The organism is Alteromonas sp. AWJ4_197 (assembly GCF_056160285.1).
In genome coordinates, this window is record NZ_JBSWWW010000001.1 from 1 (window position 1) to 57,177 (window position 57,177).

A 57,177-nucleotide genomic window follows, 5' to 3' on the forward strand; every position below is an offset into this window, starting at 1 on the left:
AGTTCTATACCCGAAGACGTGCTCAAGGACCGCATTGGTTCGCTGGAGCAATCCAGAGAACTGCTGATAGATGCAATAGACTTCGCTATCACTGGAATATAACTTTCCAATAACGGGCGCAGACATGTGGGGCATAATGGCGCAGCCGCCCCGCGTGTTTGCGTCCCAGCGAACGAAGTGAGTGAGTTGATTGGGTTGTTAGGTACGTTTATAAACATCGGAGCGATGCCCGACTTTTATCACCTGTACTACAAGCTCGTTTTCTCGGATTTCATAAATTATTCTATAAAGACCTTGCCGGATACGATACAAGTCGAGTCCACTAAGTTTAATTGCTCCATCCCTTCGCGGGTTTTCAGCTAATAAGTCAATTTTGGCGAGGATCTTTTTAACGTCCGACTTGGGAATTGCCCTAAAATCTTTTGCTACTGACTTCTTGAAAGTGACGCTATATTTTTCCATCAGCTTCCAAAGTGTTTAGCAAGTCCTCATAGGAGATTTCGGGCTCTTTGGCCCTTTGTCTTACCGCAGCTAAATCTTCTTGATCTTCTTTCATAAGGAGTCTTACTGCTTCATCAATCAGTTCTGATATTGAGGTATCTGATGATGCTGCCCGCAGTTTCAAAGCATTATGAATTGCTGGTTCGAAGTAGACAGTTGATCGTTTTGATAAAGTACTCATGAATAAGCCTCCATTTAAGTAACGTTAAAACATTATAGCGTTAAAATGTCAGTTGGGCTAATTTTTGCTCAAGAGGACCTAACACCCAAATAAGGGGCGCAAACATGGCGGCTATAATCGGAACGAAGTGACACAGCCGCCATGTTTGTGTCCCAGCGAGCGGAGCGAGTGACTTAATTTGTTTGTTATATTTATACCACCCAAACCACAATAAAACCTAGAGCAAGCAAATCGGCAAATGAGTAGAAAGGCATTCTGTACTTCACATAATTCCTAGCGTCAGGCGGGGGCGTCAACCAAGTTAAGAATTTTGACGGTACAGAAATCCTCTTATTTTTTGTTTTCCCATCCACGCTTACTAGATGGTACTTCCAGTGCTGAAAAACAGCACGATAACCATCAAAATCACTAATTAACTCATTTTTGTTCAGTTCTATCGCTGCCGTCGAATTGGGAATTTTTCTTGTAACCCTAACCAAGACTTGTCCGTCGGCTAAGTCTTTAAAAGACGTTTCAGTTGGATTTGTTCTTTCTTGAATTACTTTGAAAACGCTTCTGGTTGCTGATGCCGGAATTAAAAAAGTAAACGCCACGGTAACTTCTTTATCTTGTTTCCAGAACAATATTAAATCCTTTTAGGTTGAGAGAAATATAACGCCCAACTTAGGGGCAATAACACGTAGGCTAAAATACGGAGCGAAGCGACTGAGCCTACGTGTTATTGTCCCAGTGAGCGCTAGCGAACGACTACAGTTGTTTGTTAGCTATACTTGCCTGATTCAAACCCTGAATTTGACCAAACTAAGCCAAGTTCTGGACTTTCCAGTGAAAACTCAGAAAATACGCAACTATAAGACTGAGCAACGTCGCACATAAAAGATATCCAGTTTATGAAGTCTTCTTCGCTCAATTCATTACCATATGGTCGAGTTGTGCCAGTTAAAAATTGATACCCTTTTTCGTCAACTTCACTGAGTTCGATTTCATAGTTTTCGCTGAGTTGTTTAGCTAGTTCATTTAATTTCGACGGGACGTCACAAAAATGAGAAAAATCCATCGCGAAAACTGTTTCCTCATTTGCTCCAGAGCCTAAAACAGCATTCCATAATTGAGTTGCTTCATCTATTTTTCTGTTTTTGATCCGGGAGTAATATTCTTCCCAGGTTTTTTGCGGATCGCTCATGGAACTCCTTGTATAGCTAACGCCCTGCTTAGGGGCGGAAATACATGGGCTAAAATTAGGAGCGAAGCGACGCAGCCCATGTGTTTGCGTCCCAGCGAGCCTGCGAGCGACTACAGCAGATTGTTAGGTGAACACTCATTTACGACCGCCAAGCCCAAATCTATGTTAGCAACAATATACCCATATTCTTTTTTGGACAAATTGCCGGTTCTGTATTGAGCTTTGGCTGATTCGTGATCCCATGCCTCTCCGCATTTTGCCTCTGGTATTTTGAGGTCTAGGGTAAGTAGATATTGTTGATCTGAATCGATTGTATGACCTTTTTGGGTAGAGCTTTTTGCGCAAAGGCTTAATGCGTACTCGACTGCAAATTTGTCTACGCTGGGTAATCCAACAAATTCTACATCACAGGCTAACACTCTCTTGCCTGAAGTTTCGGTGTAATACAGTTTCCCAGTTGTGCATGCCGACGATAAAAAGAGCGCTACAAAAATTATTAAAAACCTATGAATCAAAAGATTTCCCTGTTCACCTAACACCCACATAAGGGGCAGTAACACGTGGGCTAAAATCCGAGCGAAGCGACAGAGCCCACGTGTTACTGTCCCAGCGAGCCTGCGAGCGACTTAATTTGTTTGTTAGGCATTGAAGCGTTCATGTTAATAGATATTTTTTAGTACGAATATTACAAATACAATTAAACCGCTAATAAATGCAACGGCAGAAATAATGATGCTAGGGACAACGATATATTCTAAATATGGAACCGTAAACTCGCCCTTTCCGTATACAGTATCCCCAAATGCAAGCATAACTATCAAAGATGCAAGAGTAGAAATAAGAAACATAATTAATGTTACCGCAATGAGAACTGACCATTCGGGAGTTTTAAATAGATCTTTTAAAACAGTAACCAAAAGCAGTATTGAACCAGTGCTTAAGGTCGTTAAATGTTTAAACGTATCGAAGAGGATTTTATATCCCTCAACTTTATGATCAGGTAAGGCTACTTCACTCATTAATTTACTCTCAACTTAATAGATGCCTAACACCTAAATAAGGGGCACAAACATAGCGGCTAAAATCGGAGCGAAGCGACACAGCCGCCATGTTTGTGTCCCAGCGAGCCCGCGAGCGACTTAATTTTTTTGTTATGCTTCAACTGCTTATTTACCAACCTTCTTTCTAATTATCTCTTGTATATCAAGTATCTTTTCAGAACTTACTGCAACACCGATATTGTTAGGTATTTGAGTAAGAGGGATCGGGATGTTTGATGAAGGGGCTGTGACAAGTTGTATTTCACCCTTTGCTGTATGCATTGCACCGGCATAATGAACACCAAGAAGTTTTACTCTACTCTTACCCATATAAACATTACCTAACTTATCCATGTAACTTCCAATATTTAGTATTAGGACTGGCGATCCGCTAGACCCAGGAAAACTAGCAATGTCCGTTAAAAATTCACTCTTACCGTTCCATTTCACACCCGCATGAGTAGCCGTAATACCTTTCCGTATTACTGGCAGATTGTTTACTGAATCCCAAATTCCGTTAGGGTAGCCGACCATCACAATTTCCTCCATAGAGGAAAATTCGAGACGCTCATCTTCTAATGGAATTATTTCAGGGGAAATTGGTGCGTAGAATAATTTTTCACCAACTGATTCAGCTTCTCGAATAAGGGGGGCAATAGGAAATGCAGCAAGATCGACATCTGGCTCTGGATGCATCACACACAACTTTTCAAAATTTTGAATTTCAAAGCGCCTGTGTTTTGCTAGTTTTAAATGATTGCTTTTTTCAGCTAGGGAAACATGGATTCTTCCGATTTGAGCGTCTTTAACAACATGTTTGTTGGTAATGATAACTGGTACCGCCCAATCGGTCTCCTGTAAAAAATGCATGTAGAATCCAGTTCCAGTTGAAATACCGCCACTGGATAACACCGTTTCAATACGAACAGTACTGTTAACTACCTTTTCCATTAAGCCACTATTCAAAATATCCTCCTTGATGCATAACACCCACATAAGGGGCAGTAACGCGAGGGCTAAAATCCGAGCGAAGCGACAGAGCCCACGTGTTACTGTCCCAGGGAGCTTGCGACCGACTTAATGTGATTGTTATGCGTATCAGTCATCCAAATACTTGGTTGCTTGCTTCGTTGCAATTTTTTTAGCTACATCAATCACTACAGAAAGACCTTCTTTTTGAAACTGGGTCTTAATTTCGCTTAAGACTGTTGGCTTGTTCAAAGCTGCTGCGAAGTCATACCCCTCAGAAGTTATTCTCCAAGGTGTATCTGCCGCGAATTCATAAATATCCTTTCCTTCACGATACTCTAAATCAATTCCCAAGCTTCCATGAGAAAATGCACCAGTGATTAACCTTTTCTCTTGCATGATAATCATGTGGTGAGCCAATTTTTGCGAGTCTTGTTCATAGAGTTCAACAAAGTCGTTAATGTCGACGGTAGATTTTTCAGACTCTACAAATTTAGCTAAAATTTCACTTATTAATTCGTAATCCAACTTCATTATTTACTCGACACTAAAAATACGCATAACGCTAAGCTTTGGGGCGCTAGCACGTGGGCTAAAATCCGAGCGAAGCGAGCCAGCCCACGTGTTAGCGTCCCAGCGACCGGAGGGAGTGCCAACAGCGTTTTGTTAGGCGTACAAAGATAAGTACGCAGCTTTGCTGCCACCACTAGCCGATACGACCACTTATTTAAATTATTGAATTTAAGATAAAACAACCTTGTGCGAAATGCCAGATGTTAACGACATTGCTGGATAAAAGAGCTAGTTTAGACAACTTGTAGCGTTGAATGTTGGCGTTGCGATGTTGATGAAAAGCACGTTGCTAAAGTCATTTGAACAACTGACAAAGCTAATCGCAAAGACAACCTAGCGAAACAACCTTGGTGCTGAAATGTCACGGTTGAACCTACTTTTTAATGCTGTAAGTAAATGACGCCTAACACCCGCATAAAGGGCGATAACACGTGGGCTAAATTAGGAACGAAGTGACGCAGCCCACGTGTTAGCGTCCCAGCGAGCCTGCGAGCGATTTAATGCGTTTGTTATACGCGTTTTTCAACTTTCCAAGGTGGATTTAAACGGTTCTCACCTGCCCAGTAAAGTTTAATTTTATTACCAGACGGATCTTTAAGTATGGCTTCTTTCCAAAGATATCTTTGTTCTGTTGGTAGTTGTTCGAATTGAAAACCTTTCCGAGCTAAATCAGCACACAGTTCATCAAGTTTTTCATGTTCGAAATAGATTACAGAACTGTTTTCGAATTCACCCGTTTCAAGAGATAAGGAGAAAGTTGAGCTTCCTTTTGGGCAAGAAAATCTAGAGTAATGAGGCGTATCGACAATTTGAGTGAAACCAAGCTTTAGATAAAAATTAACGGCATCATCCATGTCTTTAACTGGCAAAGTAATCTGGTTTAGTTCCATTAAAACTCCTAGCGTATAACACCCACATAAGGGGCAGTAATACGTGGGCTAAAATCCGAGCGAAGCGACAGAGCCCACGTGTTACTGTCCCAGCGAGCCTGCGAGCGACTTAATGTGATTGTTATGAGATTACTTTGCCATATAAAACAGCATTGTAGAATGCCTGATGTTTATACACCGCTTTCTCAAGGTTGCCTTCTTTCTTAAAACCACATTTTAGAAGTACGGATTCTGATGCGGCGTTCCCTTGAAAAACTGTAGCTTGAACACGCGCAAAATCATTGAGTTTAATTTGAGCTAGAAGAGTACTTAGTGCTTCCGTTGCGATGCCCTTGCCCCAGTGTTCGCGAGCGAGCCAATAGCCAAGTTCGCCAGTAAAAGCATACTCATTTTGACCCGGCTCAATACCGATACAACCGACAAAATTACCGTCTACTTCTATTGCTCGGATGATTCCATTTTTGCAACCAACGCTAAGCCACCAATCAGCATCACTGGCAGCATACGGGGAAGGAATACGAGAAGACAGAAATCTTGTGACTTCTGGATCATTCAATGTTGCGATGATTATCGGCTTGTCGGTAATTTCAAAGTTTCGAAGAGTGAGCATGTCCCTGTCTCATAACACCCACATAAGGGGCAGTAATACGTGGGCTAAAATCCGAGCGAAGCGACAGAGCCCACGTGTTACTGTCCCAGGGAGCTTGCGACCGACTTAATGTGTTTGTTATAAGCCACCAAAATTACCACTTAGCCATCCTTGATACTCATAACCCTTTGAACGATAAAAGGCTAACTCTACGTTTTTGAAAGAATCAAAGTATGCAGCGACAAATGGGACAAAGAATATGGCCGCAAAGTATTGCTTTACCTCACCTTCAGGTATGTATCCTACCTCATGGATGAGCCAATGGTTAATATTGAAGAACCTGAAGAATGTGACGGCAAGTAACCCAAATATTAAAGAGCCAAACAGTTTTGCCCAAGTTAAGCGGGCAAACTGCCAAAGAATTCTTGAGACATTTGACAGGAATAACACGTAAAAGTAAAAAATTACAACAAACAAAACAGCTTCGATATTTAAGTCCTTAGGGATTAAAAAATATGCGAATGCTGGAGCCATAAAACCTAACATCTTACGCTTATAAGTTTCTACGAAGAATGAACCTTCGTTTATTACATCATCAGGAAGTGAAGTTACTGTTTTCATAGTGGCTTATAACACCCGCATAACGGGCAAAAATACGTAGGCTACAATACCAAGCGAAGCGCAGGGAGCCTACGTGTTTTTGTCCCTAGCGAGCGAAGCGAGTGTTAATGCGTTTGTTATGCGCTTGGTAGCGCGGGCACCGAAGCCGGAAACTCAAAGATAAACTTTAAAAGCATTTCAGAAAATGTAACTAATTCAGTTGCATCATCTCTATTCATTAGACTTATTTCATGAGTTGCTTCATTTCCCTTTTTACGGATGTGGTCAACCCAGCCTCTACCATTTGGTGGGACAAAGCCATTTTCAGCTAAGAAATCAACATACTCAATAAATCTTAGGTTCTCCTTAGCTCCTTGAGAAACTGCGATATTCATAAGTAATTTTCGGCTTATTAAAACAGATGCAGTATATGCTGATATAGAAATACAGTTTCGCGCTTCTTGATAGAGTGCATTTACATCTTCCGGAACACTATCAACATTGTTTCCAGGCGAAATGTCTGGCAATTTTTTTAAGCCATGGAAAAATGTCGGTTTACTGCAATGTGGGCAAATTCTAATTCTAGCGTCCAATCCATCTATACGGTTGTTATTAAAAAAGCCTATTTCTGACGCTACCCTGTTATTGCAAAAGCCGCATTCGAATGAAAGTGACTCAATCTTCGTAGTATTATTCCAGCCGTTTGACATTATCTATCCTTTTCCATGTAGCGCATAACACCCCGCTTAGGGGCGCAAACACGTGGGCTAAAATCAGAGCGAAGCGACACAGCCCACGTGTTTGTGTCCCAGCGAGCTTGCGAGCGACTACAGCGGATTGTTAGTTCCAATGCTAGATACTTCCGCTTGTGTGATCGCGAAATTTTGAAGCCGGTCCAAGCTAACCTTTGATGTTGTAACTGCTGCAATAAAACATGCCGGTGCAAGAATTAATGTTAACGGATGAAACCCAAAAAGATAAATTGCTGCACAATGTAGGACTACCGCAAGAATGCCAGCAAAGATACGAGGTTTAACATTAAATGGGCGCCCTACGAAACGCGCAAATAAACCTATAACCATTGATGGTATAAAGAGGAAAATGGCGAGAACACCACCTAACGTTGTGAAAAAAGCATATATAGCGAACGCCGGAATGCATCCAGCTAATGCGCCCAGTATTGTGAGAGTAACGCTCTCATTTTTAACTAATTCAGCGTACGCTTTTTCTGACTCTTCTTGAGAAAACATAAATTTCCCTCCTTGGAACTAACTACTAAATAGACACCAACACGGTGTGATCAACCACCCCACATTGGTGTAATTGTCTGTTTTCATTTCTCCAGAATATCTTAGAAGCCCCACCTTTAAAAGGTTGTGCGCTTTTGGTGCATTTTCGCGGGAGCAAAATGCACCGTTTGTGAAGTGAGATGTGAAATGGTGTAAAACCATCCCTCCAGCCAGTTTTCATGACTCTCACATATTCTTAAGCTGTTTTTATTTTGATAAGCATTATGAAATCAAAGTTTCTACGGGAAGTGTATGAATTTATGTTGTCGAGAGGCTACGCCAAAAGAACCATAGAAACGTATTTAACGTGGGTTACTGACTTTATCCGGTACCACAACTACGCCCGGCCTCAGGAGATGGACGCTCAGCATGTTGAGAGTTATCTGACTTATTTAGCTATTCAAAAGCAGTGTGCGAAAAGCACTCAGGCAATCGCCCTGAACGCGCTGCTCTTTCTTTATAACAAATATCTTGATTTGCCGTTGCCGGAAGACATGAGCTTTTTGAACAGTAAACGGGAGCGTAAGCTACCCGTGGTACTGACGCAATCCGAAATCCAGGCCTTACTCGGGCGTGTAAGTGCACAACACTATCTTGCAGTTGCTCTGCTTTATGGTAGCGGTCTGCGACTTATGGAATGCGTTAGGTTACGCACTGGCGATATCGACTTTGATTATAAATGTTTGAGGGTATGGTTCGGTAAAGGAGGAAAACATCGCATCGTCACGCTCTCAGAATCTCTCATTCCGTTACTGACGTCACAAATCGGGCAAGTCGACCAGTTATTGTCCCGGGATTTGACTGTACCGGAATTTTCCGGAGCCTGGATCCCGCAGGGTCTCCGTAAAAAATATCATTCGAGAAATAAAACGCTGGAGTGGCAGTATTTATTCCCTTCCAGGCGTCTTTCAGTTGACCCCGAAACTAAACTGTTACGACGTCACCATATTGATGAAAAGCAGTTGCAGCGCAATGTAAAACGGGCAAGTCACGAGGCGGGCATAAAGAAACACGTTACGCCGCACACATTAAGGCATTCATTTGCCACGCACCTGTTAGCGGCCGGGGCTGATATCAGAACTGTCCAGCATCAACTGGGGCATTCCGATGTGCGAACAACACAAATCTATACGCATGTGCTGCAACAAGGAGGAAATGGCGTGATCAGTCCTCTGTCACGCCTTACTTTATAGAATGAAGTGAGCACTTCCGGCAGTGCAAAACCTGCCGTCCGGTCAGGAGATGATGATGCGCTTGTAGGCCAGCAGGGAGCCGTCGTCATTTTGTTCGAGGTTGAACACATACTCGTTGTAATCACTGCCGAATACTGTGTCGTTGGTCAGGTATGTGTCTGGCGCACCGTGATCAATATAATCAGAATGGCTGGTACAGATATCTGTGCAGAAATCATCATCAAAGCCAAACTGGGAAATCAGCTCGTCGTTGTTATTATTCTTCACTCTGAAGTGAATGTGAATGGCACGGCTGGCATACCAGCCCGGGAAGCAGGTCTTAAAGTTCACACGGCCACTGCTGTCTGTTACTGCAATGCCCCGGAACCAGCGCGATTGCAGCGCTTCACTGTCGTTCCCTGTACAAAAAGAAGAATTGAACCCGTTGGTGTCACTGCTTCCTGTCGTATCGCCGGAATAAATGCCTTCCACATCGCAGTGCCACACTTCTATTTCATAGCCTGACAGCGGATTACATTGTTCGTCTATGAGTTGCAGGCATAACTGCATGGGCAAACCGGTTTGACCTTCTGAGATATCATCAAGATAGTCAGAGTCGAAATAGCATGGACCTTCCGTTTGTTGTCCGGTCAGTTCAACAGAGCAGGTACTGCTGTTTTCAAAAATGCTGTCAGCGGGGAAATCCGCTGTCATTGAATCTGTACCGCCACTCAACCAGCTGCCGTTATCAGCCACAGGCGTTGTCGTCGTGCCTGTGCCGCTGCTGCCGGAAGAAGAACCGGTTGATGTACTGCCTGTTGACGTACTGGTTGAAGTCGAGCTGCTACCGCCGCTGCCACCGCAACCGGTGAGCATGATCACCGGTGTCGCTACTGCCAGTGAAGCCAGAGATTTAAGGGTTTTGCGTCGTCCGTCAAAGAGGATTGGTTTGGTCATGTTTTTGCCTGCCTGAATAAAATGCATGAAATATAATATGCACCTTCGACGTCAATGGCCCGTAAACGTCACAAGCTTTACTTATTATTTACATAACAAAACGATTCTGCTTCATAGCCGGATAAACCAGTTCTTCCGGTACATACACCATACCGGCAAAAACATCACACAGAGAAAGCTTACTGCAAACAGCAAAGAAGCATTAAAAGGTGAAAAGTAAGGCAGGAATACAGACTGGTAAAGCGCAGCTTTCAGGGAGCCGGAGCCCGCCGGAATCATGAAAAGCAGCCGCGCAGCAATACCGGATAACATGAAAAATACAATACTGTTTGCACCTGCGATAATAAAGGGCTGCGCCCAGCGTTGATAACCGCGCAAGTCTGTAATCCAGTGCAACAACGCTAAACACCCCATTGCGCAGCCTGCCGTTAATGCCGTAAAGCCCGGTGACCAGAGCGCTTTATTCACCGGCACCCACAGCGCCATGACGCCCCCGGCCAGAATGAGAATGATGCCGGCACCGGCCATTTTAAGTGCAGGCATTTCCGCTTCCCGTTGTAAGAACAGGCCACACATTACGCCGCAGAGACAGGTGGATATTGCAGGCATGGTGCTTAGCAAACCTTCCGGATCGAAGGGAAATGGTATTGCCGTTGAATAGTAAACATGATGCTTTCCCAACACGCCGGCATCTATCCATGCTGCGAGACTGTTGCCGTATGCCCATTGCCCCTGATATACGTTGCCGGCTGTATCTGCATAGGGAATAAACGTCATCGCCGCCCAGTACGCCGCCACCAGCAACACCGCGGCAAACAGCAGTCCGCTAATTCGCAAGCACATCGCCAGTATTGCAGTAAAAAAGTAAACCAGTGCCAGCCGTTGCAGAACCCCCATCACCCGGATATTTTCCAGCCGGTCCCGGACCCAGTCGAAATCCGGATTGTAAGGGTTGTAGTAAAACAGCGCGAGGAACAAGCCACATAAGAACAGCAATACACTGCGTTTCAGTATTCTTGCCAGCATTACTCCGGCTGAACCGCCTTGCTGACGATAAGAAGAAAAAGGGATTGCCACGCCCATGACGAAAATAAAGAAAGGAAACACCAGATCTGTCGGTGTCAGTCCATGCCATTGTGCATGCAATAAAGGCCAGTAAACGGTTTGCCAGCTTCCGGGATTATTCACCAGAACCATTAACACAATGGTAAGCCCCCGCAGTACGTCCAGGGAAATCAATCTCTTCATTGGCTATTCTTTAAGTTCGACATTAAATGATACACACCCGCCATTGGAATATTTTATTATTTACTTAGGAAATAATTGTGATAATTTGGTTATTTCATGCAGCATTAACCGGTAATAACATGTCACTCTTATCCCGACACTTTCCCTTTCTGGTCGCTACCTGCGCGGTTGCCACACTGATTGGCTGCGCCGGCGGTTACACCAGTATGCCATCGAAAAATGCCGGTGAACGGGTGAAAGTGCTTGTTATGCACTTTACCGCGATAGATTACCAGAAAAGTGTGCATGCTCTGGTGGATGAAGGCGGGCTAAGTTCGCATTACCTGGTCACCGATCCGTCTGACCCCACGTTTCCGGGTGATGATGCATCTGTGCTGCAGCTTGTGCCTGAATCGAAACGCGCCTGGCATGCCGGCAAAGGTGAGTGGCAAACGCGTAACCATTTGAATGATACATCCATCGGCATTGAGATTGTGAATGTACCTGAATGTCAGCGGGATAATGAGACAGCGGCCAGCCGGTCAGAACATGGCAGCAACCGTCTTTGTGTATTTCCTGATTATCACCCGGAACAAATTCAGGTGCTCATTGCGCTGGCAAAAGACATACTCGCCCGCAACCCTGACATTTCTCCCACCGCTGTTGTTGGCCATGCAGATATAGCATTTAACAGAAAAAATGACCCGGGCCCGCGTTTTCCATGGTATCAGCTGTATCTGGAAGGGATAGGCGCCTGGTATGACACCGGTACATTAACGACATACTGGCAACGCTTTAACCGCGCCCTGCCCTCTGCTTCTTTAACGCAGGCTGCGCTGCGCACTTACGGATACGGCGTGGTGGAAACCGGCACACTGGATGAGCAAACCATCAATGCGTTGTCGGCGTTCCAGATGCACTTTGTGCAGGATAGCGTAACCGGCGCGATTAACAGCCGCACAGCAGCCGCATTGTTCGCTTTGCTGGATAAGTATTTTCCGCAAAAGGTCAAGGCGCTGAATACCCGCTACGCCCGTGAAACGGCACTGAAAGCCGCACCTGCTGAAGAGAAGCGTCGTCAGTCAGGGCAAATTGATAGTGATTTCCCCCAACAAGAGCGTTCCAGCCGGGAAGAGGTAAACGACAAGATCGCGTTTAAAGCGTACAAAGGACGGGGCGAAATTTTACTGACGCCAGTCACAACCATCAACGCCACGGTGAAGGTAAATGGCGAAATCCTGAACATTGCCTCTCCCCTGGAGGCCGGTCATACCTACAGTTATTCTCTGAAAAAGCGTACACACAACGGTACAAACACCCTTGAGGTGCAAAGTGATTCAGAAAGTGACGCTTTGCACGTCACCATTCCCTGGCCTGCGTTGACTGATGAAACGCAAAAATGGCAACAAGCCTTCAGACCAGTCGATGCGTTAATTCAGCAGGACATTGAGGATGGCTTTCCCGGAGCCGTATTACTGGTTATCAAAGACGGCGCTGTGATTAAACGTACTGCCTATGGCAATGCTCTGCTTTACGATGAAACAGGCACCCGCCTCGCAAAGCCGGAGCCGGTGACACCGGACACGCTGTTTGATGTGGCCTCTAACACGAAAATGTTTGCTACTAACCTGGCACTGATGAAACTGGTGTCTGAGGGGAAATTGAGTATTGATGCGCCGGTGTATCAGTACCTGCCGGAGTACGCCGGCGGTGGCCGTGAAGCCCGTACTGTCAGAGACTTACTGAGTCATCAGTCCGGCTACGGGCCTGAGGTGCGTTTTTTTGCCCCCGGCGAGCGCTACGGTGAGTCTTTCCGCTCACGGGATAAATCACATACATCAACCTTATTAACCACTGCGGTACCTTTTCAGATAAGCAAAGGCGCGCAGGCTACGTACAGTGACACCAACTTTATGCTGCTGGGACTGCTGGTTGAGCGGATAACAGGCATGTCTCTCGACCGGTATTGTGAGCAGTTCATTTACGGCCCGCTTCAGCTTAATCATACGGTGTTTAATCCGCTGAAAAAAGGGTTTGCCCCCAGTCAGATTGCCGCTACAGAAATAAATGGCAATACACGCAGTCACAATATCGATTTCCCCGGCATCCGCACGTACACGCTGCGTGGAGAAGTGCATGACGAAAAGGCCTGGTACAGCATGGGCGGTGTATCAGGGCATGCAGGCCTATTCTCCACAGTGGATGATTTTGCCGTGCTGATGCAAACCTTATTGAATGGCGGTGGCTACGGACAGGTTGCACTGACCGACCAGGACACTATTTCACTGTTTACCGCTCCTTCACCGTTGAATCCCGGTTTCGGACTTGGCTGGCGCAGGGGCAGCAACGGCAGTAACCGCTGGCACTTCGGCCCTTATGCCAGTTCACAAGCTTTTGGTCATACCGGCTGGACCGGCACAGCCACGGTTATCGACCCGGCGCAGGATCTCGGTATTGTGCTGTTTACCAACGCCAGACATACACCGGTTGAGAAACAGAGTACCGGCAACCTGCAATTTGCCGGCAGTGAATTTGAAACCGCAAAATATGGCAGTGTGATAACCCGGGTTTACGAAGCAATACTCAATCACTGAGGTAAAAGTACTGGCAGAACCGGTCAGTTCTCAGTTAGGCTATCGCCACGCTTTTTTATAAAGCGTCACACTGCCCCGCGGAACACAGCGCACTGAATATCAGCGCCTGATTTGCGATCAATCATTAGAATAAAAGCAGGAACATTTTTCATGGATTGGGTTTCAATTATCCCGCCTCTCGTCGCCATTTTTGTGGTGTTCTGGAAAAAAGAAGTCATTATGGCCTTGTTACTGGCCGTTCTCTCATCAGAAGCGTTGATTTTATTGAGTGTGACCGGTGACGGCGTATTGCTGGCGCCGGTGAATGCTATCGAAAGAACCATCGACGTTGCCGTCAGTCCGGGCAATACCCGGATCCTTATCTTCTCTATTCTGGTGGGGGCGCTGTTAGCCTATATCCGCGACTCAGGCGGTGTCACGGCTACCGTAAATTGGCTTACGGGCAAAGGTATTGCCAGAAGTAAACGGCAGGTTGGCAGCCTGACGATGCTCACCGGTGTTGCTGTATTTATCGAGTCCAATTTAAGTGTACTCACCGCCGGCATATTCGCCCGGGGTTTATTTGATAAATTCAAAATGAGCCGGGCTCGCCTGGCCTACATCATCGACAGTACCAGCGCGCCGGTTTGTATTCTTATCTTACTGAACGGATGGGGCGCATTCGTCCTTGGCCTGCTGGATGGTTACGAGCTGGAGCAGTCTTCCGCCAGTATCTTGTGGGGCACAGTACCGCTGAATTTCTACGCCCTTATCACTCTGGCGATTGTGGTGTACACCATAGTGAAAGACAAAGTGCACGGTCCGATGGCAAAAGAAGATGCCGCCATGACTCACACCGGTACTGTCATTGAGTCAGAACCGGCAACCAAAGTACGCTTTATGGTGGTGCCGCTGGTGCTCATGGTTGTCAGTATGGTTGGCTTTATGTTGTGGACCGGTGATGGCGTGCTGGCTAACGGCAGTGGCAGCAAATCTGTGTTGTACGCCACTATTCTTGCTACCGTTGTCGCGTACTTCCTGTTAATTCTGCATAAGCGTTTTACCCACCACGAAGCCGTAGAAATTGGCTTTAAAGGGATGGGCGAACTGCTCCCGCTGGTGTCCATTGTATTACTTTCCATGACACTGGGTGCCAGCTTAAAAGTACTCGGCACCGGCGTTTTTGTTGCCGGATTTGTGGGTGAGTACCTGCCTCTGGTATTAATTGTTCCCATGCTGTTTCTGGCCGGCGCGGTCATGTCGTTTACCACCGGCACGAGTTGGGGCACGTTTGCGATTTTGATCCCCATCGGCGTTCCGTTGATCCAGTCATTAGGACTGCCACCCTCTCTGGTCATTGCCGCTATTCTGGGCGGCGGCGTATTTGGTGATCATTGCTCCCCTATTTCCGATACCTCAGCGGTATCGTCTATCGCGGCCGGGTGCGACCTGTTAACGCACATCCGTACCCAGCTTCCCTATGCACTTACCGCTGGCGGACTGACACTCGTTGCCTATGTCATCGCCAGCATCATTATGATTGGATAGCCATTATGCGAATACTTTTACTCTCGCTATTTTTGTTTGTGGCGGCAGGATGCTCCGGTGAAAAACCAACGGTATCTGCACCGGCCCCGGAAGTTGAAACCAGCCAGCAGGCGGTGTCTATGCCTGATACCTTTGCTGCCGATGCTGCCATGGCAGTATTAAACGAAGGCGGTAACGCGGTTGATGCGGCCATCACGGCGCAATTTGTGCTGGCAGTGACCTTCCCCGAAGCGGGTAACATCGGTGGCGGTGGTTTCATGACCATCTTTTTCGACGATGAAGCAGCCTTTATGGATTACCGTGAAATGGCTCCGGCGGCAGCCCACCGTGATATGTACCTCGATGAAAACGGTGACGTGAAAACCCTGGAATCGCTGTTTGGTGCAAAAGCCTCCGGTGTACCCGGTTCAGTTGCCGGCATGTGGGCAGCACATCAGCGCTACGGTAAATTACCCTGGAACCGTCTGGTGCAGCCTGCTGTAGACCTGGCAGAAAAAGGGTTTAATGTGCCGGCAAAACTGGCTGACCATATTACCCGCTACATGGCCAGACAGGAAAAAGAAGGGATCACCAGCAACTTTGGCGACTATTTCGGTGACGCCCGCACTGCAGATGTGCTGTTTAAACAACCTGAGTTAGCCGCAGCGCTGACACGCATTCGTGACGAAGGTGAAAAAGGCTTTTACGAGGGCGAGACCGCCCGCATTATTGCCGGTTTTATGGCCGAAAACGGTGGACTGGTCACAGAAGAGGATTTACAGGGTTACGAAGCCAAATGGCGGGCACCGATTGTTTATCCCTGGCAGGATTACAAACTTATCACTGCACCACCTCCCAGCTCTGGCGGTGTGGCTGTTGCCCAGTGGATCAGTATGCTCAATGAAGTACTGAAAAATCAGTCTCTGCCTGCACAAAACAGTAAAGAGTATATTCATCTGATGTCTGAAATCGGTAAACGTGTGTTTGCTGACCGCGCCGAATACATGGGCGACCCCGACTTTGTCGATGTGCCTGTAAAAGCGTTATTAGAACCGGCCTACATTACTGCCCGTGCCGGAGAAGTGGATCCTGAAGCCATTTCAGTGACAGAAGACGTGAAACCCGGCTTATATGAAAGTCCGGACACCACCCATTTCTCGGTTATGGACAAATGGGGCAATGCGGTAGCGAATACCACTACCATTAACCTGTCCTTTGGCAGTGGCGTGGTGGTAGAAGGTGCCGGCTTCCTGCTGAACGACGAAATGGACGATTTCAGTGCTAAGGCCGGCGTGCCTAATTTCTTTGGTGCCATCGGCGGTACCGCTAACGAAATCCAGCCGGGTAAGCGCATGCTGTCTTCCATGACACCCACCATTGTGCTGAAAGGCGATAAAGTAAAACTGGTCACCGGCTCACCGGGCGGTACCACGATTATTTCTTCAGTGGCACAGTCCATACTGAACGCGCTGTTTTTCGATATGACAGCAGATGAGTCAGCAAACAGCCCCCGCTTCCATCATCAGCTCTGGCCAAAGGACACCATTGCGTATCATGCAAGCATGCCGGCAGACGTTGTAAAGGCGCTTGAAGCAATGGGCTACACCATGAAGGAAAGTAACTTTGGCGATGTTCACCTGATCAAGCGTACTGAAACAGGCCTGGATGCAGCCTCTGAAGCCAGAGGACGCGGTAAGGCAATTGTTGAAGAAGTGGAATTGTAATCAGCTTACACGGGCTCAGCGGCCCGGTTAATGAAGCGCAGCACAACGCTGCGCTTTTTTATGCCTGTTACACAGCGAACAACTGAGAAAGCGATTTAAACGCCTTGAACTCCAGCGCATTGCCTGCAGGATCATGAAAAAACATGGTCGCTTGTTCGCCGGGTTCCCCTTTAAAGCGCACGTAAGGCTCTATAACAAACGACATATCTGCCGCTTTTAACCGTTCAGCCAGTTTGTGCCAGTCTGCCATATCCAGCACCACACCGAAATGCGGCACCGGAACAGCGTGACTGTCTACTTCATTGTGCTGTGGTGCAGAGGGCATGGCATCAACGCAATGAGTTACCAGTTGATGGCCATAGAAGTTCCAGTCAATCCAGCGGGTGTCACTGCGCCCGCGTTCGCAGCCCAGTAAGTCTCCGTAAAACGCAGCAGCAGCGGCTAAATCGTCAACGGGAATCGCAAGATGAAACGGTTGAGGCATGTGCTCTCCTTTATAATAATTTTTTCAACAGCCATAATTTTAATCGGGAATACGGGGCGTAACGTACCGCTACGTCAAACTTCGAGGCTCTTACCATCACTGATTTAAGATGACTGAACGTATCAAAGCCATATTGTCCGTGATAGCGCCCCATACCACTGCTACCGACCCCGCCAAAAGGCAAGTTTGCATTGGTCATAAACATCATCGTGTCGTTCACACACACGCTGCCTGCACTGGTTTGCGTAAGTACTTTGTCACGAAGGCCGTGATCTTCACTGAACAGATACAGCGCCAGAGGTTTTGCCCGCCCGCGGATAAAGCCAATGCTGTCTTCTATGTTCTCCAGTTCGATGACCGGCAACACCGGGCCGAAGATTTCTTCCTGCATCAGCGTGCTGTCTGCCGGAGGATTTAACACCACAGCCGGGGCCAGCTTGCGTTTCCCGTCGTCCCGTTCGCCACCAATACGGCATTGCAGATCCGCAATGAGCTGACACAGTCTTTCGTAATGACGGGTATTGACGATATGCCCGTAATCTTTGCTTTGCAAAGGTTCAGGCCCGTACTGCTTAGTGATTTCCCGTTCAAGGGCGGCTAGAAACGCCTCAGCAAACCCTTTTTCAATCAGGATATAGTCCGGGGCGATGCAGGTCTGGCCGCAGTTCATCCACTTACCCCACACTATCCGCCTGGCGGTGACGTCCAGTCTGCAACTGGCGTCAACAATACAGGGGCTCTTCCCGCCAAGCTCCAGGGTAACCGGCGTAAGGTGTTTCGCTGCTGCAGACATTACAATTTTGCCCACCGCTTCGCCACCGGTATAAAAGATGTGGTCGAAAGGCAGGGTTAATAAAGCCTGTGTCTCCTCTTTAGCCCCTTCAACAATCGCCACCGCGTCTTCTTCCAGATACTGAGGCAGCAAGCTGGCCATTAATGCTGATGATGCAGGGGCAAGTTCTGACGGTTTAATAATGGCACAATTACCCGCTGCCAGTGCCGCAATCAGCGGCGCTAAAAGCAATTGCACAGGATAATTCCACGCCCCGATGATCAGCACAACACCCAACGGCTCCGGTTGCAGATAACTGCGGGCCGGCTGGGCCGCCAGGGGCGTAGATACGTGACGTAAATCTGCCCAGCTGTCGATATGTTTGAGTGTGTGCTTGAGGTCAGAGAGTAAAAAGCCGGTTTCCGAAGTACGGGCTTCTGTTTCACATTTGCCTAAATCCTGATTCAGGGCGCGGTGAATGTCTTGCTCATGGGTAACGAGCATGGTCTTAAGGGCCAGCAACTGCTGTTTGCGCCAGCTGATATCACGGGTTTTATTGGTGAAAAAGGTGCTTCGCAGCGCAGCGAACGTTGCAGCGTAATTCCCCGCCTCCTTAGAGGGCGCATTACCGGTATCAGTTACAACTTGCATTGATTCACTCCCCTGTTCAGCATTCAGTGGTTTACTTTACCGACAAAAAAGCCTGCTCGGAAGCAGGCTTTTCAGGTATTTATCTTTTTGCTTACGCGTCGTAAGGATGACGTAACACGATAGTTTCGTTACGGTCAGGCCCCGTTGATACGATATCAACAGGCACGCCGGTAATGGCTTCAAGGCGTGCGATATAATTGCGCGCTTCCTGAGGTAACTTATCGAAATCAGTGACGCCGAAAGTTGTCTCTTTCCAGCCCGGCATTTCTTCGTAAACCGGAGTAACCAGGTCGTAGCCATCAGCAGCCATAGGCGGAACGTCTTTCACGTTACCGTCTGCGTCTTTATAACCTACACAGATTTGCAGAGTTTCCAGACCATCCAGTACGTCCAGCTTGGTTAAGCAGAAACCGGTGATTGAGTTAATTTGCACAGCGCGTTTCATCGCAACGGCATCGAACCAGCCGGTACGACGCTTACGGCCAGTGGTCGCACCGAACTCATGACCTTTTACGCCCAGATGCTCACCGACATCGCAAGCCAGTTCTGTAGGGAAAGGACCGGAACCAACACGGGTTGTGTACGCTTTAACAATACCTAATACATAATCCAGGTTCAGCGGGCCAAAACCGGCACCGGTAGCAACGCCGCCTACTGTGGTATTAGATGACGTAACGTAAGGGTATGTACCGTGGTCAATATCCAGCAGTGTACCTTGCGCACCTTCAAACATAATTGGCAAACCCGCTTTGTGGGCTTTGTCCAGTTCGTCGGTTACGTCAACAACCATGGCTTTCAGGATATCTGCCACAGCCAGCGCCTGCTTGAGGGTTTCATCGAAATCCACTGCCGGCTCTTTGTAGTATTGCGTCAACGTGAAATTATGTACGTCCAGTACTTCTTTCAGTTTTGCCGCGAAATCTTCAGGGTTGAACAGATCGCCAACGCGCAGACCACGACGTGACACTTTATCTTCGTAAGCCGGACCGATGCCACGACCGGTTGTACCGATTGCTTTGCTGCCACGGGCCTTTTCGCGGGCCACGTCCAGTGCAATGTGATAAGGCAGGATAAGCGGGCAGGCTTCACTAATTTTTAAACGTTCCCGCACAGGCACACCACGTTCTTCCAACATGGTGATTTCTTTCATCAGTGCTTCCGGGCTTAATACCACGCCGTTACCAATGATGCAGGTAACGTTGTCACGCAGAATACCGGACGGGATTAAGTGGAGGACGGTTTTCTCACCGTCGATTACCAGTGTGTGACCGGCATTGTGACCGCCCTGATAGCGAACCACGTATTTTGCGCGATCTGTTAACAGGTCTACGACCTTACCTTTACCCTCGTCACCCCATTGAGTGCCGAGTACCACAACGTTCTTTGCCATGAATCTAGTGTGTAAAAAAATTAGGCGGGGATTCTACCAAAGATTGCGACCTTTGATCATCTGTTTTATGCGCAAAAATAAGACAGACATGGTCTGAGCCATATTATTTTTTTATAAATTAACAATTGTTCAACGGGATAGATACACCAGGCTGACAACGCCAATCACCACCAGCACTCCTCCGACTTGTCTTAGACTATTGCTCGATTGCTGGCTCACAGAAAGCAGGTATAATCGCCAACGGTCAGGCATGATTAACGGTCCAAGCCCTTCAACAATGCAAACAATAGCCAGTGCCGGCCATAACCAGTCCATGCATTTCTCCTCATTAAGTTTGTTTTGGTTGCTGATGCACAACCCTGATGACGCCTGATCTTTTGACCGGAGACAACGTTAACACATTTGACCAGTTATATTTTGTCACAAAACCTCAAAATATCTGCTATATCAATACTGTAGTTATGCATTAAAGGATAACCAATGAGATTTCCTCTTCAGGGACACTATGCAATCGACGTTTCAGGTAACCTGCTTGAAGTGTTTGCAACGGGTGCCTGGAATAAAGCCACAGCAGAGGCCATGACAGAGGATATTCACCGGATGGCGCAAGGGTTTAACAATGAACCCTGGGGAGCCATAATGGACGGTCGCCGCTGGGTATTGTCTACACCTGAATGTCAGAATGTGCTGGCAAGGGGAATAAAGAAGAACATCACCATGGGTCTGACGCGATCTGCCTATGTGCTTGATGCGGGCATGGTGAAGCGGGCTCAAATTGAACGAACCCATCCACACCTGCGGGAAGACATTCGCGGAACAAATTACGAACGGGCTTACTTTTCCAGCTACTTCGAAGCGTTGTGCTGGCTTGCTGAAGGCGGTTTTACACCCTACCCGCAGCAACCCCCGCAGTCAGACAACGATTAATAGAGCAGGCTGTAAACCTTCCGGCGGTACTCAGATTTCAGGCTGTCACCATCCGGCAATGCATTAATCATATCCAGCATCAACTTTTTCGCTTCACCGAAATTCAAATCTGTCTTTAGCACATTCAATAACAATGCTAATGCTTCGGCAGATTTATGGGCCTGCTGTAACTGCACCGCTAATTCCACTTTCAATTGCAGATTGTCGGGTTCAGCTTCTACCTGTGCGGTTAACTGCTGAATTTCCGGAGACTCAGCGGCCTGTTCTGCCAGTTCAACTTTACCGGTCAGCGTTTGATAGCGACTATCCTGATCGACCAGAGTAATCGTTGCCAGCAGCGCCTTTGCAGCATCCACCGAACCGGTTTCCACCAGGCAATCGATGTACATATAACGGGCGTTAATATTCCCTTCGTTCATTTCAAAGGCTTGTTTGGCAAACGGGAATGCCGTTGCATAATCACCTTCGTAAATGGCTTCACCGGCTTTCGCCAGTAATTCATCTTCCGGGTTTGGCAGGTACTTACTCAGGAACTCGCGGATCTGGTCTTCGCCCTGAACGCCGGCAAAGCCGTCCACCGGCTGGCCGTCTTTCACTACCATGACCGTGGGGAGACTGCGAATACCGAACTGCGCCGCGACTTCCTGCTGCTGGTCACAATCGACGCGTGCAAGAATTAAATTATCACCGAATTCAGACGCGATCTTTGCCAGTATGGGAGAAACACTTTTCGACTCCTCGCTCCATTCTGCCCAAAAATCCACAAGTACCACTTTTTCCCGTGAATCCATCAGAATGACCTGCTGAAAATTCTCCGGAGTGATATCAACGGTATTGTTCGCAACTAAATTATCCATGCGTATTTGCCTGTTCTGAATATTTGCTCAATGATATGGGTGCGTTAGCTGCAAAAGCAAGACTGACAACCATACAGTTCAGCGTTACACTGACTGCCACGACTTTTAAGGAACGATTTATTCTTACTATGCTCCCCCAATTGAAAATTCTGATCATTGAAGACTCAGCAGAGCTGCTGGAGCAGCTTTCCACCAGCATCCGTTCCACCACCGAGCTGTTCGACAGGCCAGACATTGAGATCACGGTCGTTGAAGCCAGCTCTGTCGCCACAGCCCTGGACTCCGTTCACAACGACGGAGAAATTCAGGCCGTGGTATTCAGTTGGGATACCGAAGTCAGGCAGTTTGAAATCGGTGGCGAAGGCAAAGGGAAAGTAGACAACAATGCGGTGGTCATCAAGGCCATCAAAGCCATCCGCCCGGAATTACCGGTTTATGTGCTGGGTGATGCTATTAAGGGACTGGATATTGTTAACCAGGCCAGCGGCATGGAGTCGTTTTTCTACCGCAACGATATTATCTCCGATCCGGAATCGATCCTCGGCTACATCATTAACGACTTTGACGACCGCAATGAAACGCCATTCTGGACTGCCTACAAAGAGTATGTACTGGAAGCCAACGACTCCTGGCATACGCCGGGTCACAGTGGCGGTGCCAGCTTCCGTAACTCGCCTTATATCAGTGATTTTTACCGTTTCTTCGGCCGCAATGTGTTTGTCAGCGACCTGTCGGTAAGCGTTGACTCGCTGGGTTCTTTATCTGACGGTACCCATGCCATTGGCCGTGCCCAGTCTGCACTGGCAAATACCTTTGAAGTCCGCCAGTCGTATTTTGTGACTAACGGCTCATCGACGTCCAACAAAATTATTCTGCAAACCCTGCTGCGTGAAGGCGATAAAGTGATCGCCGACCGTAACTGCCACAAATCCGTGCACTACGGCATTGTGCAGGCACGCGCAATGCCGGTGTATCTGGACAGCGTTTTTAACCCTGATTACGGCATTTTCTCACCGCCGAAACTGTCACAACTGAAAGAAGTGATTGAAGCCAACCAGGATGCAAAACTCATTGTGCTGACGGGTTGTACCTACGACGGACTGCTGACCGACCTGAAACAGGTTGTGGACCTGGGCCACCAGTACGGTATCAAAGTATTCATCGACGAAGCCTGGTTTGCGTATTCCTTATTCCACCCGCATTTCAGACCCTATTCAGCCATTCACGCCGGTGCAGACTACGTGACGCACTCGGCGCATAAAGTGGTATCAGCATTCTCTCAGGCGTCGTTCATTCACGTGAATGACCCGGATTTCGATATCGACTTCTTCAAAGAGATTTACAGCATACATACCAGCACCTCACCCAAGTATCAGTTGATTGCATCGCTGGACGTGTGCCGTCAGCAACTGGAGATGGAAGGCTACAAAATACTGAATGAGTTGCTCAGCAACGTGGCGGAACTTAAGGAGCAGGTATCGCGCTTCAGCCGCATCCGTATTCTGGAATCAAAAGATTTTGCACAGGCCTTTGACCATTTTGAAGAAGACAATATGGGTCATGATCCCCTGAAAATTCTTATCGACGTTTCAGCCTTGTCTTATTCGAACCATGAAATTCACCGCTTCCTGATGGATGAAGTGGGTCTGGAAATCGAGAAGTTCACACACAGCACGATCCTGGTTCTGCTTACCCTTGGCGGCATGCGCTCGAAGATTGTGCGCCTGTACAATGCGCTGAAGAAACTGGATGAAGGCAGTGTCAGCCTGAACCGCAGTAAGAGCCGTGCGGTGATGCCGGCGAAGATCCCGCCGATTAATCTTGTGACCTTGCCTTCAACGGCGTTTTTCAGCAAACGTGAGTCGGTTCCCTGGCAGGAAAGTGCCGGTCGTATTGCAGCGGGACTGGTAACGCCCTATCCCCCGGGCATTCCTTTGATCGTGCCGGGACAATTAATCGAGCAGGAACATATTGATTATCTGCGTTCACTGGCCAATCAGAAGCTCACCATCCAGGGCTTATACGACGGTGAATTATACGTACAGGGCGAATAGCGCTGCAGACAAAAAAGCTCACCGTCCGGTGAGCTTTTCGCTTTATAGAGTAGAGCCGGCAACAGCAGTCAGCCAGTTTACCTTGGTGATACCTTTAGCAACTTGCCTTCCGGCGTGTCGGTCAGCAAATATAAATAGCCATCAGGCCCTTCAATCACATCACGGATACGTTCGTTTCTGTCACGGAGATATTCTGTCTGCTCGCCGGGTTTTCCCCCTTCCATGTCAATGTGGCGAAGGTGCGTAAACTTGAGTGACCCCACCAGCAAATCACCTTTCCACTCAGGGAATTTGTCACCGTTGTAGAACACCATGCCGGACGGTGCGATAGACGGATCCCAGTAAACAACGGGCTGCTCCAAGCCTTCCATTTCTGTTTTGTCAGAAATAATGTCACCACTGTAATCAATACCGTAAGTGATCAGCGGCCAGCCGTAGTTGTTACCTTTGCCGAGCAAATTCACTTCATCACCGCCTTTCGGACCGTGCTCCATTGCCCAGACCTCACCGGTTTGCGGATGAACTGTCAGGCCCTGCACATTACGGTGACCGTAACTGTACACCTGCGGCGCGTCACCTTTGATGAACGGATTATCTTCCGGTACAGAACCGTCAGGCCAGATCCGCACCACCGTACCCAGATGATTACCGGTGTTCTGCGCCTCTTTCATGTACTTGTAGCGATCGCCCAGAGTGACGAACAAATGCCCCTCATTATCAAACGCTACCCGGCAGCCGAAGTGAAAACCGTTATCCACCAGCGGTGAGGCTGAAAAGATGGTTTCGACATCAGTCAGGCTGTCTCCGGCGATTTTAGCTTTGCTGACACTGCTGCTACTGCCACCTTCACCCGGTTTGCTGTAACAAAAGTAAATGGTCTGGTTGTCTGCAAAGTCAGGATCGGCGGTGATACCCAGTAATCCGCCCTGATTCACAGCAGCCACTTCCGGTACATTCTTCAGCGGGGCACTCAGGCCGGCAGTCTTGTCAAAAATACGGATGTTCCCTGCCCGTTCGGTGATCACCATTTTACCGTCAGGCAAAAAAGCCATTCCCCAGGGGTGAGAGAGGCCGGTAGTCAGTTCTTCTACATTCAGTTCTGTCGCCTGAGCAGAAAAAGCTGTGCCCAGCACAGCGGCCAGGCACAGCGATTTAGTCCATGATGTCGTCATGTTATTTTTATACCTTATTGAGGCAGCATCGCCCGTAACATCCATGCGGTTTTCTCATGTACACGCATGCGGTCTGAAACGAGGGCAGCTGAAGATTCGTCATCGGCATCCTGTGCCAGCTTCAGCACACTGCGGGATGTTTTCACAACGGCCTCATGACCGTGTGTTAACAAGCGTACCATCTCAGACGCTTCCGGCACACCCTCAACTTCTTCAATAGAAGATAGCTCAACGAATGACTTATAGGTACCCGGCGCAGCAACACCCAACGTTCTGATGCGCTCGGCAATATCATCCACAGCAGTTGCCAACTCGGTGTAATGCTCCTCGAACATCAGATGCAGTTCGCGGAATTGTGGTCCGGTGACGTTCCAGTGGAAATTATGCGTTTGCAGGTACAATGTATAAGAGTCTGCCAGCAATCTTTTCAGCCCTTCGGCAATCTCGAAACGATCGTTTTCTGAAATACCAATATCAATCTTGCTCATCGTACACTCCTTAGTGGAATAAATTGTTTTTGAATCGTTATGATTCAATAATAGCAATCGATAAAAATAAATAAAATCTATTTTTTAGATTAGTAAGTTCAATTGTTTCTATGCGTTTTTCACGGTCAGTGATCATTACCATGATGATGGTGATGCATTGTTTCCGATGCATTGACGACCGGCACTGTCACCTTCTGTTCAGACCCGTCGCTAAAATATAAGGTCATGGGAAAAGCTGAACCGGCTTCCAGTCCTGAGACTAATCCGGTCAGCATAAAGTGCGTACCGCCGGATTGCATAGCCACAGACTCTCCGGGTGCGACGGTGACCCCGTCTTGCAACTGACGCATTTTCATCATCCCGTCCTGCATGACAGTTGAATGTATTTGCACCTGTGCGGCCAGATCTTCACTGACACTGGCGCGGACAAGGGTAACCGGCTGATCTGAGTGATTCGTGATTGTGGTGTAGACAGCGGCTGTTTCAGCCATCGGAAAGGTTGCTCTTGCCTGCGTGTTTGTCAGTTCAAACTGTGATGCCGCAGACGCTGCAGAAGTTAACAACAATGCCAGTAAACAGACTGACAGTCTGAAAAGCACAGACACGTTTTCGCTCCGGTGAAAGACGTTGGTTTAACACCATCTTAGGAGAGATAACCTGATTTAGGAAGTGTGCAGTTTGATTTACTGCAAGAAAACGAAGAATTTTCAGCGGATGCAGAGAGAATGGTGCCGACTGCCGGAATCGAACTGGCGACCTACTGATTACAAGTCAGTTGCTCTACCAACTGAGCTAAGTCGGCACACTCTCTAAAGCTTGCTGCGAACAGCGGATGCGTATTCTAGCGACAGAATTTTTTCTGTCAAGACTCTATCTGCTTAAGTTTACGCGCTTCTTTTCCCAGTTTAGGAAAATACTCTGACGGTACATACTGGCCAAGCTCTTCAAGCTTACTTCCCAGTTCAGCATAGGATGCTGCCGTCACGTTAATATGGCCCATTTTGCGCTTTTCACGGACGGTTTTACCGTACCAGTGCAAATGACAGCCGGCTATCTTCAACAGATCACGGGAAAAGCTGCTGCAACCAATAATGTTAACCATGGCGCTGGGGCCGCGGGCTTCTGTATCCCCTAACGGTAAACCGGTGACTGCGCGCAGATGATTTTCAAACTGACTGGTGTCGCTGCCGCTCATCGACCAGTGGCCGGAGTTATGTACCCGCGGCGCCAGCTCATTGACCAGCAATTCATCTTTGCACTGGAACATTTCCACCGCCAGCACGCCCACATAGTTCATGCCTTCAGCCAGCACGCGGAAAATTTCTTCAGCTTTTTTCTGCAACGCTTCAGAGACGAACGGAGCCGGTGCCACAGACACATGCAGCTGCCCCTGGTGGTGCAGGTTCTCAGCCAGCGGGTACACCTTGATGTCCCCGTCTTTATCCCGCACGCCAACCAGCGACAATTCGCGATCAAAGTTCACCATGGCTTCAACCACCAGTGGCACTTTTTTAAGATCAAGATTACTCAGCGCCTGTTTGATTTCGGGAAGTTGCTCTTCGCTCATTAAACGCCACTGGCCATAACCATCGTAACCGTCACGGCTGGCTTTGATGATCAGCTTATCGCCCAGTGCCGATACGCAATCTTCCAGCTCGTCGATATACGTGACTACCTGATGGGCTGCATTGGGTACATTGAGCGCATCAAGGAGACGCTTTTCTCTGACACGATCTGCACCGACCAGGATGGCATTCATGGACGGATAGAGTTTTTCTGTTTTGCTGGCCTGCTCAAGCAGCCTTTCCGGCACGTGCTCAAATTCAACTGTCAGGGCATCTGAAGACTCTATGGCCTGCGCCAGACTGATATCCAGCGGACGCTTGCTGACAGGGTGTACAACCGTGTCATTACTGACTTCAACAGCCTGCACTTCAATACCCAGCGGACAGCCCGCAAGATACATCATTTGCGCAAGTTGACCTGCGCCGTACACCAATACTCTCATTCATCAAGCTCCAGATTACCGTTGCTCAGTACTGTATCTGTTTGTGTTTTTCTGAATGCAATGACCGCGTCCCGTACCGCTTCGTCCTGCAACGCCACAACCTGAGCAGCAAGCAAACCGGCGTTAGCGGCACCGGCATCACCAATGGCCAGTGTGCCTACAGCAACACCTTTAGGCATTTGTACGATGGATAGCAAAGAATCAATACCGTTCAGCGCTTTTGATTTCACGGGGCAGCCAAAAACAGGCAGATGGGTATGGGCAGCAATCATGCCGGGCAAATGCGCGGCTCCGCCGGCGCCGGCAATAATACAGCTGAAACCTTCGTCATGTGCAGTTTCGGCAAATTCCACCAGCAGATTAGGTGTACGGTGGGCAGAGACCACCTTTGCTTCAAATTCCACTCCGAACGATTTAAGCATCTTCGCCGCGTTTTGCATTGTCGGCCAATCAGACGTAGACCCCATGACAATAGCAACTTTAGCCATCGTGTGACTCCCCATGGTTTGAGACGTTGGTAAGACCCGCTGTTTGATGTGAAATTAATCAGGCGGATCAGAAAGCACGCGATTTTAGCATAAAATCTGATAATACCCACATTACCTGCGATGATAAGACTGTAATAAATAGATCCTTCGTTATATTTTATTACTATCAATAGTGAATTATTTATATTTGCATGAACCAGGGAGTCTTTATGCAATCTTTGACATTTCGTCTTCTGGAGGTCTTCCAGAGCATTGTCGATCACGGTTCTATCACTGCGGCATCCTCGGCGCTTTCTCTTTCTCAGCCCACCGTATCGTTACAACTCAAAAAGTTGTCCGGCATTGTAGGCATGCCGTTATTCGAACAGACATACGGCCAGTTGAAAATGACGGAAGCCGGAGAAGCCGTTTATCAGTGTGCACAGGAAGTGCTGGGCTCTCAGTCCAGACTGGAAAGTCAGATCCATGCGTTGAAAGGGGTGGAAATCGGTACCCTGAAGCTGGCAGTCGTCACGACAGCTAAATATGTGGTTCCGCCCATTTTAAGCCCGTTCTGCCGGCAACATCCTAATATTGAAGTGCGTTTCACGGTGGGCAACCGCGCGGATATTATCGAGCGCATGCGCCACAACCGGGATGACGTGTACATTTTCAGTCAGCCGCCCCAGGACGACAATCTGATCTGTACGCCATTTTTACAAAACAAGCTGGTTGTTATCGCGCCGCCTGACTATGACGGCCCGGATAACTGTGATCTAAAAGACCTCATTAATCATAAATTCTTACTACGGGAATACGGCAGCGGTACGCGTCGCGCGATTCAGGATTACACTGACAACAAAGGGTTGGTGTTCCGGAATTCCATGATTATTGAAAGTAACGAAGCGATTCGTCTTGCGGTCACATCGGGGCTGGGTCTGGCGATTCTCTCCGAACACACTCTGGCGCACACGCCGCCGGACAGTGTGAGGGTCCTCAACATCAATGATTTCCCGCTAGTAAACCACTGGCAGGCTGTAACCGTAAAACACCGTCAGATAAGCCTGGCAGCTCAGGCATTTCAGAAGGCTTTATTAAACGTGGAGTAATCACATGGCAAAAACGGGCGTAGAGAATGTCCTTGAAGAAATCGTTTCTGACGTACAGTCATTCCTGAAAAGGGATGCGTCAGCAGGCATCATTCTGATGGGAGCCACCCTTCTCGCCCTGATCATTGCCAACACGCCGCTAAATGGCGTGTATAAAGATTTTCTTGATATGAAGGTGACGGTGGCCGCCGGCAGCTTCGAAATTGACAAAGCCCTGCTGCTGTGGATTAACGATGGTCTGATGGCAGTATTCTTTTTCCATGTCGGGCTGGAACTAAAGCGGGCTGTATGTGAAGGCGGCCTGTCTGATCCTAAAAATATTGTACTGCCGGCTGCCGGTGCTGTAGGCGGCATGATTATACCGGTTGCCATATACCTTGCGCTGACTTTTGGTGCTGAAAATGCCGTGGAAGGATGGGCCATTCCGGCCGCCACAGACATCGCCTTTGCACTGGGGATCATGGCACTGCTCGGCAGCAGAGTACCCGCCAGTTTAAAAATATTCCTGGTCACGCTGGCCATCATTGATGACATCGGCGCCATTGTCATCATCGCCCTTTTCTACACAGATAATATTTCTTTATCTGCATTAATTGTAGCGGCTGTATGTTTACCCGTACTCTTCTGGATGAACCGCCGCAACGTTACCGACATTCCCCCTTATGTATTAATCGGGCTGGTACTGTGGGCAGCCATGCTTAAATCCGGCGTACATGCCACTCTGGCGGGTGTTGTTCTGGCTGCATTTATTCCGATGCGCGATAAAAAGGATCCGGAATATTCACCGGTCATTCATCTGGAGCACAGCCTGAACAGCAGTGTCAGTTTTGTCATCCTGCCCCTTTTCGCCTTTGCGAACGCCGGTATTAATTTTGGCGAGATGGAAGCAGACGCACTGACTCATCCGGTAACCCTGGGGGTATTTTTTGGTCTGGTTATCGGTAAGCAGCTTGGCGTGTTCTTATTTTCATGGCTGTCGGTGAAAATGAAGTTTGCCAATCTGCCGGAAGATTTGTCATTCAGACATATATACGGCTGTGCCCTGTTGTGTGGTGTCGGCTTTACCATGAGTCTGTTTATCGGTTCGCTGGCATTCGGCGGCTCAGAAAAGGCCTTTGATGAACGTCTGGGCATACTGGCGGGTTCACTGGTATCCGGCCTGCTTGGCTACCTGGCATTACGGTTTATTGGTAACCCGAATCAGAAATCTGCCAGAGATGTTCAGCCGCCGGTTGAGCCGTAGTGCGTCTTCCAGGTTTGCGCCAGCATGCTGAGTAATTGCCGGCGCTTAACCGGCTTACTCAGATAAGCATTCATACCGGCAGCCAGACAAGCCTGTTGATCATCCACGAAGGCATTGGCTGTCAGTGCAATCACGGGAATGCCCGCTTTCTCTGACTCAAGCCCGCGGATAGCTCGGGTTGCTTCGAACCCGTCCATTTCCGGCATCTGGCAATCCATCAACACAATGTGAAACTGCATCTGACGCACCGCTGCCACGGCCTGTTTACCGTTGGCCACACGTACGCACCGGATCCCTTTGTTTTTCAGCATGTCCACTACGATGTGGGCGTTAATATCGTTATCTTCCACCACCAGCACTTTCAGATTATCCGGAATAAACGCATCCGGCTCACTCTCTGCCTCAGGCTCCGCTTCAGCGATGTCAAAGGGGAGCGTAACGGTAAAACTGGTGCCTTCACCGGGTTCTGAAGCCACCTCTATGGTTCCGTCCATCAGTTCAACCAGCTTTCTGGTGATGGGTAAGCCAAGACCCGTGCCACCATAAAGACGGGTAGTAGACGCATCTGCCTGGGCAAACTGCTCGAAGATATGTTCCAGTTTTTCAGGGGCGATGCCGGTGCCGGTATCCTTAACGGTGAGGGTCAGCAGCCCGTTTTCAAAGCCGGCCAGAACGGTGATCTCCCCTTCTGTAGTAAATTTCACCGCGTTGCTCAGCAGGTTATTAAGCACCTGACTCAGTTTCCCCATATCACCATATAACATTTCGGGAAGTGGCGTAAGGTAGGTCATTGACGAAGTCACACCATTATTAATGGCTGCATCCTGATGAAGATGAAATGAAGCTTCCAGCACTTTTTGCAATGAAAAATTCACCGACTCGGTTTGCATTTTGCCGGCCTCAATTTTCGACCAGTCGAGAATGCTGTCGAGGATCATCAACAAATTGGAGGCAGACTGGGCAACCATGCCAATGCGCCTTGCTGCGCCCCGCGGCAGGTCTTCTTCCAGCAGATTATCGCAGGAGCCGATAATACCGTTCATTGGTGTACGGATTTCATGTGACATGTTGGCAAGAAACTGAGATTTCGCCACATTCGCAGCTTCCGCCTGTTTCACAGCAGCTTCCAGATGCAGGGTCTTTTCCTCTACCCGGGAAGCCAGTGTCCGGTTCAGTTCTGCCAGTTCAAGGTTGAGTTTGCGCTGAGATTCCCGTGAGTGTTCTAAATCATCAAAGGCACCGAACAGCCGCCGCTGCATGGAATCAAACGCTGACTCCAGACTTCGCAATTCTGTTACCGGCAAACTATCAGAAGGGACGATTCCCCGGTCCCGGTTATTAGGATCAAAGGCTTCAAACTGGCCGATAAGTTTTTTAAGGGGGCGGTTAACAACAGAAGCCAGGGCGAAGCCGGCCAGTAAACCGGTCACAGCAAATACCGCCAGCAATTCAAGCACAGTAATCAGCGATGAGTTGGTGAGTTGCAAAAAGCGCTGCCAGCTGTAAAGAATACGTACGTGCCAGCCGCTGCCCTCAATCTGCACACTTCTCACAAACCACGTTGCGTTATTAACCTTAGTCAGTGCATCGCATCCGGTGCCGCAATTGCCCAGAGGCGAAGGCATTAACGGCTGGGCACTGAGCACATCTGAGCCATACACCAGCTTTCTTTCACTGTCTTCCACCAGCAACATAAAGCCGTTGATATTACTGCTCTCGAAACGATTGAAAGATGACAGTGATAGCGACCCTTCCAGAATGCCGGTGACTTCACCGTCTGCTCCGGTTACCGGTGCGGATATGGCGACAATAGGGTCCTGCCCGAACCCCCGTCCGCGAAACGCATCTGAAAGGTACGGTGTCCCGCTGGCGACGACCTGTGAAAAATACTTACGGCCGGACACGTCAAGCATGCCTGCATCATCAGCTTTCGCCAGCAGCGTTTCAGGCCATGCATGGGTAATTTCACCCTGCGCATTGGCCGTCAGAAAGGTAAGAAAAGCCGGACTGGATTCAGCCAGCCCGCTCAGTAAACGACCGGTTTGCACTGCGTCGGGTTGTGTAGCACCGGGCACGGCAGAGAGCGTACCGGCAGCAAAATTAATCGCCCGCTGATGGGTGTCGAGAAAATCTTTTACCTGCCCGGACAAAACATGAAGCCGCTGAGCCATATAAAGCTCTATCTGACTTTTCTGACGCTGCTGATATTGATGGATAAACGAATAGCTGACGCACAGCACCGCCAAAAAGAATAACGCGCTGAAGCAATAAGCCAGCAAATATTTAAAGTTAATGTCTTTTTTGAATGTGCCGGGATGCCAGGCCAGCCGGGTAAAAAGGTAAGCCAGGTGCGCTGATAGCACCGAAGATAACAGGCAAAACCAGGTCACTGAGACGGTGGTAAACGCCGCGGTATTAAAGCCGTTTTGCTCACTCCACTGCTGAAAAGCGAGGACAAGTACCGCCAGCGAACTGTAAACCCCGATGCCGGTTTTCAGTGGTTCGCAGGGCGATTGCCGCCTTTTGCAGAGCACTAAAATAAAAGGCAGTCCGGAGCAGAGAATAACAGGCAGTGTGACACCGTGAATAAACCACACCGGCGCCACAGCCAGAACGATTCCCGGAATGGACAGCGCTGCAGGCATACGTAAAGCCATGAACACGGCAACAGGCAAACCGAATGCTGTTAAGCCGCCACTGATAAAAGGCGGAGGTATCAGGTTAAGGCCGGCACTGAACAGTACCAGCAATAACCACTTTACAGTTTCTGATGTGCGCATACCGCATGAACTCTACGCATTAAGGGAAACTGAAAAGTTTAATCAGCCTTTGCCATGTAATCCAGTGTTAAATTGGTCAGCAATTTAACACCCAGCTTCATGCCCTTGTCATCGACGTAGAAATCCGGAGTGTGGTGAGCAGGAGAATCCGCTTCCGGCACATCAAGAGGCTTACCGCCAACCCAGAGGAAAAGACCGGGGATCTGTTCCTGATAGAACGAGAAGTCTTCTGCACCGGTTACTGCTTTGGCCAGTACCGCGCCGTCTTTTCCGGCAGTACGCTGCAGCGTAGGCAACATGTCCATCGTCAGTTCAGGATCGTTATAAGTAATGGGGTAACTGTAATCCAGAGGCAGGGTCAGTTCAGCTTCAGCGCCCATGCTGTCAGCAATACCTTTAACCTTACGCTCCATCGCTTCATAAACATGTTCACGGGCAGCTTTGTCTAACGTACGGATAGTACCGACCAGTTCCACTTCACGGGGAATAATATTCGATCGGTTACCACCATGAATGGCACCCACTGTTACTACAGCAGCATCATCAATCAGCTTGATCTCACGGGACACGATGGTTTGCAGTGACATAACCATTTGCGCCGCTGTTACGATGGGATCCACACTTTTCCAAGGGTACGCTCCGTGGGCCTGCTTACCGTGGATCACAATTTTGAACGGGTCAACCGCTGCCATAGCACCGCCCGGCTTGTAGCTGACTTTGTCGATGTCCAGATTCGAGCTGATATGCAGACCGAAGATCACGTCCACGTCAGGACTCTTCAACACGCCCTCTTTCACCATCACTTCAGCACCACCCAGTTCACCCGGAGGCGCACCTTCTTCAGCGGGCTGAAAAATGAATTTCACTTTACCGCGCAGCTCATCTTTCATTTCTGTCAGAATTTTTGCAGCGCCCATCAGCATGGCCATATGAGTGTCGTGACCGCAGGCGTGCATTACCGGTACTTCTTTACCGTTATACTCACCTTTGGCTTTTGAACGCCATGGCAGCTCGTTCTCTTCCGGCACCGGCAGGCCGTCCATATCTGCCCGCAGGGCAACCACGGGTCCGGGCTTGCCACTGTCAAGCACAGCCACCACACCGGTTTTGGCAACACCGGTTTCAACCTCCAGTCCAAGAGATTTCAGGTACTTTGCAACGTATTTTGCCGTTTCAAATTCGCGGTTTGATAACTCAGGATTTTCGTGCAGATGGTGGCGCCATTTGATCACTTCAGGCTCGATTTTATCTGCCATCGCAGCCACATCAGTTTGTGCTTGTGAAAATGAAGAAAACGCCAGCATGACTGCGGCGGAGAGGAGTCGTGTGTGCATGTTAATATTCCTTATTATAAGAATATTTACCCTATCTGAATCTGCACCAATTTAAAATCAGTTTTACAACACTCCCGCCGGTATGCGGCTGAGGCGGGATAAACAACAAACAATGCGGAATCAAAAACGGCGCCATGCAGGCGCCGTTTTTCGTACCCGGGAGGATTTAGCTCTTCTGACGCTTCATCGCATCAAAGAACTCATCATTGGTTTTTGTCATCGACAGCTTGTTGATGAGGAATTCCATGGCGTCGACTTCAGACATTTCGTGAACAATCTTACGCAGGATCCACATTTTCTGCAGTTCGTCCTGGCTGGTCAGCAGCTCTTCACGACGGGTACCTGAGCGGTTGAAGTCGATAGCAGGGAATACACGTTTCTCTGCAATCTTACGGTTCAGATGCAGTTCCATGTTACCTGTACCTTTAAACTCTTCGTAGATAACTTCATCCATCTTAGAACCGGTATCAATCAGCGCTGTAGCGATGATGGTCAGGCTGCCGCCTTCCTCAACGTTACGTGCCGCACCGAAGAAACGCTTAGGTTTATGCAGAGCGTTAGCATCCACACCACCGGTCAGAACTTTACCGGATGAAGGAATAACGGTGTTGTATGCACGGGCCAGACGGGTAATGGAATCCAGCAGGATAACCACGTCTTTTTTGTGCTCAACAAGGCGTTTGGCTTTCTCGATAACCATTTCCGCAACCTGTACGTGACGGCTGGCCGGTTCATCGAAGGTTGATGCAACCACTTCACCACGAACCAGACGGTGCATCTCGGTCACTTCTTCCGGACGCTCGTCAATCAGCAGAACCATCAGTTCACACTCAGGGTGGTTTGCAGCAATAGACTGTGCGATGTTTTGCAGTAACAGGGTTTTACCGGCTTTAGGCGGTGCAACGATGAGACCACGCTGACCTCTGCCGATTGGCGACGCCAGGTCCAGAACACGGGCTGTAATATCTTCAGACGAACCATTACCCCTTTCCATACGCAAACGGTCGGCTGCATGCAGAGGCGTTAAGTTTTCGAAGAGGATTTTATTACGGGAGTTTTCTGGTTTGTCGAAGTTAACTTCGCGGATTTTCAGGAGGGCAAAGTAGCGTTCACTATCTTTGGGTGGTCTGATTTTTCCTGAAATCGTATCACCGGTGCGAAGATTGAAACGTCGAATCTGGCTGGGTGATACATAGATATCGTCGGGCCCGGCAAGATAAGAAGAATCTGCTGAGCGCAGGAAGCCAAAGCCGTCCTGCAAAATTTCGAGTACACCATCACCGAAAATGTCTTCACCGCCTTTGGCGTGATTTTTCAGGATTGAAAAGATGATGTCTTGTTTTCTGGCACGAGCCATGTTCTCCAGGCCCATCTGTTCGGCCAGGGCAACCAACTCGCTAATTGGTTTATTCTTCAGTTCGGTTAAATTCATACTGGTGGGTCTTTGTGCTTGGACTTCGCTTACGGGACGTTAGCCCCTAAATTAAAAAAATAGTTGGAATAGATGTTTGTCCGGGTCGGACTTAAGCAGAACGCTGCTCGGTTTGAGCATATATCCAAACGTTAGCACCTTAATTGAGGAGCGTCCACTTTTTTTGCCGCAATTGTTAAAAAAACTTTAATGCCCGATATTTACTTTGCACTAACCGGCACATACAGCAGCATCTGACAGACAAAGTTGTCGCACGTTCACTGATGTGAAGGTTTACATTGTCAGCTTATATAAGTGATAGCGGTAATATGCTGTTATGTCCATTACCGGTTGTTGAGATGGATCAAATTGCAGAAGAACAGAGTATAAAAAAACCTGCCGGCAGACCGGCAGGTTTTTCTGATTCGGATGTTCCGTTAACGATTAAAGGTTTTCGTTCAGGAACTCTGTCAGTTGAGTTTTTGACAGTGCGCCAACTTTTGTAGCGGCAACATTACCGTTTTTGAACAGTAGTAAAGTTGGGATGCCACGAATGCCATATTTTGGTGGCGTTTCATTATTTTCATCGACATTCAACTTACCAACTGTTAATTTGCCATCAAACTCGGTCGCAACTTCTTCGAGAATTGGTGCGATCATTTTACAAGGGCCACACCACTCGGCCCAGAAGTCAACCAGCACAGGACCAGCAGCATTGATAACATCTGCTTCAAATTTGTCGTCAGTTAACTTGATAATTTTGTCGCTCATTCTTTTCTCCAATATTTGGTCTGCTGCTGATTTGTCTCAGCTTTACCATTAGTGTTATAAGAAACCGTTTTTTAATGCAAGCACAGATAAGCTATAAGCTATGCAAACAACACATTTAACTGAAACACATTTTTCCGACTTGCCCATCAATACCAAAGTTGTTGAGGCATTGAAGTCTGCAAACTTCACTCATTGTACTCCAATCCAGGCACTTGCGTTGCCGCCCCTGCTAGAGGGACTGGATATCGCCGGTCAGGCACAAACCGGTACGGGCAAGACAATGGCATTTCTTGTCGCAACTTTCCACCATCTGTTGGAAAAAGCGCAAAATGACGCCAGTAGTCAATCCGGACCGCGCGCCATCATCATGGCACCTACCCGTGAACTTGCGGTTCAAATTTATAATGATGCCAAGCCGCTCAGCGAGCACACCGGACTGTCACTTGGTCTCATTTATGGGGGCGAAGGATACCAAAGTCAACGCGAATCGCTAGAAGAAGGGGTAGATATTATTATCGGTACGACAGGACGCATTCTTGATTACTACAAACAAGGTGTGTTCTCGCTGGATAATATTCAGGCTGCCGTACTCGATGAAGCGGATCGCATGTTCGATTTAGGCTTTATTAAAGATATCCGTTTCCTGTTCCGCAGAATGCCTGCTGCCACTGAACGCCTGAGCATGCTGTTCTCAGCAACGCTGAGCTACCGCGTACAGGAACTGGCCTATGAGCATATGAACAACCCTACTCACGTGCAGGTTGAACCGGAACGCAAAACAGCCACCCGGGTGTCTGAAGAACTGTTCTACCCGTCAGATGAAGATAAAATGCTTCTTCTGCTTACTCTGCTGGAAGAAGAATGGCCGGATAAAGCCATTGTTTTCGCAAACACCAAGAGCGGTTGTGAGCGGGTTAACGACTGGCTGGCAGCTGATGGTCACCGCGTAGGCCTTTTAAGCGGCGATGTACCGCAGAAAAAGCGTCTGTCGATCCTTGAAGACTTCACCAGGAACAATCTTGATATCCTGGTTGCCACTGACGTTGCCGCCCGTGGTCTGCACATTGATAAAGTGACCCACGTATTTAATTACGACCTGCCGGACGATGCGGAAGATTACGTTCACCGTATTGGTCGTACGGGCCGTGCCGGAGCCAGCGGTGCCGCTATCAGCTTCGCCTGTGAAAAGTACGCACAGAACCTGCCAGCGATTGAAGAATATATTCAGCATGCCATTCCTGTTACCGAATTTGACAGAACTGCATTACTGGATGATGTGACTGCACCGAAACCCCGTCGCCGGCGTACTCCGACTAACCGGAATTCGTCCCGTCGTGGAAACAGTCGCCGTAACAGCAACAATAAGAAACCGTCAAACCAGTAAAATCTATGCAGCCAGAACTTCAACATGATGCGGTTGTTCACGGCGAGTACTACGCCGCCGTGGACCTGGGTTCCAACAGTTTCCACATGGTGGTGGTGCATGTCGTGAACGGCAGTGTGCAAATCATCGGTAAAGTGAAACAGAAAGTCAGGCTGGCTGCCGGTTTAAATGACGATATGGAACTGGATGAAGTCAGCATGGAGCGTGGCTGGCAGTGTTTACAGACATTCGCCGAACGCCTGCAGGACATCCCCCGTTCCAATGTAAAAGTGGTCGCAACTGCAACACTGCGTCTGGCAGTAAATGCAGCGGATTTCATCCACAAAGCAGAATCCATTCTGGGCCACAAGCTGGAAGTCATCAGCGGTGAAGAAGAGGCGCGGCAGATTTATCTCGGGGTTGCGTATACTTCCGCGAATCAGGGCAATTCCCTGGTAATTGATATCGGCGGCGCGAGCACCGAAATTATCATCGGCAATGATATGCACCCTATCCACCTGGTCAGTCTGGATATGGGATGCGTCACGTTCATGGAACGGCACTTCCCTAAAGGCCAAATCACCCGGGCCAACTTCGATAAAGCACAACAGAAAGCCAACGCCCTTCTGGACAGCGTGGCTGATACCTTCCTGTGCTTTGACTGGCATAACTGTCTGGGCGCATCAGGTACACCACAAGCCATCACAGAAATCCTGGTCGCACAGGGGATCAGCGATGCTATCCGCCTTGATTACCTGTATAAACTGCGTGATGAATGTATCGCCTGTGGTCATATCGACAACCTGAACATCAAAGGACTGGAAGAGTCCCGCAAGCCGATTTTCCCCAGTGGCCTGGCGATTCTGATCACCCTGTTCGAGCGCCTGAAAATCCGTGATATGAATATTTCCGGCGGCGCACTGCGGGAAGGACTGATTTATGGCATGCTGGACAACCTGCAGGAAAATGACCGCCGCAGCCAGACCCTGAATCATACTATGAAGCGGTTTCACATCGACCGCCACCATGCTGAGTCAGTACGGGGACTGGCACTGCGCCTGTGTCACCAGTTATGTGCGCAAACCAGTTTGTGCCACCTTGATACTGAAGCCGTGCTGGGGGCTGCAGCAACCCTGCATGAAATCGGCCTGCATGTTGAGTTTAAAAAGCATCATGAGCATGGTGCCTACCTGCTGACGTATATCGATTTGCCCGGTTACACCAAATTACAGCGTGTGGCGATACGGGACTTGGTAAAATGTCACCGTCTCGCAATCAAGTCAGACACTTTTTCTCATTACCATGAAGAAGTAAGGCCAATGCTGGAGGGCTTGTTACGGGTGTTAAGAATTGCCGTTGTGTTGTGTCTGCGTCGTCAGAACAAGCACATTCCGGAGGTAGAACTGAAAGTGGACGGTGATGACTGGACACTGATCCTGCCGCAGGGCTGGCTGGCAGCCCACCCGCTAATTAACGCTGAGCTGGCCAACGAAACCTGGTTACAACACCGGGCGGGTTGGAAGCTGCATTGCCTGTGACCGGTATTTACCGGGCGCAATGAAACCGGCCCTGTATCAGGCCGGCATTCTCAGATGTGTCAGCGGGCGGTAGACATTCAGCCCTTAAGTAACTGCGCAGCCTGCGGCGCAAAGTAAGTCAGAATGCCATCTGCACCGGCCCGCTTAAATGCAAGCAGCGATTCCAGAATAACTTCATCTTCCTTCAACCAGCCATTAGCAAACGCCGCCTTGTGCATAGCGTATTCGCCACTTACCTGATAGGCAAAAGTCGGCACCTTCAGCTCTTCTTTACAACGACGGACAATATCCAGATACGGCATGCCGGGTTTCACCATAACCATGTCTGCCCCTTCCTGCAGATCCATGGCAATTTCGTGAATAGCTTCATCGCTGTTTGCAGGGTCCATCTGATAGGTTTTCTTGTTCCCGCCTTTAATGTTCGCAGCAGAGCCTACAGCGTCCCTGAAAGGGCCATAATAGGCTGACGCATACTTGGCAGCATAAGCCATGATACAGGTATTGTGATGGCCGTCAGCTTCAAGGGCATTGCGGATGGCACCAATTCTGCCATCCATCATGTCCGACGGAGCCACAATGTCAGCGCCGGCTTCAGCATGAGACAAGGCCTGCTTTATCAGCGCATCCACGGTAATATCATTTACCACATACCCGTCTTTGTCGATGATGCCGTCCTGTCCGTGGGAAGTAAACGGATCCAGTGCCACATCAGACATCAGCATCAGTTGCGGATAAGCGTCTTTTAACGCACGCAGTGCCTGCTGTGCCAGTCCCTGCGGATTCCACGCTTCTTTCGCACAATCAGTTTTCAGCTCCATAGGCGTAACCGGAAAAGGCGCCAGAGCGGGGATCCCAAGGTCGACCCACTTACCGGCTTCTTCCACCAATAAATCCACAGATAAACGTTCGACGCCCGGCATGGAAGGCACAGCTTCCCGCTGGTTTTTGCCCGGCAGAACAAATACAGGGTAAATCAGATCTTTTACCGTGAGCACGTGCTCTGCGACCATATCCCGCAATGCGTCCTGACTTCTGAGGCGGCGCATTCTTTTTGCCGGGAAAGGTGAAAATGTCATGATGATTCTCCAGAAAAGATTTCCGCGACAACCTGATTCCGCCCGTTTTGCTTAGCGCGGTACAACAGGCTGTCTGCGTACTTCAGTAAATCGAGTTCGTGTGCTTCACGCTGAATAACGGCACATGCAACACCGGCGCTCATCGTCAGCTGAATAACCTGCCCGTCAATTTCAACCGGCGTCTGCTCAATCATTCTGCGCATGGATTCCACGACTTGTCGGGCACCCTCAATGTCGGTGTTAGGCAAAATAATGCCAAACTCTTCACCGCCATAGCGGCATACATCGTCTGACGAACGGCGTAACTGTGATTGCAGTAAACGGGCAACGTGACAAATACAGGCATCACCCGCTGCATGTCCGTACTCGTCATTAACCGACTTGAAGTGGTCGATGTCAATCATTGCGAGGCTAAGCTCAGTTTGTTCACGACGACTGCGCCGGCTCTCTGCCAGTAAGCGTTTATCAAAGTGCCTGCGGTTACGGATCCCTGTCAGTGAGTCGATGCTGTTAAGGCGCTCCAGTTCTTCGTTGGCCTGTGATAATTCGCGCAGTGCAATTTCCAGTTCCAGGGTACGTTCCTGCACCTTGTATTCCATTTCATCGGCATACTGGCGTTGAATTTCCACCAAATCCTCCCGCGCCTGTGCAGATAGTTTTTCCTGCTCAAGGGCTTTACGGGACGATTCAAAGGCGGTTTCTTTTTGCTGGCTGTATCCAATGGCGATAATAAACGTCAACAGTAACGTTTCTACTGACGCTCCGAGCATCAGCAAATAATTGGACGGTATACTGGTGCTGAATACCCCCAGATTATCAAGGCTGGCAGATAAACCGCTGACCAGCAAAATACTCCAGGCAAAAGAATAGTACCTGGCAATGGTGTGCCCCCGCATGGCAAGCCGGATACCGATGGCCGGGGTAAAAATTACCACCAGCCCCAGCATTACCAGAAACACTTTGATAAGCCATGCATAGGGCAGAAACAGGCTGACAATGATATTTAACCCGAACAGGGCTGCCACCGCTTTCAGTGCTTTATCAATTTTCCGGCTATGGGAAGAGACTTCCAGTAAGGAGCGGGAAAACAGCATGGCAAACATAATGGCGGCATTGGCACAAATAGCGACGGCCCGTTGTTCAAACCAGCCCCACTGCGGCCACAAATACGCAAAGGCCTGACCGTTCAGAGTCGCCAGCGTCAGCGACAGCGAAATGACGTAAGCCGTATAAAGTAAAAATGTGGCACTGCGGGTGGTCAGAAAGAAGAAAAAGTTGCTTACCCCGATGGCCAGCAGGAAACCAAAGAATGCCCCCATCAGATGACTCAGGCTGGATGTATATTCGATGAATTCTGTTTTATTCCACACACGCACAGGCAATCTTACTGCCCCTGAAGTTTTCACTTTCAGCACCACATCCAGCTGTGCATAGCCCGCCGGGATGGTAAATAACATGGAGGGGTGACGTATATCCCACTCTGTAAACGACAACGCATCGCCGCCGTGGAGAGTTGCCACCGGGCCGTGCTGTTCGGGCGTAAAAAAAGAGACTTCTATGTTGTCCAGTAGCGGATAAGCCACTTCGAGTAACGCTTCTTCAGATAAAAGTGCATCACGCCTGACAGAGAAATTAAACCAGTATACACCGTCCTGCATGCCCAGATTTACCGGGTTACTCACAGGCGTCCAGTCTACTGCGGCTATTTCGGAATAACTTTGAATGGAAAAAGCAGATGCTGCTGAGGAAGTATAACGAATTTCAGAAATGCGCTGCTGTTGGTCGTCGGCGCGGATGTAGGGTTGCACAACATAAAGAAACAAGGCAACAACGGCCAGCGTTATTGCGATCAGCCACTCATCGTACCGGCGGACCATCCCCGTGTTCAATTGCATTTATTATTCTACCTTGCAACTTTGAATACCCTGCAAGTATTAGCATAACTGTTTTGTGCCAACTCTTCATAACTTATTTCTGTCAAATCAGCCAAATACCTACCAATTGATGAGATAAAAGCAGGTTCATTATTTTTTGACTTCGGACGATGATTTTTCGGAAATAAATAAGGCGCGTCGGTTTCGAGAATTAACCGGCTAAGGGGTAACTGCTTCACCGCTTGTCTTAAATCTCCGCCACGTTTTTCATCACAGACCCAGCCGGTGATACCAATATAAAGACCCCGGTAGAGATAGGCCTGCATGGCGTCAAGGTTTCCGGTAAAGCAATGGGCGATGCCACCGGCCAGTTGCCCTTCAACACTGTCCAGACAATCTAGTTGCAGTGCGAAAGCATCACGTTCGTGAAGGTAGACAGGCTTATTATGTTTGACGGCAATCGCCAGTTGCCGGCGAAAGACGGATTCCTGAACATCACGGGGGGAAAAGTCGCGGTTAAAGTCGAGCCCGCACTCACCTACAGCAACAACCCCCGGACAATCAAGGCGCTGCTCCAGACCGGTAAAGTCATCCTCTGTCATAACCTTAGCGTTATGCGGGTGACAACCTACGGTATAACAAAGGTGTTCAGGGTAACGTTGATAAAGCGCTTTTGCATCATCCCACTCAGCGGGCTCAGTGGTGATGATACAAAGTTTATCAACCCCCGCTTCTACAGCGCGGGCGATAATGTCGTCGGGATTAAACCGGCGGTCAAGGAGGTTGACGCCGGCATCGAACCATTTCAACTTACTTGATCCGGCGTACGCCAATTCTGCCACTGGCGCCGGACTTCTTCAGATAGAAAGCACCCAGTGCACCACGCTCCACCAATACGGTATCGCCTTTGCGGAATTTGTAGTTCACATCATCGGAAGTCTGACGCCAGACCATACCGCTATCCAGCGTGATTATGTAGTCACCCCGCGGGCTGGTCGACACATCCGTAATGGTACCGGACATATTTTCAGGCAGATTCTCTGCCGCCAGACGCTGTGCTTCCAGACCAAAGTCATCTTCCGTAATTTGTGGCTTGCTGGCAGTGGCTACCGGCTGACGCTTGGGTTGCTCGCCGGCAATGTCATCAACAGACTTGCCTGCGCCGGCATAGATGTTCATTGAACCGGCAACGGCGTCATAACAAATTAGACGTTTCAGATCGTTTTTTTCGTTCTTGCAAGCCTGCATGGCTTCAGTAACGGTTTCAGCCTGCGCCGTAAATGATAAAGCGCCAATGAGGGCCACACCGGCCAGTTTTATTTTTGATTTCATTATTATTCCTTACTTGTCATCTTCAGATCGTCTGTCCCGATCTGTCTGAGCTAAACTGACTCAGAGTCGGACGATTGCTCGTCCTCATCATCTTCTTTTTTACCTGCGTAAAATCCACCGACGATGACGCCCACTTCAAATAAGAACCACATTGGAATTGCCAGTAATGTCTGGGAAATAACATCCGGAGGTGTCAGCAGCATGCCCAGTATGAAGGCACCGACCACTACGTAAGGACGTTTAGCCCGCAGCGTTGCCGCATCGGTCACGCCTGTCCAGCATAACAATATGATGGCAATCGGGATCTCAAATGACACTCCGAATGCGAAAAACAATTTAAGTACGAAGTTCAGATAACTGGAAATATCTGTACTGACGGTTACCCCTTCAGGCGCCACACTGTTAAAGAACGCAAAGGCGATAGGGAAAACCACGAAATAGGCAAAAGCCATCCCCGCATAAAATAGCAGTGTGCTTGAGAATAACAGCGGCGCGACCAGCTTTTTCTCATTCTTGTATAAGCCCGGCGCGACAAAGGCCCAGACCTGATAAAGCACATAGGGAATAGCAATGAAAAATGACAGTACCAGCGTAAGTTTAAACGGTGCAAAAAACGGTGATGCAACATCCGTTGCAATCATGGATGTGTTTTCCGGCATCGTGCTCAGCAAAGGCTCAGCCAGAAGACGGTAAAGATCCTGAGCGAAATACGCCAGACACAAAAACACCAGCAGCACACTTGCCAGTGCGTGCAAGACACGGTTTCGCAGCTCAATCAGGTGCGAGATAAGAGAGTTAGCGTCAGACATTTACTTCTTTTTATAAGGTTCCTGCACGGACTTCGCGGCATCTTTGAGTTCATCGACGCTTTCTTTAAGTTCCGGCGCAATATCTTTGAGGCCCTGTTGCTCAGCCTTTTTCAGATTTTCATGCAATTCATGCACACGTAACTGGTGTTCCACTTCCTGCTTGAAGCCTGTTGCCATATTACGCACGCTGCGCACTGTTTTGATGGTGGAGCGCATTGCGCCGGGTAAACGTTCCGGCCCCAGCACAAGCAGTGCCAGCACTCCAATCACCAATAATTCCCAGAAGCCAATGTCAAACATCAGGATTTTTCTTTAACGTCTGCCTTGGACTCTGCTTCTACAGATTGCGCCTCGTTTTTGTTTTCAACGCGCTTTTCCTGTGAGAAATCAGCATCTGACTCTTCATCAGTTACTGCTTTCTTAAAACCTTTTACTGCACCACCCAGATCGGAGCCAATGCTCTTGAGTCGCTTGGTGCCAAACAGAAGAACAACAATCACTAAAACAATCAGCAATTGCCAGATACTAATTCCACCCATCAAAAAAATCTCCTTTACATCAAGACCCACAGTATGCCACCGCTATAAGAACCTTTCACGACATAATTTACAATTGTGAGGTGAACCGTTTCATCTTTACGTTTTTATACTTATTTAAACTTTTGACGAATGCCTGATTTCACTTCATGCTAAAAACTGGATAGGAAGCCCGGGTCTGAAACCCTGAATTAATTTATGTCATGTATCGTGTTGTTACTGTGTGTTGCACTGCCCCGGTTGTCAGACGGAGACGTTGAGCGTCTTCCGGTTGAACAAAGCCAGCTGGCAGAAGCCGGTACAGATGAAAAACTCTGGTTCGATAACTGGCAACAGGAGCTTACCCGCTCCATGGACTACACCGCACGGCAACTCGACAGCTTTTTTGCTCTGGAAGGCAGTGACGCTTACCGTGATGCCAGGGCCGTAGGCCGGGTGAGCCTGGGCTGGGAACCCAGAACGCGGGACCTCAGTGAAATGGATTTACGTTTCCGGATTCGGGTAAAACTGCCGGCGCTGGAAGACCGCGTAGACCTGGTTCTCAGCGATAACGAAGATAACGATAACCAAAATACCATTAAAGCGGCAAGAGACCCGGTAGCCCGGAACCGCGATAACACAACCATCGCCCTGCGTTACCGTGCCAGTGACAATGCCAGAATGTCGTACCGGATTGGTACCGGACGGCGGGGGCAAATTTATGCGAAAGCCCGTTTTCAGGATATGGCGCCGCTCTCCGATACAGTCGCCCTGTTTTACGACGCTGAAACCTATTATTACAACCGCGACGGACTGGGTGCTGAAATAGGAGCAACATTTCAATATCTCAGCCACGACGACCATGTATTCCGCTTCAACAACCGTTATTACTACCGCGATGAACGCGAAGACTGGTTGTGGCGGCACGAACTGCAATATCTGCAACCGCTGACTTCACATTCCGCTGCTATTTATACCCTTTTTACAGAAGGACTGACAAAACCGTCAAACGAGCTCAGTGAGGTGTACACCAGCTTCCGCTACCGCATGAATCCCACACGTGACTGGCTGTTTTACGAAATAGAACCGTTTGTTTTATGGCTGAAGGAAGAAGATTTTAAACCTTCGTACGGGCTGGCTTTACGGGTGGAAGTGTATTACGGCAAAGGGGCATAAAAAAACCGGTATCACAGGGCGATACCGGTTTTATCGTTCTTTTTACTACCGCTGATTTATGGTCTCAGCGCACGTTCACCGCGGGCTAATCCGCATACGCCGGTGCGGGATGATTCGATAATTTCTGCACATTCACCCATTGCAGACGCGAAAGCATCCAGCTTGTCTGATGTACCTGTGATTTCAATGGTGTAATTGCTGCCGTTTACATCAACAATACTGCCACGGAAGATATCACTGGTGCGCTTCACTTCAGCGCGGATCTCTTCAGTCCGTGTAGCCACTTTAATCAACATCAGTTCACGTTCTACGTGGGTGCCGTCGGTTAAATCGACCACTTTAAGCACGTCGATGAGTTTGTTCACCTGTTTGGTGATTTGCTCAATCACTTTATCATCACCGTGAGTGGTAATGGTCAGGCGTGACAAACTGGGGTCGTCTGTTGCGGCAACACACAGTGAATCAACGTTATATCCACGTTGTGAAAAAACGCCCACGATACGTGACAGTGCGCCCGGCGCGTTTTCCATTAATACTGAAATAATTCTTCTCATCAGGTTCGCTCCGTTTTGCTCAGGCGCATGTCATCCATTGCACCGAATTTCACTTGCATTGGATAAACGTGTTCGTTCTGGTCTACAGCAATGTCCATGAATACCAGTCTGTCGGTATAGCTGAAACATTTTTCCATCGCGGCGTCGAGCTCATCGAGACGATCCACTTTGATACCTACATGGCCATAGGCCTCTGCCAGCTTCACAAAGTCAGGCATTGAGTCCATGTAAGAATGTGAGTGACGACCTTTATAAATCATATCCTGCCACTGACGTACCATGCCCAGCGCACGGTTGTTCAGAGATATAATCTTCACCGGTAAGTTGTACTGCAAACAGGTAGACAGTTCCTGAATATTCATCTGAATACTGCCGTCACCGGTTACAACCACAGAGGTCGCTTCAGGGTGTGCGAACTGTACGCCCATGGCTGCCGGTAAACCAAAGCCCATGGTGCCCAGACCACCGGAATTGATCCACTGACGGGGCTTTTTATAAGGATAATATAAAGCAGCAAACATCTGGTGCTGACCCACGTCAGAACTGACGTACGCATCACCGTTGGTGTGCTTGTACAAGGCTTCGATAACACGCTGAGGCTTAATTACCGTATCGCCCTGTTCGTACTTCAGACACTCACGGCCGCGCCACTGGGTGATTTGTTGCCACCAGTCGCTGAGCTTTTCTTTCTGGCCGGAGAAATCCACATCAGCCAGTTGCTCAAGGATCTGATCAAGCACTTTATCCACACTGCCAACAACCGGAATGTGCGCATTAATGGTTTTTGAAATCGACGCAGGGTCAATATCCACATGAATGATTTCAGCATGAGGACAGAACTTTGAAACGTTGTTGGTAACACGGTCATCAAAACGGGCACCCAGAGCAATAATGCAGTCTGAATTGTGCATGGTTTTGTTGGCTTCCAGCGTACCGTGCATACCCAGCATACCAACGAACTGTTCATGGGTACCCGGCATAGCGCCAAGCCCCATCAGCGTGCAGGTTACCGGTGCATTCAGCTTCTCAGCCAGCTCAATAACTTTACCGGATGCCTCACAGGCAACAGCACCACCACCCACGTACATCACCGGACGTTCTGCTTTAAGCATAGAAGCAACGGCTTTTTTGATTTGCTTCATATGGCCCTTTTCAGTGGGGTTATACGAGCGCATAGCCACTGACTCAGGGAATACGTACGGATGGGAATCCTGAACGTTTACAATATCTTTCGGCAAATCAACCACTACAGGGCCCGGACGGCCGGAGTTGGCAATATAAAAGGCTTTGGCAATGGCTTCAGGAATATCAACAGCCCGTTTTACCAGAAAGCTGTGTTTAACGATGGGGCGGGAACAGCCCACCATATCCGTTTCCTGGAATGCATCCTCACCAATGAGTGATGACATTACCTGACCGGACAATACCACCATAGGAATAGAGTCCATGTACGCAGTAGCAATACCGGTAATGGTATTGGTTGCGCCCGGACCTGAGGTGACGAGGACTGTGCCGGTTTTGCCAGTTGAACGTGCATAACCATCCGCCATATGGGCGGCCGCCTGTTCGTGACGTACGAGGACATGTTTGACATCATCCTGCGCAAACAGCGCATCGTAAATGTCTAAAACGGCACCACCGGGGTAACCGAACACATGTGTGACTCCCACATCTTTTAGCGCTTCAACCACCATGGCAGCGCCTGACATCATTTTCACAGTCAAATCTCCTGTATTATGGATTTGTGTCTCGTAACCTTATTAAAAATATATGCGGAATATACCGTAGCGCGGACTATAACGAAGGCATTAGAAAGATAAAACAAAAAAATGGCTAAAAGTGAGACATGTATCCCAATATATAGAATAAATAGGATGAATATCCCCATTTAGCTTATTTTACAGCCAAATATAGGATGGCGGTTACAACTGATTTACAAGTTAATCGTCATCTAACACGATATCGGTGTCGTCCGCAGTGCCACCGTCTTCGTCAGATTCTGTCAGTGCAACTTTTTTGGAGCCATAAATTGAGGCGGCTTTAGGTCGGTTAATACGTTTCTGGTACTTTAGCCACACTTTTTCTTCTGGTGAAGCCGGTTCGGTCTCACCATGAGCAACAGCAATGAAGCGCATATCCTGATCCGTTTCAGGTGTCAGCTTTCCATCTACCAGTGCTGCAATCACACTACCATTTTCTGCGAGAATTTTCGCTTCTTTTATCGAAAAATCGCCGGAACGTGCAAATCCGTAGGGATAATGCTTTTTATCCATAAACGGGCGCTTTATCAGACTATCACGAGTACTATTCGTCATACTAAAACCTGTTTGCTGCAATGCTATTTGAGAACGGTTTCAGGCCATGCCAATCAGGCAACAGAGCCACTAACAAAACTTGTGCTTTTCGCAACACAACAAATAGTTTTAATGACGTTGGATGTCAAACAAAAAAAGCGGCACCAGCCGCTTTTTACACAGATCTTAATATTACTGTCATTTTTTCTTTGGCACCCAGGCCCAGCACATTTCACAAATCACCGGTTCGATGTGGTTTGCATCAGTCACTTTAACCTGAACAAGCACCTCACCTTTTTCTTCCGTCTGCATAAGAGCAATTTGTTCCGCAGTCAGTATCGCTTCTGCTTTCATATCGCCCTCAGCCCGCTTTACGTACTTCAGGTTCATATATTTAATCAGCGGAAGTTTGTCTCCAGGCAGATTTACCCCGACGATAAACCCGGTGGCAGATTCCGCCAGTAAGCCCATCGCTGCAGCATGCACACTGCCAATGTGATTCTGAACCCGCTTACGGTTTTTAATCTGAAACGTGACCGATGTGAGATCTGAAGCAAGAATATCCAGTTTGGCCGTGCCCGCGAGTTTAACCGTATGGCGGAACATCGCCGTCATCAAACGGCGGCTGATAAAGGAAGGGTATTTATTTGCTTTTAAAGCAAACTGTCTCAGTGGATTCGGTTTTGCCATCTTGCTTCTCTTATTCTGGTTAGACCAGTGAGAGTAGCCGCTGGTCAGATGAAAATCAAGTCATCCGACCAGCTTATGTGGCATGCACCAGCACTCAGATATTCAGTAAGGCACGCCGCTTTTCTCAAACTGAGCAGCCAGGTCTGTAAGATGCGCTTCGTATCTGCGCCAGTTTCCTACAGACTTTGCGTTGATGGCTTCTCTTACCTGCACTTTACTGGCCGTAGATACCGGTTTATCGTTTTGCTCCACGTGCAAACACTTTTCCTCCCAGGGCAAACCGCAAAACCCGAGCAGCTTTTTAATTTCTCCCGCGGGGTCTGTAACCAGCGCTTCATAGGATTGCAGATATATCTGGTCAGGTGCCTGTTTTGCCCACCGCTGCATAAGATGGTAAAACCGGGTATACACCCGCCCAATCGTATCCATGTCATAGGCATAGCTGTAGTAAGGGCTGTTTATTGAAAACAACTGACGAAAATTGCCGGTACAGGTATCCATGGGATGACGAAGCATGCACACAATGCGTGCCTGCGGCAGTGCTTTGCGGATAAGCGGTATATAAAAGAAATTGAATGGCAGTTTATCAACCAGATATGGCTTGCCGCCGGTAAGATGAGCGGTACGTTCAAGGTAGCGATTGCCCATGGCCGGGTGGTCTGACTGCATCCCTTTTGTCAGCGTTTCAGCATCAAGCACCACTTGTGAGGGCGTGCGTACAATTTCTTTCACGCTGACACCGAAATCCTGTAACTCACCGCCTGAAGCCACACGGGTATGGTTCGACAAAATACGCTCTGCCAGCGTAGTGCCCGAACGGGGCATGCCGGTGATGAATAACGGGGTGTGCCGGCCTGTTACCGGTTGCGCGTTTACCGGCGCTTCAAGGTCAATGCGCTCCAGCATATCGAATACCGCTGAAAAGTCGCTGTCATGACGCGGCAAAGTTGCCAGTTTTTCTGATTTCGCCAGTTTAAGAAGCGTAAACGCCTCGCCGTATTCTTTTTTCGCTTCCCATTCCTTCGCCAGTGCATGGGCCACATGCAATCTGCCGTCAATATCAGGGGGTTGACGCTCAGCCAGCCTGGCATCCAGTGCTTCCAGCGCGGCTATTCTGTCCGGATTATCCGGGCTGGTTTCTAAGTCTGATAGGGCGAAATGTGCCTGACTGTATGCGGGCGCAAGGCGGATTGCCGTTTCAAATGCTTCCTTAGCCCGGCCAAAATCACCGGCGAACTTGGCAGATACACCGGTATTGTAATAAAAAGCAGGATTATCCGGTGCCAGTTGAAGCGCTTTTTCAAAATAGTTAAGCGCAGTTTGATGATCGCCCGCACGGCTTAATGCCACACCGGCAGTGTCCAGAGATAAAGCATCGTCAAGTACAGAAAACGGCGCGTTTGCCGCAGCGGCTTTCGCCTCTGTCATGTTGCCCTGAAGGGCATAACACTTCGCCAGATAAACATAAGTTTTTGCCGTTCCGCCAAGGCTCACGGATTTTTCCAGCAGGGCTGCTGCCTTGCTTATTTGCATCAGTTCAATATGAATAATACCCAGCAGGAAATAGGCTTCTTCAAAGTCACCGGTTTGCCTGATGGCCTGCACAAGCGCCTGGTGTGCCTGCGGGTATTGTTTGTTGTTAATTGCCTGCTTCGCAGTCAGTAAACAGTGTTCTCTTATTTCCATCATAAAAAATAAAGGCACCTTAGCGGTGCCTTTAGCCTAACATAAACCATCCGTTACAGTTCGAACTGATAGTTGAATTTCAACCCGACGGTGCGTGGTGTTAACACGTAGTGGCCGTAGTTACGTAATAATTCAGTACCGTTAGGTGTCATGGATGCAAACGTCGCCAGTCCCATATCACCGCGGTCACGACGTACCGAAGTATAAGCGTACTTGTCGAACAGGTTATCAATGTAGAAAGTGACACTCCATACATCGTCAGACAACTTCGCGTTAAAGTTACTGACTGCATAACCCGGCAGTGCCTCACCATTCTGGCGCAGGCCAACCGTCGAGAACACCTCATCCTGAGCGGTTAAGCCGTAGTTAAGATCCAGCATCTTGCCATCCAGAACTTCAGTGGCGTAGTTCACACCGAATGAGAACTGTTGTTCAGGAGAACCCGGCAGGCGATCGCCATCTTTACCGTCGTAGTAATCCTGCAATGCACTGCCCTGCTCTCCGAACACACCGAACAGGAATGGCGCATCAGCAGTCAGCTTAGCAATGGTTTTTGAATAGGTGGCATAAAGGGTGATGTTATCGGTTGCCAGTGCACGCACAGAGATTTCAGCACCTCTGGAGTTAGCCCCTTCGGCATTAGTGGTGATAGGTTGCTGACCGTTAATGGTCGCACCGCCTACCTGTGCATCATCCCAGTCCACGTTAAACAAGGCCAGATTCAACTGCAAACGGTTCTTAAAGTAGCTGCTCTTCAGGCCGAGTTCGTAGTTGGTAGTGGTATCCGGCTCGAAATTTTGCTCATCAGGCAAAGCGCAAACAATCTGCGTGGCGATATCATCAATATCAGACGGGCAGGCACCAACACCGTTAGCACCACCAATACGGAAACCTTCACTTATGGTCACATAACCCATTGTGTTGTCATCGAACTGATAGCTGGCATTGAATTTAAACAATGTGCCTGAATCATCCGCCGGTGCAGAACTGTAATCCAGTTCAATGGAATCTTCACCGCGACCTTCAAACACTGAGTAGTACAACGGTAAGTCTATAGCAGAGGCTGACTCGATGTCGTACTGATATGCACGCATACCCAGTGTCACATTGAGCTTTTCATTCACTTCGTAGCTGACTTCACCGTAAAACGCTGACTCGGTAGTTTCTGTGTTGCTGACTGAGTAGTATTCCAGTGAATCAGGACGGTAGTTTCCGCCGACTTCCCAGACATCAATGGCATATTCATCAAAGCCCGGGGTAAATTCTTTACTGTAGCCGTCGTATTCCGTTTTATTGTAGTAGAAGCCTGCAATCCAGCTTAACGGACCTTCCGCCTGTGAGACCAGACGCAATTCCTGAGTCAGAATTTTACGCTCGTCCACTTCTTCGGTGTAGGCAGAAAACGCAGGAAACTCTTCATAACTGTAGTCCAGACGGATGAGCAGATCGGTTTGATCCCGCTGACCAATTGCATCGAATTGAGAATAGCCGGTAGCAGATACCAGTTCAGCAAACCCCAGATCCGCTTTCAACTCAAGGCTGAGTAATTCATCTTCTTTCTCACGGGGCTCTTCGTAGCGGTAAGCCGATTCATAGGGACCAATCACATCGCTCAGCGGATTATCTGCGGCCAGCGCATCAAATTGTGTGATTGAACGTCCTTCAACTTCCTGCTTCTGATAGAAGTAGCTTAAAGTACCGTCAAGCCAGTCGTTCGGTACCCAACGCAGCGCTATGCGGGCAGTTAACGTGTCTTCACCATTGGCATCTTCAACACGGCGTAGATTTTCTGATACTGCCGCATCGTCGTTCCAATCCGGATCAGGCAGAGATACACCGCCTTCCCGCACTACGTAGTTGTAATCAAGAAAGCCCGGATTATTGAAATAGTTAAGCGACATGCGCACACCCATTTCACCGTCGATCAGCGGCGCGTTGAAAATAAAGCCGCCTTCACCGCCTAAAGAATCGCTTTCGCTCACGCTGTATGCATCACCGAATACCTCTCCTGAGGTGAAATCCAGATCCACCGCTTTCGGAATATAACGGATAGCCCCACCCAGTGTACCGGCCCCGTATAAGGTTCCCTGCGGACCAATCAGTACTTCAACACGGTCAACGTCAATAAGACGCATGTTCAGAAATAAAGGAATTTCACCGAAGTAAGTGGCGACCGTGCCACCATCAGAACCTGGGCCTGAAGAATTGGTGTTCAGACCACGCACAATAACAGGAGAGTCAGAGCGACCGCCCTGGTCAGTTACCGTCAGGCCGGGCACCCAGCGGGCAACGTCATCGAGATCTTCAATATCCTGCTGAGCCATAACGTCTGAAGTCAGCGCAGAGATATTAATCGGCACCTCCTGCAATGAACCGCTGCGGCGGGTTGCAGTAACTTCAATCTTTTCGATTTGTTTTTCTGTGGCCTGAGCTTCCTGGGCCAGAACCTGCGGCGATGCCAGTGCGCCGGCAATAGCAACGGCTATAGCGGAATATACAAATCCGCTACGGGGAAATGATTTCATGTTTGTGTGTTCTCCTGAAACCGGATACGTCGTCCGGTCTGATGAATCTTGCGCTTGCAGACTTCACTTTGTTCAACCCGTACAGTGCGGAGTGAAACATCAAAAAGTGTCGCCGGGCGTGGCAACCGTATTGGCATACCGTTGCATATCACCCGAAGTGCACGTTTTGTGCCGTCTGGTTGTTTAATTTTACTGGAAAAGCTACGCCACAAACACTTAAAAATGAATAAAAATGCATATAAATGGAAAGATAATCTTCCAACACTATCTGTTCCGGCTGACCGCACCACACTGGCACGCCGTACAAGACATAGCAAGCAAGATTTTCGTGCAACTTCAGTGGTTATTGCACCAGCATCGCGCGTCAAAAATTGAATAAAAATTCATTAATAAAATGTTAACGTGAATAATCCCTGAATGTTTAATTTGTTTACCTGCCTTTTTTACGTTGAGTGGCAGCGGCAAGCTGAGTCCGGCAGCGTGTTTACTGCTTTTACGGTAGTCCCCGAAATCCCGGACTTATTTAAATCATGACTTCCTGCTAACTCTGACCCGGTCAGGCTCAGTTTTTGCTGACTATAAAACAGAACTGTTTTTTCCTACTCATTATCAGGTGGCGGTATTTATGGAATTAAGACCCTTTTTAGAACAGTTGCCCAAGGCAGAGCTTCACGTACATATTGAAGGCACACTGGAGCCGGAGTTAAGTTTCGCTCTGGCGCAGAAAAATAATGTGTCGTTACAGGCTAAGACACCGCAGGAAATGATTGCAGCTTATAACTTCCATGACCTGCCCTCTTTTCTGGATATCTATTATGCAGGGATGAGCGTGCTGAAAGATGAATCTGACTTTTATCAGCTCACCATGCACTATCTCCGCAAAGCAGCCACGCAAAATATTGTATATGTTGAGCTGTTTTTCGACCCGCAGGCACATACCAGCCGTGGTGTGAGTTTTGATACTGTGATAAACGGTATTCACCGCGCCCGCAGTGATGCCGCTGCTGAACTGAGTGTGCAGACCAATCTCATTTTATGTTTCCTGCGGGACATGTCTGCTGAATCCGCTATGGAACACCTGATGATGGCGCAACCCCACCTGGATAAAATCATTGGCGTGGGGCTGGATTCTGACGAAAAGAATAACCCGCCGGCTAAGTTCAGCGCTGTTTTTGAAAAAGCCCGTAGTATGGGCCTGAAACTCACCATGCACTGCGATGTAAATCAGGATAATACTCTGGAGCACATCCGGCAGGTGATAGAAGATATTGGCGTTGACCGCATAGACCATGGCGTCAACATTCTGGAATCTGAGGCATTATGTAACCTGGCCAGAGAGAAAAAGCTGGGACTGACCGTATGTCCTGTATCCAACCGCTTTGTAGTGCAGTCACTGACCTCTGCTGAAATCAAAAAGATGCTGCAATACGGACTGATGCCATGTATCAATTCTGACGATCCGTCTTATTTTAGGGCTTATTTGAATGAGAATTTTATTGCCCTTCAGGAAGAAGGTGACTTTACCGTTAAAGAGCTGGTGACACTGGCAGAAAACAGTTTCAAAGCGAGCTGGTTACCGGATGCACAGAAACAGGCATACCTTGCAGATTTGCAGGATTATGTGTCGGAAAATCAAGAAATATAGATGAAGAATTGGAGCGGGAAACGAGATTCGAACTCGCGACCCCGACCTTGGCAAGGTCGTGCTCTACCAACTGAGCTATTCCCGCATTGTCGACTTATTACGGTGTGTAGATTCATATCTTCGTCACTTGCCAAGCTTGGCAATCACTTCGTGACGAGGTACATGCTCTACCAACTGAGCTATTCCCGCAAAAAAAGACTTGGTGATGACTGAAAAATTGGAGCGGGAAACGAGATTCGAACTCGCGACCCCGACCTTGGCAAGGTCGTGCTCTACCAACTGAGCTATTCCCGCAAACCGGTTCAGTCGTTTTGCGAAAGTGGCCCTTCGCAAAAGTGGAGCGCATTTTACAAAAATCCCGGCGATGCGCAACACTTAATTTGAATTTTTTTCGAAATACCGGTTCATTCGCTCAAATCGTAAACACTTTTTCCCGGTAATACTGCAATTCCGCTATAGACTCACGGATATCGTCCAGTGCCAGATGCACACCTTTCTTCGTGAAACCGTCGAGAATTTCCGGCTGCCAGCGCTTAACCAGCTCCTTAATCGTGCTCACGTCTATACTGCGGTAGTGAAAATACGCTTCCAGTTCCGGCATATACTTCACCATAAAACGGCGATCCTGTCCGATAGTATTGCCACACAGAGGCGATTTGCCGGCATCTACGTAATCACTCAAAAATGCGATAGTTTGTTTCGCCGCTTCGGCTTCATCAATTTGACTCTCGCGGCATCTGGCAGTGAGCCCGCTGTTACCGTGCACACGGGTGCACCACTCATCCATACCATCTAAAATCGCATCCGGCTGGTGTACAGCGATCACCGGCCCTTCTGCCAGTACATTGAGCTGCGGGTCAGTGACGATAGTGGCAATTTCCAGCACCTTACAGGTTTCAGGGTCCAGCCCTGTCATTTCCATATCAATCCAGACTAAATTGCCATCGTGTTTTGTCATTCTAGTTTCCTCGTCTTTAACATGGCACACGGGCCTGACAAACGGTATCATTGGTCAAGTATACGTTAACTTTGCAGGAAATCGTGGCAAAAAAACCAAAACTGACACACCGCCAGAAGCGCCAGGTTGCAGCAAACCGGGCGCGCCGGCTAAAAGATAAAGCATCTGATCCTGAAAAACAGATTGATGCTGCCAACCTGATCCCCGGCCGGGTTGTCGGTCGTTTCGG

The 57,177-nt window shown here is 48.6% G+C and carries 56 protein-coding genes and 3 tRNA genes (1 of these 59 only partly in view); 14 read left to right on the forward strand and 45 right to left on the reverse strand.

Annotation, left to right across the window (positions count from 1 at the left end; all coding sequences use genetic code 11):
- Positions 1-198: 198 nt before the first annotated feature.
- From ACXAGC_RS00005 to ACXAGC_RS00060, 12 genes are all read right to left on the reverse strand, one after another.
- Entirely contained in the window at positions 199-462 is a 264-nt protein-coding gene (locus ACXAGC_RS00005; protein WP_012517121.1) for a type II toxin-antitoxin system RelE family toxin, read from the reverse strand.
- Positions 449-682 (reverse strand): ribbon-helix-helix domain-containing protein, encoded by a 234-nt coding sequence (locus ACXAGC_RS00010; RefSeq protein ID WP_012517122.1) that lies wholly within the window; start codon positions 680-682, stop codon positions 449-451. Before ACXAGC_RS00010 ends, ACXAGC_RS00005 begins: the two co-directional genes overlap by 14 nt.
- Before the next feature lie 191 nt (positions 683-873).
- The gene (locus ACXAGC_RS00015) at positions 874-1,305 is read right to left on the reverse strand and encodes a hypothetical protein (RefSeq protein ID WP_474841323.1); all 432 of its coding nucleotides are present in this window, start codon (positions 1,303-1,305) and stop codon (positions 874-876) included.
- Positions 1,306-1,442: 137 nt separating this feature from the next.
- Complete coding sequence (locus tag ACXAGC_RS00020) at positions 1,443-1,865, reverse strand: hypothetical protein (RefSeq protein ID WP_474841325.1); 423 nt, start codon at positions 1,863-1,865, stop codon at positions 1,443-1,445.
- Positions 1,866-2,524: 659 nt separating this feature from the next.
- Positions 2,525-2,884: a hypothetical protein gene (locus tag ACXAGC_RS00025; protein WP_474841327.1), complete on the reverse strand. Its 360-nt coding sequence runs from the start codon at positions 2,882-2,884 to the stop codon at positions 2,525-2,527.
- A gap of 147 nt (positions 2,885-3,031) precedes the next feature.
- Complete coding sequence (locus ACXAGC_RS00030; protein WP_474841329.1) at positions 3,032-3,871, reverse strand: S1 family peptidase; 840 nt, start codon at positions 3,869-3,871, stop codon at positions 3,032-3,034.
- A gap of 132 nt (positions 3,872-4,003) precedes the next feature.
- Complete coding sequence (locus ACXAGC_RS00035; protein ID WP_474841331.1) at positions 4,004-4,408, reverse strand: hypothetical protein; 405 nt, start codon at positions 4,406-4,408, stop codon at positions 4,004-4,006.
- Between the two features lie 548 nt (positions 4,409-4,956).
- Positions 4,957-5,337 carry a VOC family protein gene (locus ACXAGC_RS00040; RefSeq protein ID WP_474841333.1) on the reverse strand — a complete coding sequence of 127 codons (381 nt, stop codon included), beginning with the start codon at positions 5,335-5,337 and terminating at the stop codon, positions 4,957-4,959.
- Positions 5,338-5,458: 121 nt separating this feature from the next.
- Complete coding sequence (locus tag ACXAGC_RS00045; RefSeq protein ID WP_474841335.1) at positions 5,459-5,947, reverse strand: GNAT family N-acetyltransferase; 489 nt, start codon at positions 5,945-5,947, stop codon at positions 5,459-5,461.
- 117 nt (positions 5,948-6,064) lie between these two features.
- Positions 6,065-6,547 (reverse strand): hypothetical protein, encoded by a 483-nt coding sequence (locus ACXAGC_RS00050; protein ID WP_474841337.1) that lies wholly within the window; start codon positions 6,545-6,547, stop codon positions 6,065-6,067.
- Positions 6,548-6,663: 116 nt separating this feature from the next.
- Positions 6,664-7,236, reverse strand: a complete 573-nt coding sequence (locus tag ACXAGC_RS00055) for a DUF4145 domain-containing protein (RefSeq protein WP_474841339.1) — start codon at positions 7,234-7,236, stop codon at positions 6,664-6,666.
- A 117-nt stretch (positions 7,237-7,353) separates the two neighbouring features.
- Positions 7,354-7,776: a hypothetical protein gene (locus ACXAGC_RS00060; RefSeq protein WP_474841341.1), complete on the reverse strand. Its 423-nt coding sequence runs from the start codon at positions 7,774-7,776 to the stop codon at positions 7,354-7,356.
- Between the two features lie 263 nt (positions 7,777-8,039).
- Here ACXAGC_RS00060 and ACXAGC_RS00065 point away from each other — a divergent pair, with 263 nt between their 5' ends.
- Complete coding sequence (locus ACXAGC_RS00065; RefSeq protein WP_474841343.1) at positions 8,040-9,008, forward strand: integron integrase; 969 nt, start codon at positions 8,040-8,042, stop codon at positions 9,006-9,008.
- Between the two features lie 42 nt (positions 9,009-9,050).
- Here the strand turns inward: ACXAGC_RS00065 and ACXAGC_RS00070 are convergent, their stop codons facing one another.
- Complete coding sequence (locus ACXAGC_RS00070; protein WP_474841345.1) at positions 9,051-9,944, reverse strand: dioxygenase family protein; 894 nt, start codon at positions 9,942-9,944, stop codon at positions 9,051-9,053.
- Between the two features lie 111 nt (positions 9,945-10,055).
- On the reverse strand, positions 10,056-11,192 hold the full coding sequence (locus ACXAGC_RS00075) for an acyltransferase family protein (RefSeq protein ID WP_474841347.1): 1,137 nt from the start codon (positions 11,190-11,192) through the stop codon (positions 10,056-10,058).
- A 119-nt stretch (positions 11,193-11,311) separates the two neighbouring features.
- Here ACXAGC_RS00075 and pbp4b point away from each other — a divergent pair, with 119 nt between their 5' ends.
- The 3 genes from pbp4b to ggt all read left to right on the forward strand — a co-directional run bounded on the left by pbp4b (position 11,312) and on the right by ggt (position 16,995).
- The gene (gene pbp4b / locus ACXAGC_RS00080) at positions 11,312-13,765 is read left to right on the forward strand and encodes a penicillin binding protein PBP4B (RefSeq protein WP_474841349.1); all 2,454 of its coding nucleotides are present in this window, start codon (positions 11,312-11,314) and stop codon (positions 13,763-13,765) included.
- A gap of 150 nt (positions 13,766-13,915) precedes the next feature.
- Positions 13,916-15,292: a Na+/H+ antiporter NhaC family protein gene (locus ACXAGC_RS00085; RefSeq protein ID WP_474841351.1), complete on the forward strand. Its 1,377-nt coding sequence runs from the start codon at positions 13,916-13,918 to the stop codon at positions 15,290-15,292.
- Positions 15,293-15,297: 5 nt separating this feature from the next.
- A complete protein-coding gene (gene ggt, locus ACXAGC_RS00090) occupies positions 15,298-16,995 on the forward strand; it encodes a gamma-glutamyltransferase (RefSeq protein ID WP_474841353.1) in 1,698 nt (565 codons plus the stop codon).
- A gap of 67 nt (positions 16,996-17,062) precedes the next feature.
- On the opposite strand, the gene ACXAGC_RS00095 is transcribed toward ggt, so the two are convergent.
- The 4 genes from ACXAGC_RS00095 to ACXAGC_RS00110 form a co-directional block, all read right to left on the reverse strand.
- Entirely contained in the window at positions 17,063-17,479 is a 417-nt protein-coding gene (locus ACXAGC_RS00095) for a VOC family protein (protein WP_474841355.1), read from the reverse strand.
- Positions 17,480-17,489: 10 nt separating this feature from the next.
- Positions 17,490-18,902: an aldehyde dehydrogenase family protein gene (locus ACXAGC_RS00100; RefSeq protein WP_474841357.1), complete on the reverse strand. Its 1,413-nt coding sequence runs from the start codon at positions 18,900-18,902 to the stop codon at positions 17,490-17,492.
- A 91-nt stretch (positions 18,903-18,993) separates the two neighbouring features.
- A complete protein-coding gene (locus ACXAGC_RS00105) occupies positions 18,994-20,292 on the reverse strand; it encodes an adenylosuccinate synthase (RefSeq protein ID WP_119502677.1) in 1,299 nt (432 codons plus the stop codon).
- Positions 20,293-20,421: 129 nt separating this feature from the next.
- Positions 20,422-20,607, reverse strand: a complete 186-nt coding sequence (locus ACXAGC_RS00110; RefSeq protein ID WP_119502678.1) for a DUF2065 domain-containing protein — start codon at positions 20,605-20,607, stop codon at positions 20,422-20,424.
- A 165-nt stretch (positions 20,608-20,772) separates the two neighbouring features.
- Here ACXAGC_RS00110 and ACXAGC_RS00115 point away from each other — a divergent pair, with 165 nt between their 5' ends.
- Positions 20,773-21,219, forward strand: coding sequence for a hypothetical protein (locus tag ACXAGC_RS00115; RefSeq protein WP_474841360.1), 447 nt, complete (start codon positions 20,773-20,775; stop codon positions 21,217-21,219).
- Here the strand turns inward: ACXAGC_RS00115 and ACXAGC_RS00120 are convergent.
- Positions 21,216-22,076, reverse strand: a complete 861-nt coding sequence (locus ACXAGC_RS00120; protein WP_474841362.1) for a tetratricopeptide repeat protein — start codon at positions 22,074-22,076, stop codon at positions 21,216-21,218. The genes ACXAGC_RS00115 and ACXAGC_RS00120 overlap by 4 nt on opposite strands.
- A 128-nt stretch (positions 22,077-22,204) precedes the next feature.
- Between ACXAGC_RS00120 and ACXAGC_RS00125 the strand changes: the two genes are divergently transcribed.
- Positions 22,205-24,130, forward strand: coding sequence for an aminotransferase class V-fold PLP-dependent enzyme (locus ACXAGC_RS00125; RefSeq protein ID WP_119502681.1), 1,926 nt, complete (start codon positions 22,205-22,207; stop codon positions 24,128-24,130).
- Positions 24,131-24,207: 77 nt separating this feature from the next.
- On the opposite strand, the gene ACXAGC_RS00130 is transcribed toward ACXAGC_RS00125, so the two are convergent.
- The 6 genes from ACXAGC_RS00130 to purE form a co-directional block, all read right to left on the reverse strand.
- Positions 24,208-25,302 (reverse strand): PQQ-dependent sugar dehydrogenase, encoded by a 1,095-nt coding sequence (locus tag ACXAGC_RS00130; protein ID WP_474841364.1) that lies wholly within the window; start codon positions 25,300-25,302, stop codon positions 24,208-24,210.
- Positions 25,303-25,316: 14 nt separating this feature from the next.
- Positions 25,317-25,790 (reverse strand): Dps family protein, encoded by a 474-nt coding sequence (locus ACXAGC_RS00135; protein WP_119502683.1) that lies wholly within the window; start codon positions 25,788-25,790, stop codon positions 25,317-25,319.
- A 125-nt stretch (positions 25,791-25,915) separates the two neighbouring features.
- Positions 25,916-26,395, reverse strand: a complete 480-nt coding sequence (locus ACXAGC_RS00140) for a copper chaperone PCu(A)C (RefSeq protein ID WP_474841366.1) — start codon at positions 26,393-26,395, stop codon at positions 25,916-25,918.
- A 121-nt stretch (positions 26,396-26,516) separates the two neighbouring features.
- Positions 26,517-26,592 (reverse strand) — tRNA-Thr (locus tag ACXAGC_RS00145).
- A 60-nt stretch (positions 26,593-26,652) separates the two neighbouring features.
- Entirely contained in the window at positions 26,653-27,798 is a 1,146-nt protein-coding gene (locus tag ACXAGC_RS00150; protein ID WP_474841368.1) for a 5-(carboxyamino)imidazole ribonucleotide synthase, read from the reverse strand.
- A complete protein-coding gene (purE, locus tag ACXAGC_RS00155) occupies positions 27,795-28,286 on the reverse strand; it encodes a 5-(carboxyamino)imidazole ribonucleotide mutase (RefSeq protein WP_119502685.1) in 492 nt (163 codons plus the stop codon). The genes ACXAGC_RS00150 and purE overlap by 4 nt, the downstream gene beginning before the upstream one ends.
- Positions 28,287-28,495: 209 nt before the next feature.
- On the opposite strand from purE, the gene ACXAGC_RS00160 reads away from it, so the two are divergent.
- Both ACXAGC_RS00160 and nhaA read left to right on the forward strand, forming a co-directional pair.
- Positions 28,496-29,374 (forward strand): LysR family transcriptional regulator, encoded by an 879-nt coding sequence (locus ACXAGC_RS00160; protein ID WP_474841371.1) that lies wholly within the window; start codon positions 28,496-28,498, stop codon positions 29,372-29,374.
- A 4-nt stretch (positions 29,375-29,378) separates the two neighbouring features.
- Complete coding sequence (nhaA, locus tag ACXAGC_RS00165; RefSeq protein ID WP_474841373.1) at positions 29,379-30,617, forward strand: Na+/H+ antiporter NhaA; 1,239 nt, start codon at positions 29,379-29,381, stop codon at positions 30,615-30,617.
- On the opposite strand, the gene ACXAGC_RS00170 is transcribed toward nhaA, so the two are convergent.
- From ACXAGC_RS00170 to trxA, 4 genes are all read right to left on the reverse strand, one after another.
- Positions 30,596-33,397, reverse strand: coding sequence for an ATP-binding protein (locus ACXAGC_RS00170; protein WP_474841375.1), 2,802 nt, complete (start codon positions 33,395-33,397; stop codon positions 30,596-30,598). The two genes, nhaA and ACXAGC_RS00170, sit on opposite strands and share 22 nt — an antisense overlap.
- Before the next feature lie 38 nt (positions 33,398-33,435).
- On the reverse strand, positions 33,436-34,731 hold the full coding sequence (locus ACXAGC_RS00175) for an amidohydrolase (RefSeq protein WP_119502689.1): 1,296 nt from the start codon (positions 34,729-34,731) through the stop codon (positions 33,436-33,438).
- A 166-nt stretch (positions 34,732-34,897) separates the two neighbouring features.
- Positions 34,898-36,163, reverse strand: a complete 1,266-nt coding sequence (gene rho, locus ACXAGC_RS00180; RefSeq protein WP_119502690.1) for a transcription termination factor Rho — start codon at positions 36,161-36,163, stop codon at positions 34,898-34,900.
- Between the two features lie 423 nt (positions 36,164-36,586).
- Positions 36,587-36,913 (reverse strand): thioredoxin TrxA, encoded by a 327-nt coding sequence (gene trxA, locus ACXAGC_RS00185; RefSeq protein ID WP_119502691.1) that lies wholly within the window; start codon positions 36,911-36,913, stop codon positions 36,587-36,589.
- A gap of 100 nt (positions 36,914-37,013) precedes the next feature.
- On the opposite strand from trxA, the gene rhlB reads away from it, so the two are divergent.
- Positions 37,014-38,297, forward strand: a complete 1,284-nt coding sequence (gene rhlB, locus ACXAGC_RS00190; protein WP_119502692.1) for an ATP-dependent RNA helicase RhlB — start codon at positions 37,014-37,016, stop codon at positions 38,295-38,297.
- A 5-nt stretch (positions 38,298-38,302) separates the two neighbouring features.
- Positions 38,303-39,814 carry a Ppx/GppA phosphatase family protein gene (locus ACXAGC_RS00195; protein WP_474841379.1) on the forward strand — a complete coding sequence of 504 codons (1,512 nt, stop codon included), beginning with the start codon at positions 38,303-38,305 and terminating at the stop codon, positions 39,812-39,814.
- Between the two features lie 77 nt (positions 39,815-39,891).
- Here ACXAGC_RS00195 and hemB read toward each other — a convergent pair whose 3' ends face one another.
- The 7 genes from hemB to tatA are packed head-to-tail and all read right to left on the reverse strand — an operon-like array spanning position 39,892 to position 45,444.
- Positions 39,892-40,890: a porphobilinogen synthase gene (gene hemB, locus ACXAGC_RS00200; protein WP_349589684.1), complete on the reverse strand. Its 999-nt coding sequence runs from the start codon at positions 40,888-40,890 to the stop codon at positions 39,892-39,894.
- Positions 40,887-42,785, reverse strand: coding sequence for a diguanylate cyclase (locus ACXAGC_RS00205; protein WP_474841382.1), 1,899 nt, complete (start codon positions 42,783-42,785; stop codon positions 40,887-40,889). The genes hemB and ACXAGC_RS00205 overlap by 4 nt, the downstream gene beginning before the upstream one ends.
- 8 nt (positions 42,786-42,793) lie before the next feature.
- Positions 42,794-43,573: a TatD family hydrolase gene (locus tag ACXAGC_RS00210; RefSeq protein ID WP_474841384.1), complete on the reverse strand. Its 780-nt coding sequence runs from the start codon at positions 43,571-43,573 to the stop codon at positions 42,794-42,796.
- Between the two features lies 1 nt (position 43,574).
- Entirely contained in the window at positions 43,575-44,096 is a 522-nt protein-coding gene (locus ACXAGC_RS00215; protein WP_474841386.1) for a hypothetical protein, read from the reverse strand.
- 50 nt (positions 44,097-44,146) lie between these two features.
- On the reverse strand, positions 44,147-44,905 hold the full coding sequence (tatC, locus tag ACXAGC_RS00220) for a twin-arginine translocase subunit TatC (protein ID WP_474841388.1): 759 nt from the start codon (positions 44,903-44,905) through the stop codon (positions 44,147-44,149).
- Positions 44,906-45,205 (reverse strand): Sec-independent protein translocase protein TatB, encoded by a 300-nt coding sequence (tatB, locus tag ACXAGC_RS00225; protein WP_119502699.1) that lies wholly within the window; start codon positions 45,203-45,205, stop codon positions 44,906-44,908. It abuts the gene before it with no gap.
- Entirely contained in the window at positions 45,205-45,444 is a 240-nt protein-coding gene (gene tatA / locus ACXAGC_RS00230) for a Sec-independent protein translocase subunit TatA (protein ID WP_119502700.1), read from the reverse strand. Before tatA ends, tatB begins: the two co-directional genes overlap by 1 nt.
- Before the next feature lie 195 nt (positions 45,445-45,639).
- On the opposite strand from tatA, the gene ACXAGC_RS00235 reads away from it, so the two are divergent.
- Positions 45,640-46,596 (forward strand): hypothetical protein, encoded by a 957-nt coding sequence (locus ACXAGC_RS00235; protein WP_474841390.1) that lies wholly within the window; start codon positions 45,640-45,642, stop codon positions 46,594-46,596.
- 56 nt (positions 46,597-46,652) lie between these two features.
- On the opposite strand, the gene ilvN is transcribed toward ACXAGC_RS00235, so the two are convergent.
- The 6 genes from ilvN to ACXAGC_RS00265 form a co-directional block, all read right to left on the reverse strand.
- Positions 46,653-47,150 carry an acetolactate synthase small subunit gene (ilvN, locus tag ACXAGC_RS00240; RefSeq protein ID WP_119502702.1) on the reverse strand — a complete coding sequence of 166 codons (498 nt, stop codon included), beginning with the start codon at positions 47,148-47,150 and terminating at the stop codon, positions 46,653-46,655.
- Entirely contained in the window at positions 47,150-48,868 is a 1,719-nt protein-coding gene (locus tag ACXAGC_RS00245) for an acetolactate synthase 3 large subunit (protein WP_119502703.1), read from the reverse strand. Before ACXAGC_RS00245 ends, ilvN begins: the two co-directional genes overlap by 1 nt.
- A 222-nt stretch (positions 48,869-49,090) precedes the next feature.
- On the reverse strand, positions 49,091-49,465 hold the full coding sequence (locus ACXAGC_RS00250; protein WP_474841393.1) for a MaoP family protein: 375 nt from the start codon (positions 49,463-49,465) through the stop codon (positions 49,091-49,093).
- A gap of 177 nt (positions 49,466-49,642) precedes the next feature.
- Entirely contained in the window at positions 49,643-50,134 is a 492-nt protein-coding gene (locus ACXAGC_RS00255) for a DUF4442 domain-containing protein (protein WP_474841395.1), read from the reverse strand.
- 102 nt (positions 50,135-50,236) lie between these two features.
- A complete protein-coding gene (locus tag ACXAGC_RS00260) occupies positions 50,237-51,823 on the reverse strand; it encodes a tetratricopeptide repeat-containing sulfotransferase family protein (RefSeq protein WP_474841397.1) in 1,587 nt (528 codons plus the stop codon).
- 50 nt (positions 51,824-51,873) lie between these two features.
- Positions 51,874-54,345 (reverse strand): TonB-dependent receptor, encoded by a 2,472-nt coding sequence (locus ACXAGC_RS00265; RefSeq protein WP_474841399.1) that lies wholly within the window; start codon positions 54,343-54,345, stop codon positions 51,874-51,876.
- 54 nt (positions 54,346-54,399) lie between these two features.
- Here ACXAGC_RS00265 and ACXAGC_RS00270 point away from each other — a divergent pair, with 54 nt between their 5' ends.
- Both ACXAGC_RS00270 and add read left to right on the forward strand, forming a co-directional pair.
- Positions 54,400-54,720: a hypothetical protein gene (locus ACXAGC_RS00270; RefSeq protein WP_474841401.1), complete on the forward strand. Its 321-nt coding sequence runs from the start codon at positions 54,400-54,402 to the stop codon at positions 54,718-54,720.
- A 250-nt stretch (positions 54,721-54,970) separates the two neighbouring features.
- Complete coding sequence (add, locus tag ACXAGC_RS00275) at positions 54,971-55,990, forward strand: adenosine deaminase (RefSeq protein ID WP_474841403.1); 1,020 nt, start codon at positions 54,971-54,973, stop codon at positions 55,988-55,990.
- A 9-nt stretch (positions 55,991-55,999) separates the two neighbouring features.
- On the opposite strand, the gene ACXAGC_RS00280 is transcribed toward add, so the two are convergent.
- The 3 genes from ACXAGC_RS00280 to orn form a co-directional block, all read right to left on the reverse strand.
- A tRNA-Gly gene (locus tag ACXAGC_RS00280) sits at positions 56,000-56,075 on the reverse strand.
- 133 nt (positions 56,076-56,208) lie between these two features.
- Positions 56,209-56,284 (reverse strand) — tRNA-Gly (locus tag ACXAGC_RS00285).
- A gap of 118 nt (positions 56,285-56,402) precedes the next feature.
- Positions 56,403-56,948 carry an oligoribonuclease gene (orn, locus tag ACXAGC_RS00290; RefSeq protein ID WP_119502708.1) on the reverse strand — a complete coding sequence of 182 codons (546 nt, stop codon included), beginning with the start codon at positions 56,946-56,948 and terminating at the stop codon, positions 56,403-56,405.
- Between the two features lie 83 nt (positions 56,949-57,031).
- Here orn and rsgA point away from each other — a divergent pair, with 83 nt between their 5' ends.
- A protein-coding gene (gene rsgA, locus ACXAGC_RS00295; RefSeq protein ID WP_303571999.1) for a small ribosomal subunit biogenesis GTPase RsgA crosses the window boundary here: on the forward strand, positions 57,032-57,177 show its start. The gene runs 889 nt beyond the window's last position; the window shows 146 of its 1,035 coding nt (coding positions 1-146); the start codon lies at positions 57,032-57,034; its stop codon lies off the right edge, out of view.

Excerpts from the sequence above, each read along its gene's own strand:
- ACXAGC_RS00005 (WP_012517121.1), bottom strand. The coding sequence starts at position 462 with ATGGAAAAATATAGCGTCACTTTCAAGAAGTCAGTAGCAAAAGATTTT.
- ACXAGC_RS00010 (WP_012517122.1), bottom strand. The coding sequence starts at position 682 with ATGAGTACTTTATCAAAACGATCAACTGTCTACTTCGAACCAGCAATT.
- ACXAGC_RS00020 (WP_474841325.1), bottom strand. The coding sequence starts at position 1,865 with ATGAGCGATCCGCAAAAAACCTGGGAAGAATATTACTCCCGGATCAAA.
- ACXAGC_RS00025 (WP_474841327.1), bottom strand. The coding sequence starts at position 2,884 with ATGAGTGAAGTAGCCTTACCTGATCATAAAGTTGAGGGATATAAAATC.
- ACXAGC_RS00035 (WP_474841331.1), bottom strand. The coding sequence starts at position 4,408 with ATGAAGTTGGATTACGAATTAATAAGTGAAATTTTAGCTAAATTTGTA.
- ACXAGC_RS00040 (WP_474841333.1), bottom strand. The coding sequence starts at position 5,337 with ATGGAACTAAACCAGATTACTTTGCCAGTTAAAGACATGGATGATGCC.
- ACXAGC_RS00045 (WP_474841335.1), bottom strand. The coding sequence starts at position 5,947 with ATGCTCACTCTTCGAAACTTTGAAATTACCGACAAGCCGATAATCATC.
- ACXAGC_RS00050 (WP_474841337.1), bottom strand. The coding sequence starts at position 6,547 with ATGAAAACAGTAACTTCACTTCCTGATGATGTAATAAACGAAGGTTCA.
- ACXAGC_RS00055 (WP_474841339.1), bottom strand. The coding sequence starts at position 7,236 with ATGTCAAACGGCTGGAATAATACTACGAAGATTGAGTCACTTTCATTC.
- ACXAGC_RS00060 (WP_474841341.1), bottom strand. The coding sequence starts at position 7,776 with ATGTTTTCTCAAGAAGAGTCAGAAAAAGCGTACGCTGAATTAGTTAAA.
- ACXAGC_RS00065 (WP_474841343.1), top strand. The coding sequence starts at position 8,040 with ATGAAATCAAAGTTTCTACGGGAAGTGTATGAATTTATGTTGTCGAGA.
- ACXAGC_RS00070 (WP_474841345.1), bottom strand. The coding sequence starts at position 9,944 with ATGACCAAACCAATCCTCTTTGACGGACGACGCAAAACCCTTAAATCT.
- ACXAGC_RS00075 (WP_474841347.1), bottom strand. The coding sequence starts at position 11,192 with ATGAAGAGATTGATTTCCCTGGACGTACTGCGGGGGCTTACCATTGTG.
- pbp4b (WP_474841349.1), top strand. The coding sequence starts at position 11,312 with ATGTCACTCTTATCCCGACACTTTCCCTTTCTGGTCGCTACCTGCGCG.
- ACXAGC_RS00085 (WP_474841351.1), top strand. The coding sequence starts at position 13,916 with ATGGATTGGGTTTCAATTATCCCGCCTCTCGTCGCCATTTTTGTGGTG.
- ggt (WP_474841353.1), top strand. The coding sequence starts at position 15,298 with ATGCGAATACTTTTACTCTCGCTATTTTTGTTTGTGGCGGCAGGATGC.
- ACXAGC_RS00095 (WP_474841355.1), bottom strand. The coding sequence starts at position 17,479 with ATGCCTCAACCGTTTCATCTTGCGATTCCCGTTGACGATTTAGCCGCT.
- ACXAGC_RS00100 (WP_474841357.1), bottom strand. The coding sequence starts at position 18,902 with ATGCAAGTTGTAACTGATACCGGTAATGCGCCCTCTAAGGAGGCGGGG.
- ACXAGC_RS00105 (WP_119502677.1), bottom strand. The coding sequence starts at position 20,292 with ATGGCAAAGAACGTTGTGGTACTCGGCACTCAATGGGGTGACGAGGGT.
- ACXAGC_RS00110 (WP_119502678.1), bottom strand. The coding sequence starts at position 20,607 with ATGGACTGGTTATGGCCGGCACTGGCTATTGTTTGCATTGTTGAAGGG.
- ACXAGC_RS00115 (WP_474841360.1), top strand. The coding sequence starts at position 20,773 with ATGAGATTTCCTCTTCAGGGACACTATGCAATCGACGTTTCAGGTAAC.
- ACXAGC_RS00120 (WP_474841362.1), bottom strand. The coding sequence starts at position 22,076 with ATGGATAATTTAGTTGCGAACAATACCGTTGATATCACTCCGGAGAAT.
- ACXAGC_RS00125 (WP_119502681.1), top strand. The coding sequence starts at position 22,205 with ATGCTCCCCCAATTGAAAATTCTGATCATTGAAGACTCAGCAGAGCTG.
- ACXAGC_RS00130 (WP_474841364.1), bottom strand. The coding sequence starts at position 25,302 with ATGACGACATCATGGACTAAATCGCTGTGCCTGGCCGCTGTGCTGGGC.
- ACXAGC_RS00135 (WP_119502683.1), bottom strand. The coding sequence starts at position 25,790 with ATGAGCAAGATTGATATTGGTATTTCAGAAAACGATCGTTTCGAGATT.
- ACXAGC_RS00150 (WP_474841368.1), bottom strand. The coding sequence starts at position 27,798 with ATGAGAGTATTGGTGTACGGCGCAGGTCAACTTGCGCAAATGATGTAT.
- purE (WP_119502685.1), bottom strand. The coding sequence starts at position 28,286 with ATGGCTAAAGTTGCTATTGTCATGGGGTCTACGTCTGATTGGCCGACA.
- ACXAGC_RS00160 (WP_474841371.1), top strand. The coding sequence starts at position 28,496 with ATGCAATCTTTGACATTTCGTCTTCTGGAGGTCTTCCAGAGCATTGTC.
- nhaA (WP_474841373.1), top strand. The coding sequence starts at position 29,379 with ATGGCAAAAACGGGCGTAGAGAATGTCCTTGAAGAAATCGTTTCTGAC.
- ACXAGC_RS00170 (WP_474841375.1), bottom strand. The coding sequence starts at position 33,397 with ATGCGCACATCAGAAACTGTAAAGTGGTTATTGCTGGTACTGTTCAGT.
- ACXAGC_RS00175 (WP_119502689.1), bottom strand. The coding sequence starts at position 34,731 with ATGCACACACGACTCCTCTCCGCCGCAGTCATGCTGGCGTTTTCTTCA.
- rho (WP_119502690.1), bottom strand. The coding sequence starts at position 36,163 with ATGAATTTAACCGAACTGAAGAATAAACCAATTAGCGAGTTGGTTGCC.
- trxA (WP_119502691.1), bottom strand. The coding sequence starts at position 36,913 with ATGAGCGACAAAATTATCAAGTTAACTGACGACAAATTTGAAGCAGAT.
- rhlB (WP_119502692.1), top strand. The coding sequence starts at position 37,014 with ATGCAAACAACACATTTAACTGAAACACATTTTTCCGACTTGCCCATC.
- ACXAGC_RS00195 (WP_474841379.1), top strand. The coding sequence starts at position 38,303 with ATGCAGCCAGAACTTCAACATGATGCGGTTGTTCACGGCGAGTACTAC.
- hemB (WP_349589684.1), bottom strand. The coding sequence starts at position 40,890 with ATGACATTTTCACCTTTCCCGGCAAAAAGAATGCGCCGCCTCAGAAGT.
- ACXAGC_RS00205 (WP_474841382.1), bottom strand. The coding sequence starts at position 42,785 with ATGCAATTGAACACGGGGATGGTCCGCCGGTACGATGAGTGGCTGATC.
- ACXAGC_RS00215 (WP_474841386.1), bottom strand. The coding sequence starts at position 44,096 with ATGAAATCAAAAATAAAACTGGCCGGTGTGGCCCTCATTGGCGCTTTA.
- tatC (WP_474841388.1), bottom strand. The coding sequence starts at position 44,905 with ATGTCTGACGCTAACTCTCTTATCTCGCACCTGATTGAGCTGCGAAAC.
- tatB (WP_119502699.1), bottom strand. The coding sequence starts at position 45,205 with ATGTTTGACATTGGCTTCTGGGAATTATTGGTGATTGGAGTGCTGGCA.
- tatA (WP_119502700.1), bottom strand. The coding sequence starts at position 45,444 with ATGGGTGGAATTAGTATCTGGCAATTGCTGATTGTTTTAGTGATTGTT.
- ACXAGC_RS00235 (WP_474841390.1), top strand. The coding sequence starts at position 45,640 with ATGTCATGTATCGTGTTGTTACTGTGTGTTGCACTGCCCCGGTTGTCA.
- ilvN (WP_119502702.1), bottom strand. The coding sequence starts at position 47,150 with ATGAGAAGAATTATTTCAGTATTAATGGAAAACGCGCCGGGCGCACTG.
- ACXAGC_RS00250 (WP_474841393.1), bottom strand. The coding sequence starts at position 49,465 with ATGACGAATAGTACTCGTGATAGTCTGATAAAGCGCCCGTTTATGGAT.
- ACXAGC_RS00255 (WP_474841395.1), bottom strand. The coding sequence starts at position 50,134 with ATGGCAAAACCGAATCCACTGAGACAGTTTGCTTTAAAAGCAAATAAA.
- ACXAGC_RS00260 (WP_474841397.1), bottom strand. The coding sequence starts at position 51,823 with ATGATGGAAATAAGAGAACACTGTTTACTGACTGCGAAGCAGGCAATT.
- ACXAGC_RS00265 (WP_474841399.1), bottom strand. The coding sequence starts at position 54,345 with ATGAAATCATTTCCCCGTAGCGGATTTGTATATTCCGCTATAGCCGTT.
- add (WP_474841403.1), top strand. The coding sequence starts at position 54,971 with ATGGAATTAAGACCCTTTTTAGAACAGTTGCCCAAGGCAGAGCTTCAC.
- orn (WP_119502708.1), bottom strand. The coding sequence starts at position 56,948 with ATGACAAAACACGATGGCAATTTAGTCTGGATTGATATGGAAATGACA.